The sequence below is a fragment of the Halonotius sp. F2-221B genome (assembly GCF_046719765.1).
Taxonomy (GTDB): Archaea; Halobacteriota; Halobacteria; order Halobacteriales; family Haloferacaceae; genus Halonotius.
Genome location: NZ_JABEBY010000013.1, coordinates 1 through 57,671, shown reverse-complemented (window position 1 = coordinate 57,671; position 57,671 = coordinate 1). Strand labels below are relative to the sequence as shown.

Genomic DNA, 57,671 nt, shown 5'->3' with positions numbered 1-57,671 from the left:
CCGAGTATAATATTTGGGCTCGTCAAAAATTGAGATGGTATTTTGACTAGCGGTAACAGTTTTCGTGGTTCGTAGATCTGTCCGGACGAATCAATCACTGGACGAGTAATTTTTTAGATATCTGTCACCAGCATGGGCGACGATTATGAGTAGCGTCACTGTCGTGTCGGCGGAAGATTGCCCCTCAGCTATTGCCGAAATCAAAAATCTTGACGGTTAAATTTTAATACTTACATAATCGCTTAATTCACCGATTCAGCATCTGCTACTGACGACGGTAGATTTCAATCGACTGGAACAGATGGTTGATAGTGTGACAACTGTTACCAAGTCAGATCTATCCGTGGATTCGCCTATATTACACGAAGATCAGAAGACTATAGATATCGTCAAATCTTGGCATCCGCGATCACCGCTAAAAGAAACAGCCAAATTTACCGAGGCAACACCGCCACCACTGTCCGCCGGTGGCAGTTCTCACTAGCTTCCTCTTCTCCCGCTTGTCTCCAACTCACTCGTCTTTCTCTCCCTCTCGCGCCTGTATAAGATCGGTTTACCCCGCATATGGTAAGTTTGGTATCTCACCCCCAGAAGCATTTCTGGTCAGATTTGAAAATTATACTCCCCCCATGTGGGTTAATCAATCAATTAAATTTCGCCCATAGATTCCGCATAATATTTTTGACTATTACGAAAGCTATCCCAGGCCCTATCGCATGTCTCGCCGTTGCTGGAAGCCCACCTAACGAAGTCAGCATATCCTTTGTTTGAATACAATAACTACAGCCCCCTCGACGGTTGGTGTATGCCAATATTGCCCGATTGATGACCAAGCATGAGATCATTACCATAACCTCCTCCCCAGCTTACAGAGACAGTCTTCAAACACAGACGAAATTCAGACCGATACCAATCTGTCAGATTAAGAACCTACCGCAGCATCTTAGTTGGAATCCCCTCCAACATGATAATTTTTTGAATAAAATTGGTGGCTGGTTTAGGAAGTTTCGCTCGCCAGCCATCGACCGATAGTATCGCTTGACAGCTAATTCCGAAATAACTCATAGCAACATGAAAGTGATAATTAACCCGAATACAGACGCACAGACACATCAACAGCCAATTTCGCCATCTCTGAGGTGGTCTGCATGAGCATCGCTCTTGAAGACCTCCCCGAGGAGATGCAACAGATGATAGAATCACATAAACAGACGCTTGAACCGCTCTCTCCTGAAGATGGTGTCGAGCAATATCTTGAATCCAAGACGGGAGAGATACGCTCACAGACGGTTGAGGAATACAGCAGAAAACTTGATCATTTCCTTGATTACTGTGACCGAAACGATATTCAGAATCTAAATAACCTCAGTGGCCGTGACCTGAAGGATTACGCAAAATACCGGCGAGAGAACACAGCGCCCAATGGGAGAGAATTGACGAATAAAACTCTGAGAGATGACATGTATATATTGCGAGACATGTGTCGGTACTTAGCCGAGATTGAAGCGGTTGACAGAAATCTGAGTAAAAAAGTCGATATTCCTTCGCTAAATGTCGGTGATGGCGTCAGAGATATACAGATGGATCCAGACCGTGTAAATCAGATTCTGAAGCATCTCGATACGTACGAGTACGCTTCGAGAAATCACGTTATTTGGTGTCTAAAAACCGAGACAGGTCGGAGACCCAGCGACATTTACGCATTGGATGTGGAAGATGCATACGTTGACAATGATGCTCCATATATCGAGGTCGTCCACCGCGAAAACACCCAACTGAAAAATGGTGAGAATGGTGAGACGACTATTGCAATATCAGACCGTGTTGCCCAGATAATCAAGGATTACATCAATCATAAACGAATTGATGGAAAAACTGAGACTGGTCGAAAGCCGTTACTGACATCTCACCAAGGTCGGTTGTCGAAGATCTCGATCCGGAAGGCAGTCTACCAATACAGCTGCCCATGTATCGTCACAAATGAGTGTCCTCATGGTAGAGATATCCAAGATTGTGACGCTGCCCAGAAGGTGAACCATGCATATGAGTGTCCCTCAAGCAAGCCACCATATGCGCTAAGACATACGTACATTACTGAAAAACGAAATCAGGGAGTTCCAATTGACGTTCTCACAGAACGGTGCGACGCCAGTGAGCCAGTCATTGACAAACATTACGACGAACGTGATGACGATGAGAAACGTGAACTGCGTCGACAAATCCTCGAACAAGCTCGTGATGAGCGGGATAACGGGGGTCGGTACCTATGATAGAGTCATTCAGATTCCGCGGTTCTTGGCCCAAATCACATAAAAGGTCTAGCATACGCTCAGTGTTGAGCCGGCGTTCCCTAGGTTATTTATCAAATTTGGGCCAAGGGTTAAAGGCGTATATAGATTTCAGCTTAGACTCAGCCACCAACGAAAATGGATCTAATGATGATCAAAAGGATCTGACTAGCTTCGCTAATAAAACCGCAGACACGACACCTCCTAAAAAACCAGAGACGGGTGATCCTGACAAATCTGATGACACCGAAGATGGTGATGACGACGGTGATGATACTGATGGGTCTGACACGGTAGATGAAGACGACCGACCGGTCGGGGTTATCTATGCTCGGGTAAGCAGTGAAGGACAGACCGAAGACGACGAGGACAGCGACGATAACGATGACAATGACGATGACAATGTTGACTCAGGTAGCATTGAGGGCCAAATTAAGCAACTAAGGAAGGTGGCTGACAAGCGTGGTATCCGTCTTCCTCATGACCCGTTCATCGATAAGGCAAAAACCGGTCAGAACTTTGACCGTGAGGGAATCAAGCACCTCTTCAGAACGGCACAAAAAACGGATACCGACCATCTCTTGGTGGAAAAGGTAGATCGTGTTGGTCGCAATGCTGCTGAAACGCTATATTTCATCTCGGTACTGCAGAGTGAATGTGGCGTCACATTGGTAACTCCAAGCGGCGAACAAGATGTTGGTGAAAATGAAGGTCTAATGCATACGACACTGATGTCGTTGATGGCAGAGATACAAAACGACCTTCGCATAACCAAGGCCAAGAAGGAACGAGTTCGCAGATTCCTTGAGAAAAATAATTGGAAGTGTTCGTCACCGAGGGTACCATTGGGATATACTGAAACTGATGATGGATGGTTGACCGTCGACCCAGATGAGAAAAAGGTCGTTAGAGAAATATTCCGCAAATTCACGGAATGTGAAGTCTACGCGGAAACTAGACGTCATATCGAATCAAAATTTGACTCAGACACTCTCAATGGCCACCGAGTCAAAACCGTGCTGCAACAGGAAGCTTACATTGGTAAGCCACAGATTCCTGAGGAATGGATTGAAGACACCTCGTTCGATGACAACGTCGTTGATGATCCAGAACTGAACCTGTTGGAAACCGAAGACGGTGACTCGGTCAGTGAGGCAACGTTTGACGAGGCGCAAGCCATCATCGAACGAAAAAATCAGACTGATGATTCCGATGAAGAGCCGTATAGGTTGACTGACTTCGTTGATGAGTTTGGCCTTTTCCCGACGGTTGAGGCATCAGCCCCGGCCAGATTGATCCATTACTGTGGAGAGCCAATGGTAAAAGCCGGACAGGTAGGCCTCGGCGGTAAATTCGATATTACGACTCATCGATACATGTGTCCATCCTGTGAGGAGACTGAAGATCCATCTGATTACTACCGAAAATGGCCGAAGCAGCATGAGGCGGAAAAAATGGATCTCATCCGAGAGATCCTTGAAAGCGCGGAATCGGTTTACGATTCGGTAGCCGAAGCAGCCGCCGCAATCAGAAACCGAGACGCCGAAGATAGCGACGAGGAAGAATCGGATATCGACGACGAAGAAACGGAAAACGACGACGAATAACGTATTCTCCGAAGACCGCCACGACCGTTAGCGGCAGCTATCGAGATACGTTAGATACGTCTCCACCATCGCTGCGGTGATTTTCTCTTTTCGAGATGTTGGCATCGATGGTCGGTTGACGTTGTCCTGCTGAAATCGCATCCGTATGTCGGTGACCTCCTCGAAGGTGTCGTCGTCGATAATCTGATACTCGGGAACGTGCTCGGCAACGTCACCAAGTTCGTACCATCCTCGATAAATCTCGTTGCGGAGGATGTCACCGACGGCTCGCGGTGTCCAACTACCGCCATCAGCAGTGACGAGCCCGGCATCGTTGAGTTGCTCGGCCACAGTTGGCATAGATCTAGCATCGATATAGGCGTCAAAGATCCGGCGAATGAGCTGCGCTTCCTGCTCGTTAATCTGGAGCCGTTGATCGTCAGTGAGATCGTAGCCAAGCGGTGCATTCTGATTAGCCCATTTGTGTTCCTCAGCCTGCGAGTTGATGCCGAGTTGAGTTCGTTGTTTGATCATATCCCGCTCGAATTCGGCTGCGCTCGCCAAATTACGGAAGTTGAATCGGCCTGTCGGAGATGTGGTATCGATCTGCTCGGTGACGCTGTAGAGATACACGTCAAATTCACGCAGTTCCGATTCGAGCTGGACTGCATGGATGAGGCTGCGCGAAAATCGATCTAGCTTCCAGAAAACGATCACATCGAACGCATTCTGTTTAGCCAGATCGATCATCTGCTGAAACATGGGCCGGTCGGTATCCGCACCGCTGATCGATTCGTCTCGATAAATGAACCCGACCGTCCAGCCGAGTTTCTCGCAATGATCGAGACATTTTCGAACTTGTCCATCTAGTGAATAGCCCTCTTCACGAGTCGTATCTGATGTGCGAGCGTAGACCGCTGTCCGAAGCGAGCGGTCATCGGCGTGATTAGTTACACGCTCTCGGATGTGTGTCCCGTCGATCATTCAACGACCTCCCTGATATCTGCAGCTCGAAGCCGGATCGTCTCTGTCGAAACGCCAGCTGCCTCAGCAACAGTCTGCTGGGTGATCGTCTCTCCCGCGCGATAGAGGGTGGCGGCAGCGATACCTGCTGGATCTTTGCCAATCAGTGTATTGGCACCGTTGATCGATTGGAGCTCCTCACGCGTGCGATCTATTGTCGATTCGTTAACAGACAAAGCCTGGTCAAAGAACCACAGATACGACTCAGGTGAGACTCCTGCTGCTGGGAGATCAATTTCTCCTTCGAGGTCACGATAGCAGCCTCTGAACGTCCCATCGGAGACTGGCTTTAGCCCAGTGAGACGGCGGGTTGGAATCGGCTTGTCTGCCTGGATTGAACCCGCACGTACGCAGGCGGCAATCATACTCTCAGTCGCTCGACCGTCTGTTAATTCGGCATTGAATGCTGATGCATAGACCTGTGCCGCGGTCTCACGAATGTCAGCCGGGAGTGGTAATTGATCGGCGAAGTCTTCGATGGTCTCGAATGCGGCTGCCAGTTGTTCTTCGGTGGCATTGGTGATCCGACAGAACTCGTTCCATGAGTCTTGCTCAGAGTTGGTTGTTGCTTCATCCGACCGTACCCAGTCGGGTTTCACATCATTCTCAGCTGAATCGTGGATCACGAAGCCACAGGCTGTACACATGCCGTCGAACCGATAGGCATCGTCTGCTATTCCAGCAGTATCGCAGACTGGACAGGCTTGCTGTTCGCCTACTGTTTCAGCCACCGGTCTTCACCTCCCGAATACGGCTGGCCTGCTGGGATGGTTTCTTAGCTATCATGGGGAGTCTTCGACCGTAGCAATCTCCTTGACCCACTGCTCGATTAATTCGGAGAGTGACTGCTGCGTTCGTCGGCAGTAGTCCATGATGGCTTGCTTTTCTGCATCCGATATACGAACGGCCTCGGGAAGCTCCAAGTACTGTGGATGTGCTGCTCCGAACTCGACCTGTTTCCGTACTACTTCGAGTCGTGTTTCTGGATTTTCGAGTGCCAGTTTGACGAACTCGATAGCCCTATCGGCATCTCGGAAGGTAACAGCAATCGCTGCAATGCCGATTTGACGGTCAGTACTCACTGCTTCGTTTCGTGTGATCTCTTGTGCGACATCCCATCGAAGGCCGCTGTATTGCCGAACATCTGGATTGTGATTTTTCAGCGCGGCCCAGTCCTGATCTGTGCCAGTCGGCCCACCAGACAGCAGTGGATGGATTTCTTCAGGCAGCGACAAAACCTCAAGATACTGCTGGACAGCACTAGGTGATCGCGTGATGCGCTCGGCGACGGTTGCAGCAACGCCGTATGTTGAATCTGTTTCTGTGTCGAGCTCACTGGCCAGTGACTGACAATACTGTGCCCAATCATACGTTGTCCAGTCACGGGTGAGTGCCTCTGGTTCTGTCGCCGTAAGGGCAGCTACTATTGAGTCATGGATGTTTACAGGAAGCTGCTCCCACCCGTTTTGAGTCGCTGCTTGGTACCGCTGCCAACCATTTGTGATGTGGTAGACCTCTTGCTCGCTATCCGACCGAACAATCAGTGGATAGGCGAGGCCATCATTAGCCACAGATTCGATGAGCTCTGGAGTCGGCTCGACACGGCGTGGATTATGCTCGCCGTGAATCAACTGCTCAATCGGTATCAGTGCGTCGTAGGTATCCGGCAACGATTCCTCTGGGGGACGGTTCACAGTGCTTTGAGCCATATCAGCTCCACCCCCGGTTGTCTGCAAGCAGTTCTAACCGCTCCATGTAGAGTTCGCGCACGAGTTCACTGTGAGAACTCACTCCGCGATCCCGCATGGCCTGTACGTGCCACCGACTGTGGCGTTGCGTATCTGGGCCTAAGAGGTCGATTTTCTTGAACGGTCGCTGTGGTTCGACCTCTTCGTGGAGTTCACGGAGTGTTTCTGTATGCTCCTGTAGTGTCTCTCGAAAGGCCTGTTGACCAGATTCTGGTGACGTACTGTCCAGCGCGGTCGAAACCTCTTGACGAAACTCTCGCAGGGAACGACGCAGTTCTTGTTCCGACATGGCGTCGAACCGCAACGATCCAACAGCGTCTAACACGGCATCAGTTGCATCCAGACTGTCACCGTCTAATTGCTCTTCCAGTGTGTCGTGGAGCGCGACGACCTCTCTAGACGTGCCGGACTTACCTTCACCAGACCCGAGAGTGGTTCGTGAATCGATCCCGTAGTTTTCAAGCGCGTCTCGCTCCGTGAATGATCGCTCATCGGAGTCTTTGAACAAGGCCTGTATTTCAGGTGGAAGTTTTGCTGTCCGAAGATGGCCCTGTACCAACTCAATCGCATTATTGTCTGTTCGACCGTAGAACCGCTCAGCAATGTACTCCAGTGCTTCTTCTTCGCTATCGAAGCGGTCTTGCTGGAGATCTAAATCGCCGTTTTCTGTATCAGCCTGCTGCTCTGTGTCCGACAGTGGCCGAACCAATTCATAGATGAGATTGAGTTGGCTGGCGATCTCTTGTTCGGAGAGGTCACGTCGCTCTGTGTTCTCTGATAGTGACCTCCAGGCCGCTTCTATGTCGTTTGCAGACAGTATTTTGCAAGAGACCGTCTCTTGGCCAACTTCGATAGCTGCATGATACCGTCTGGAACCGGTGATAATCGCGTATTTGTGGTCGGTGTTGCCATCTGAGTCAGCGTCGACGGTGTCGGATGTCTCTGTTGTTGAAGTTGCCCCCAGATCAACATCGACATCGTCGATAGGTCTGACCAGAATATCGTGCATCATTCCATCATCCTTGATGGAATCGGCTAACCGACGATCAAGTTCATCGCCAGTCCAAGCCTTGTCTCGTGATTGGAATGGATCGACGATCAAATCTTGCACTGGAACCTCTGCTTGCTGTATCATACGCCAACCACCTCTTCGTCAGCCATGTCGCGGATGATCTGCTGCCAGCCAACCTGTTCGAGATTGATCGCAACTTCGTCGTCAGTGCCATTGTTCTCGATGGTCACCTTAGCGACGAAGCTGTCCGCATCTGCTGAGAGCTTCTCCTGCACCTCTGTGACGGCAGCTTCGTAGGTCTCATACACAGTGACCGTATCACCGACGAAGACGTAGAAGCCATCATCAGCGTCGATAGAGAACTGTGTGGCTACCATCACCGCTCACCTCCCTCACTATCGAGGTCGTCAAAGTCATCATTGGCAATGTCCAGAACCTGATCATCGGTGACTTGGTACGGTTTGAGTGTGCCGTACTCCTCTGGCAGGATGTGCTGATTGATGCGGATTACCAGTTGTTCCGACAACTTGGGCCGGATATCTTCTGGCCCCTGCCAGCTCATATATCTGCCATCGGATTGTTCGGTGTACAGCGTGGCTGTCTCGACAACTGACCGCAGATTTAGATTCTTGACATTAAACCCGAGATCAGTGTAGAGGCCCCGCTCGCTGTTTCGCCGCCGGGTTGCTTCCCGGACAGCTTCTTCAGCAGGGTCAGCCACAAACTGGAGATCAAACTCCGATGTTTGTGCTGGTGTTACCTCGGCCAGACGATCATCTGTAACCCGAACTGTCATTGAGGTCACAGACAGGTCTGGCTCGACAGAGATCTCATCCGTGTCCAGCGTGGTAAGCTCCTCACAGATGGCCTCAATGGCCTCATCATCGAGTGGGTTGTCAGGTGCTCCACTCTCATCCCCACCCAATTGTGTGTAATCAATCTGGAGCCGATGGTTCGTCTCTTGTTCACGGACTACTCCGTACTCTCGAAGCTCATCTACCAGGGTCTGGTTGGTCGTAGTAACACTACCATTAGCTTGGATCCGAACGATTTGTCCATCGTAATGATCCAACACTGCGCGGAATGAATTGGTCAGTAGTGATGGAATCCGAAAGGTCCGGGATAACTGGGTTTCCTCATCAAGAGTAGCGTTCATCGTCCACCTCCCGCTGGTGGCCGCGAGGGTTCCGTCATTCCAGGAACACTCGGTTTGAATCCAGCAAACGTATCTTCAGGATCCGTAGGTTGTTTATCTAGGTAGACTCCTTCTGCATGGTCGAAATTCTTCTTTGATAGCTCCCTGATAACAGGGGCGATAAGTACTGTCCAAGAAGTCTGAGTGGCTTGATCACGACACTGACCAACACGACCTTCGACGACGAGCTCACGGGTTCCGATTTCGAACAATTCGTCTATTCCGGCATAGTGCTCTGTACAACGCAATTGAGCGATATTGTATTTGCGCTCATCTGCAGATTGTTTCAGGTATAGGAGTATACCTTGACCTTCTGTTATATGTCTCTCACAAACGTGGCAAGTCGGCGTAGACTCTGCGAGTGTTAGTAGGTGTAGTTTCTTTGCTTGTTCTCGTAGCTCTTCAGCGACACTCTCTTGTTCGGTTGGGATTGTTGTTTTCATGGGTGTCAACGCTAGAGACCCTGCCTCCGGTGCGCCTACACCGGGGGATATTCTGCATCGTATTTTCCCACAGTGGCGCGGGCTCTATCCATAATGATAACTCATAGTGGTAAAAGCCTTTCGGACTTCTCATAATGGGTGGCTTGGTACCGTCAGGACTAATCCGAATGGAACTACTGGTGTTATCTAATGGGGAAGAGAGATGACAAAACAGGTCGATATACCGGAAAATACCCTAGAGAAGCATTTCTCGAAACGATTCAAGCCTCAGACCAGATGCTTGGAACTGGTGAAATAGCTGATGCTGTTGGATGCGCACACGATACGGCTTATAAACGGCTTCAAGAGCTAGAAGAGGAGGGGCTATTGGAATCACAAAAAGTGGGAAACACGCTATTATGGGTTCTTACTGAATAACGAGCTCTTCTCGCACACTCCCGCAATAACGTGTAGCATACCCTATTTAGGCCATCATAGCAGATCCCAACGAGAAGAGAGAACCGTCAAGTTGTATAAAAGTCAGGATTGCCAGAGTCTCGTAACGCGAGCTACTATGCCAAGAAGTTGCTTGACGCCTGAAATCAACACCACAACACTCCCCGTTATAGAGATGTAACACTCGGTGAGCAACTCGATCAGCAATCGCCCCGACCAGCTTTTCTCAGAGCGAATGTCCATAGGCGTTTAGCTCTCGACTGAGAAGCAATACGCACAAAACAGATGTACGACAGAGATGAGAGGCCACTCGGTGCTGTCGCTGAGAGTGCCTATGAGGTTCTTCTAGAGACAATTGACCCTGAAAACGGTATCACACGCAGTGATGCACACGAGCGACTACTCGAAGCAGATTATGCAGAGGCTGATGCCGAATACGCGATTGATCGACTGTTGAGCCGGGGCTATCTGTATGATGTTAACAGCCAGTTATTCGTCACCGAAGATGAGGATTTTGAGGAAATCGAGTAGGCTCAGCTGGCAGAACAGGGTGGTTACTGAATCGGCGGGCGGATTGATTGGTGACGAAGATCTAGCTCCTCACCGGTGCTGAACTGTACCCGGTAGATGATTGAATCTCGGTCGTCACCGGTGACCGTGCCCGCTTCGTCCTCTAAGATATCCACGATCTGTCCATGCTCGCCATGATATCGGTCGTGATCAGGATCAGTCTCATCGGGAATATCGATCCGAACTCTGTCACCCGCACTGTAATCGGTTGTCTCATTCGAAGTCATAATCTGATGATATATAATTTAATTTGCGAACAGTTACTTGTATTGTGTCGATTCGGATTGGGAAGTTAGCTTTGTACATTGGCGTCAAGGAAACACGTGATCGGCATTATCTGTTTTTGCTACCGCCTATCTCAGGAGTCTAATTAAACGTACAAAACTAAGCAATTTATATGAATTTTGATAATCAGTGAAATGTATTCTGGTGATATTTGTTGATTCTCACAGAATTTTTATTAAGGGCGGTATACCTTCGGATAAAAACTAAAGTTCGTTTTAGACGTGAAGGCCGACTCGTCAATTCGATCAGGCTCTGAAAGTCTCCAAATAAAATCGTAATAGTTGATCGTGGTTTCGAGAACGTTTGGATCGTGGGTTTGGAGGCCTGCCTCCGGGTTATAGAAGAAGCTATTTTCCATCAGATTTGCGCTCCCAGCAACCACGGATCCATCCTCAGGAGTCCCCGCGATGAATAGTTTCGCGTGGATCCCGGTTTCACCAATATATTTTTCGTCGTTTTGTTTTATTTCTTTGATTTCAGTATGATCGTGGAATTCTTTAAATCGTGTGTATGTGCGTAATTCTAGATTTCCTTCGGTGTCACCAAGTCGGGTCAGGAGATTCTGTTTGAGGTTATTCCAACCACGCGGACTTGGCAGTCTGAAGAGGAGCCGAATTGTAACGTCATGCTCCAAGAGATGGCGGAAGGTGGAGGTATAATCCTGAACCGCGAAGTTCATCCAGGGTGACATGATCCTGAGGACTGACTCCGTCTCATCATCTTGGAGCGGATAGTGACATACCTCAGAGACTATATTACTGAAGGTCTCCGCATCCTCAGGCTGTTCGTCACGCCAGTTCTTGATTTGTCGCACTTCGTCACTCAGGAGTGCACTATCACCGACGTACTGGTCGACCTGATAGTCGTCTAGATAATTCGGATCTAACATTGAGAAGACGAACGTTGTTGGACTGACTCGGAAATTATCGAGTCGATGGATAATGGATTCCATCAGTGCCTGTCGCTGCCGAGTCCAACCTTCAGAGAGTCGGTGTTTGAGTTCAGATAGACCTTGAGCTTTCGTATTAAGATCTGAAAGCTGTCCAGTGATCCACTGACGATATTCAGTAACAGGCTTCTCGGCAGATGAGGGAGCACTATATGCCTCCTCGAACTCAAGGAGGCCGTTTTCAAGCATCACTTCGAGACCGGCATCGCGGAGTGTCGAATGAATCGTGAACTGGTCTTTCTTGAGTTGTCCAACGAGGTAGTCGACGACTACGGGACGGTTTTGTTGGCTTGCCGTTGCGCAAACGACGGCAGCAGCCTCAGGTATGGGCCACTCTACGGGCGTCACCGAGTCACTCCCCATGCCAAATTGGAGTGCTTGCACCATTCGGCTTCGCTTGGCACCGAAAGATTCCTGCAGTTCCTGAATTCTTGCCGTGAAGTCCTCACTCAATAGGGTGGTGACGAATTCGGACAAATCAGACCGGGTAAGGCATAGGGGTAGACTTGCCTCGGATATAGAAGGTCGTTCGCTGGGAAGAGAGAAGTTAGCGGACGCCAGAAGTGCTTCGCTGACCGCAGCAGACTCAACGCCCAGACGAATTCGGAGGCGTTCAGTAAGCACCCATGCAGCCTCTGGACGCGAATAATCTGCACCTATCCGGAGTGCTTCCAGAACACCGGTGTCGTATTCATAACCCTGAGTCGTTCGTCGAACCACTCCCAGAGCACGAAGGAGACGGATTGCAGATTCATCGGCGATGGATCTCAGATCACGTGCTGGCACTACAATGGACTCCCCCTCGTCTGTTTGGCGAAGTTGATCGACGCCTTGGCGTAGACAACGCATCACAGCCCCAGAGGTCTGATACGCTGCCCCAACCACGTACTGTTGTGCGGTCTCTGCGTCTGCACAGACTGCGGCCTCCCCGATGGGTTCTTCGAACCATGCTGTACAGACCGTCTCAAGGAAGTCACGATACGTTTCCCAGTCTAAATCGAAGTTCGTACGGACGACTTCAATATCATAGGCGCGTCGAAGAGCGGACTCAGCATGAGATGAATTCGTATGCATCCCGGCATTCGCGAGAAGAAGCGTCTCTGGAGAAACTCCCCAGAGGTCGTAATCATCAAACTCGTCGAAGGCCGCTGGAATCTCCACATCCATCAATAAGGATAACTTGCGACGAGACCACTTGAAATTCGGGTGCCCAGACACAGGGGTGGGTTTATGTGCAACCGATGCGGTGACTAGCCGTGCCTTGGATCAAGTCCATCGAGTAAATTGAGTAACCCGGTCTTATCGAACGTGTAGTCTTTGTTATCTTCGTCACAGCCGTACTGGAAAATGCATTCGGGACAGCCCGAGGAGCACTCACACTCACTGAAGTTTTCTTTCATGACAGAAAGCGCATCTGTTAGTTCCACTAGCTCGCCATTTTCAACATTATAGAGTAAGTCGGTCACACCATTTCCACCGACTGTACTCTCGAAGATGAACGCCTCCTCATCGCCCTCCTCGTAATCGAACGACTCTTGCAGAGACCGAATTTCGACGCCACCGATTCGCTGGAGTGCAAGTCGAAACCCATGTGTCAACGTATGGAGCTGCCGTTCCGTCAAGGATCCTGGAGTCGCGGACGTAATTTGGAGGCCTTTGGTTTGGAACATCCGGCCGACCATCACTTCGCGCTGCTTAGATCTATTATGTTCTGGATCACGGAGGCAGACTGGATCGTCATCAGTATTTTTTGACACTACGCTGTTGCAGTGGCGCTCACCGCAGAGTGTGAGAGTTTGCTCTTTCGGATCGCTATCTCCGTCACTGTAGGAAGTCGTGAAGGAATCAACGGTTTCGGTGATTTCGATGCTGCCATGGGTGAGTTCAGCGACTGGGGTTCCGTCGGAATCGGTAAGTATGACGCTGTCTTCAGTTTCGAAATCTGAGACCCGCGTTGTAACGTGCGCGAACGTGTTCTGGGGTGACGTATGGTAGCTGGAAAGTGGATAGATATCTTCTGCGCGGCGATTTCTAATCTTCCGTTCCTTGTCGGACAGTTCGACACGCTTGAGCGCAATCGGCTCAACCTGGTCAACATCGGAACCGGTTGCACCGCAGGAGGGACAGGCAGACTGTCCATTCCATTCTTTTTCGGTACCACAGTTACTACAGCGTAGACGTGTCCCGATCTCTGCTCGGAGTTCCTTGGTGCTCTCGGTGTCCTCGTGAACCCGAGTTACGACGTAACCGCGTTTGTTCTTGAGATTGTAGGCGTATGGATGGAGTTCCCGCAGTGCCATCGCAGCATTGCGATCCCAACTTGATTCTTGTTCTTCGTTTATTTTTCCGGTCTTCGGATTCCGACGATATCTTGTTACAGCAACTGAGTCTCCAAACGCTCGTAGCTGCGGCGTGTATTCCGAACGTAGCGACCGTTCATGGACGTTTGAGAGACTCATCTCATTGTATTCGCTTAGCAACTCGTCAACAGTTTGAATCTCGTTACGGACAGTCTCAAGCTCCCGAGTTGCTTCCTCAACTTCTTCGTCATCGTCGTCCGTGGTGAAATCACCAAAGCCTGTGTCCTGGTTCGAGTCCGCGATTATTTCACTAAGTTCCTGCCGTCTCTTCTCAAGCTTTTCTTGCTCGGTTTCGAGATCGTTATGATATTCGTAAGCGAACCGAACTAATCGCTCGCCAAACTCAGAGAGTGCTTCATCAATTAGCTCTTTGTACTCCTCTTTTGCAACTTTTACCTCTGCGTCCTCCTCACAGTTCTTGCAGGTGCCACTGACTGCAGAATCGTAGATATGACCACAGTTTCGACAGTAGGCGTAATCGAGAAGATCTTCGAGCCACGCTCGTACTCCCTCATCGGATTGGGCAACTTGCTCTAACACAGCCAAAACTTGGCCTTTGTTTGTCTCCGTTACATCGGCGTGATACACTTGATTGAATGTAAGGTGATCACTTGGGGCCGCGCTGCGCGCGGAATCTTTCTTAAATCGGTTCCACTCTGACGGTACTGGGGGTGTGATTTTCGACGCCTCGATATTTTCTTCGCGCTTCCAGGGGATGTGGTAGTTTGCTGCGATATAGTCCATAACTGCCCACGTGAGTGCAGAGCGAAGCACGTGCTCGTTGTGCTGGTCTAATGGAATTGGTTTTTCCTCAGAACTGATAAGCTTCTCTGGCTTTTTATGATAATAGAAGTCGATCGGGTTTCGTTTACTGATTGTTGTCACAAGAGATTTCGCTTCAGAACGTCCAGCACGTCCGATACGTTGGAGATATGCGTTCGTGTTCGGCGGTGAACCAAGTAGAAGAAGAGTATTGAGATCGCCGATGTCAATCCCAATTTCCATCGCTGGTCCGGTCGAGAGGAAGTTCGGAACAGAGTTCCGCTTGAATTCGTGTTCAATGCGGCGGCGTTCATCGGCTTTAAGATCGCCTTTATATACTTGACTCAGAAGCAACCGTGTCTTAGTCGTCGCTGCCCAGTAAGCATCCCGGTTGAAATGCGGTGATTCGAGGGTTGTCCGTTCCGTATAGGGGATATCAAAGTCAACAAAATTTTCTTTTTGATAATCCTTGACACGGGCAGCAGCATCACTGATAAACTTGTCTTTCTGTGGCTTATATCGAATTGGCTGCCCTGGTTTTACGGCTCGAACCAGGATTTTCTCTGGATTGAACTGGACGCGATCAGAATCGTTGTCAACTTCAATAAGATTGTTCGCCCGAAGATCAGCGATGACTTCCGTGGGGTTGTCGACGGCACGATCCTCGCGGAGTGTCTCCATCAAAGATTCGCGAGTAACTCGATTATTTTCGAAGAGTTCCGCACAGGCCTGTTTATGCTCGTATTGATCGGGTGTTTCCGCAAGGTCGATATTGAGGAGACCATTCGATACCATTCGGCCATATGTGCGACCGTAATCTCCATTGAACAGTCGGTACGAGCCGGGTAGCAACTCCCCAGTAATCGTGCCAGTCCACTCGATAAATCCAATTTCGTCATCGATAATATCGGAGGACGCACCAAGATCATTCCAGTATGTTCGCGCTTGGTCACGTGTCTCGGCGATTAAGTCTGCGAGTGTTGTTTCATCTGTTTCTTCGACGTATCGGAGCATCTGCTGTTGAATGAACAGCAGTTTCTCAGGTTCGTCGAAGTCGTTCGCGAGCCGCTCCATATCATGATATGAGTCTGCGAACGACATGAGCTTCCCAGTGCTTTGATCGACGTTTTCGTCAGCGAGCTTTCGCAGTATGAACTGGCTCATCGTAACGCCGGTGTTTGTCGGGGATCTCATCAAGTGATCATAGTCACGATGTGAATGATAGCAAGGAAGCGCATGTTTCGCCGTAGATGGCGTCTGCAGCCGAATGTTGCCGTCTTGGTCGCGGTACGCTGCACGCAGGTTGAACGACTTGTGGATGCGCTCAATGGCGTCGTCGTCGTGCTTCGTACATCCTGATCCTGGGAGGTAATACACATCGTTCCGGTTTGCGTTACATTCCGTGCAGTAGTCAGCTTCCTGTGTATCAACATATGCGGACAGTACGAACGTATTTCGGCCACAGGAGCACCCAGATTTCAATTTATGCGGGTTGTGACGTTCACTGTGTGCCTCATCCGTGCAGACCCACGGCAGAACAAGTCGTGGAATGAGCCTCTCCTCACAAACCGAACATTCAGTACCAAACTGATCCTGACCGTGCTTTTCACAGTCTGGATTATCACATTCTAGTGAGAGATCGTCTTCAGCAATTATATCGCCGCCACAGTTACCGCAGGCAGGATCTGTTTGTGTGACCGTATTTGAACACTCTGGGTTTTTGCAAGCGATTCCATTCTCGGTTCGAGTCAACAGTCCATCACAAATCTCACAGGAGCCGAGGCTTTCACTTGGGATGGTTCGCTGACCACAGGATTCACACTCGTATTCTGGGGTGAAGTATACGCGTGTCAGGTCACCGTGGTTTTCGTGGGTGCACTCCGGTTCGTTCGCATACAGGTATTCTCCCTCTGTTTCTTGCCGAAGTGGACGGACATCAGCGCAGTCAGGACAATACCATGCCTCGAACAATTGCTCGCCACAATTGTTGCAGAGCCGGATCTTCGTGACAAATGAGGAGTGTCCCTCGGATTCGTTACAATCGCATGACTGTGGACTTGGGTAGATACTGTGACAGTGGAGGCACTTGTAGTAGCCATCAACTGGCCAATTGAACATATGCACGCGAACTTCGAAATCTCCGGCTTCGAACAGTGAAAGCACGTTCTGAGCTGTCATTTCAGCTACCCCTGTCCCCACGTCGTACGTAGATTCAATATAATCGACAAAATCCGTAGGCCGGGGGGCATCCGTGATTGAATCAAATTCTGTCGGATCTCGAAGGACTTCGTGCAGGTGAGTTAACCATGGAATCGTCCCCGAAGTCGCTGCAGTACGAAGTACGTCATCCGGGCTCCGGCAGTCCCTGGGGGAAACACCAAGTTCGGAAATCCAGGAATAGGTCTGGATGGGTTCACCGTTGTACCAGCGGTTGATATCGGCTTGAAGTTCCGATGCATCGATACTCCCGTTTTTTACATATGTGGGGAGTGTTCCTTGTGGAGACGGCGTATCGATAGAGATATCTTCCTCAATGATTTTATACGGATCACCGTGCGGAACGCCGAAGAGTCGTTGGAAGAGCTCTTCTTTCTGGCCGACTGTAGCACTGGAGGCGATGAGGCGAAGTGGGTCGTCGATTTCGCGGGCCTGTCTTAGGCGGCGGAGCCGTTTAACCAGTGAAGAGACGTGCGCACCGAATAGCCCTTCGTAGGTGTGAACTTCGTCGAAGACAAGGAATTTGGGCTGGTCAACGAACAACTTATGTGATTGTTCGTCGTTGATATTAAACAGCCGGTAATTGATTGTATCGGGATTCGTCAGAAGAATGTCTGGCGGATTCTCTTCCATACGATCACGAGTCAAGTGGACGAATTTGAGGTATTCTCCACCGTAGGACTGTCGCGTTTTGAGGAAATACTCATTACCTTCCTTTTTTACGTGTAGCCGGGGAGATTCTGTTTCGCGTACTCTTTCATTACTTGCGAGTTCCTCAGCGATTGTGTCAGGAAGCTCAAAGAACTCAAAAGAATCCTCGAGGTATTTGTGGGTCTTCTTTCCGTCAGTGTATCCACCACGGCGTGGAGTATCTCCATCGTAGACACCAATCGTGAGGTGTTCATCATCTGCGAGCCCAGATTTCCGGTTTACGATCCAGAGATACTCGATAAATCTCTTGAGTTGATCCTGTGCAAGTGCTTTCGTTGGATACGTGAGGACTGCTTTGATGCTGTTTGATGCGCGTCCTGGGATATTCCCCTGTTTGGCGCGCAGTGCGTACTGGAGAAGTGGGATGAACCAAGCTTCGGTCTTCCCACGGCCGGTGCTCGCGGAGATGAGCGCGTGATTATCGTCGGCGAGCCACCGAATCGCTTCTTCTTGATGATCTTGAAGATTGCTGAACCCTTGCTTTTCGAAGGCCTTGATGAGTGGATCTTCGAGTCCGCCCGGCGCGAACTCGCCATCAACGGTTTCTGCAAAGGTTCGCCACGAAGTGTCACTCCACTGTGCAGCAGGCACGCCCTGAATGTAGGGGCCTTTCGACCGGATAAACGCCTGCTCCGCGGTCGTGTCGTCGTCGTGACTAAAATCATTTAGGAGTCCCTGATAGCCCCGTTGATTGTTGCCGATGAGGTACTTGGCATAGCTCTCTTGTGCGTGTTCGCCGAGTTCGATTGGATTGTACGTGGACATGTTTAGAACTGGATTGTGAGTCGTTCGCTAAATTCTTCTAGTGCTTTGAGTTCGTCTAAGACGCTTCCATCGACGCCAGCGAGTGTTACTTCTTCGTTCTGGAGGAAACGCAGCAGCAGATCGCCCGCGTCCTCACTCAGTCCGTAGTTATCACGAACGGTTTCAATGTCTATGTCGACGGCATCGTAGTCCTTCTGAGCGGCCTCAAGTTCATCGGCGTCGATCAATTGCCCGCGGTTTAACGAGTTGAGTTTCGATCTGTAATTTTGCACTGCGTCGGAGTCTTCTTGACTTCCGACATCGGGAATTCGAAGAATTGACTCCAATGTTTCTAAGTTGGTGAGTTCGGTTTTCGCTGCAGAACTAAGATTGCTTTTTACATCATCGTTGTGGCCGCTGAGAGCACTTTCGAACTCATCAAAATCGGTGCGTACGCTGCTAATATCGCTAACGTTCTCAAAGTCGTCGTATGTCTTCGCTTGGAACGACCTGATTTTGGGACGGTACTTGTGTAAGGTGTCTTCGATATCGCGCTCTGGAACCGGCGCGTCAAGCACCTCAGCGAGATCTACGGCCCGTTGCAGGACGTTATACACGTTCTCTGCGTCCGAAATTGTACTTTTAACTTCGTTGAACGCTTGATTTTTTTCCTGGCGTTCTTTTCGTTTTTCTTCAGCATTCTTTTTTTCTTCTTTCAGTTCCATAACTGAAGAAGCGAGCTTGCTCAACTGTTTGGTTTGTGCGTCCACTCCACTTTCATTTACTTGTGTACCCTGGCTCATAGTCCACTCCCGATTGCGCTCTCAATTGAATTAGCAGCGGCCTGCGCCTCGTCAAATGGTGTTATGTCCGGGAGATCGACCCCGAATTCTTCAGCCTCAAGACTCTGCTTTGTCTGCTCCAATGATTTCTCTAATGACTGCAGTTCACTGAGGAGTTCTGAAAGGGGTTCATACACCCGCTTCGTTGTGCCAGTTCTTGTGAGGCGGCGAAGTGGTCGATAGATGTCTAGTAACTCCCATGCATTAGTTGCTTTCTCAAGACGATCCATTTGTGTTCGAAGTCCGCGAACTGTCCTTTCCAAATCCTCATCGTCTAACTGACGAACATTCTGAACCACTCTTGGTCGAGAAGTATCTGAAACATTGTACGCTTTATCGATTGCTTCAAAGTCGATATCGTCCGTCGTAGACACCGACCTGAACGCCTCAGTGACTTCCCTGTGTTCGCTGAGAAGCTCGGATTTGAGGCGTTTGAGGTCGCCTGATGAGCTCTCAGCACGGAAATTTTGGATGTTTCGGGCGATTGTGCGCACATTGAGACTGTTCGGGAAGGTTAGGAAAAATTTAAATTTCTCAGCATTGGATTTTGTTTCTCCGACTTTTACCCCGTCGTCTCCACCTGAGATTTCAGCCATCTTGTCGACCAATTCCTCGGGTGAAGTCTGATTGATATGGCTTTGTAGTTTCGGGTAATTAACCATGCTTGAACGAAGGTGAAACCTGGCTCGAAATAGTCCCTTCAGTGTCTCTCGATGTGTCCCGATTTTGTACTTGTCCAGATCGAGTACACTTGGGGAGTATATCTTGTCTGCATCCGGTTTTCCCTCACCTAACGGACGGGCTAGAGCCTCCGCGGAGAACTCCGTTCCGTCGCCATTGAGCACCTTGAGCAGGTATTTCCCAAACAGAGCAACTTCATCGAGTGTGACACTGAATCCCTCCTCGATGTCTTCTTCGACACTGGAACGAAGATCGCTCACGGCCTTGTCCGCCCACCAGCGAAGTGCCTGCGGATCAACTCGGTCTGCGTCGATGTGGTCCTCTATGGAGAGGTCATCGTAGACGCCGATTCGAAGCAGGTCAATCAGCAGAGATTCGGGCAGATCACGAGAAACGATAATCTTCCGATAGTCCGGATTGTCATCGTTACTAACGTGGATCGGAACCATTCGACTTCCTTTATCCCACCAGATAGACCCCGCTGTCTGGGAGTTACGTGGCGGCGTTCGTAGGCTTGTGGGGTTATCGTGGAAGTAGCGAATAACCCGCTCCGCGCCATCTTCCAGTAGCGAGGTCTTTTTTAATTCAACGCCGTCCGCTTTCCAGTCCAGTAGCTCCTGGCGCCGCGTCTTGAACAACTCGCCGAGGCCTCCAACGGGTTCTTTATGATCTGAATCGTCAGTACAGATCCAGTATTCACCATTCCGCTCCATCGGTACCTGACAGTCCGAGCACATCGTTTCACAGTCCGGACAGTATGGAGTTCCCTCGGTCGTTTCTTCCATCTCGGTTCCACAAGTCTCACAAAAGAGTGTGTTGTCGACACTCGGTGCCCAACCATCACTCTCTATACCGAAGACCTCTGGAATCCGCTCGTCAACCACGTACTTGTTACCGTCTTCGTTCCGTTCACCATACCACTTTAGTAAACCACGGTCTGGCTTTTGATACTCCGAACTAATGGTGCTGTCTATCGTTCCGAGTTTGCTGAGCAAATCGGCGTGTTCAAACGGCGGGCTTTCATTCGTAAGAAGTCCTTCAATGACGAACTTCAGGTAGTTTCGAGGCGTCTGCTTTTTCTGATCGTCTTCTTGGAGGTTTTCGTAGACGCGCGTGAGGAACGGCTCGTTGAAAGGGTAGAGCCTCTCGCTGAACGCTTCGCTAAGATTGGATTTTGAAATGGGGAGCGATGGCGTGAAGTCTACATCTGCATCCTGCTTGATAGCTGTGAGGTATTTCCGGGCAAGATCGATGTGAATATCTTCTTGTTGAAGAAAGAGCGTTTTCGACCCTTCATCGGTTTGCTGTGTAAGTGTGACGCGCGCCTCAGTTCGGTCGTTGATGGTTTCCTCAGTAGTTAGATCCGCACGACGATCTTTCACTAGTTTCTGGTTCATGCCAGTCGTCACCCCGATAACGACATCCCAATTCGCGGCTTGGAGATCTGAAAAGAACGAGAGAATCTCATGTTGAAAGATTGTAAAACCGGCTAGGTCTTCTATTATAAGAACTGGTCGGCGATTCTGATCACGAAACCGTTCATTGAGTTGACGGAGAGTCTCTTTTAGATCCCCGACGAATAGCATATCCTTGATCGAGTCTTTCGCCTGTTTCGTTATTTTCTCGTAGAGGACATCAATTGCACTATGACTATCCGTGCCGATTTCCTGTTCGACACCAGAATAAGAGTCAATGAGAGATTCAAGTTTTTCTCGCGAGATAGGCTCAAATTCGAGTTCCTGACTAGGGTCGTCGAATGAATTAACGAATTTTTCGAGGTTCTCTCTGACCTCTTGCTTGAACCTATCACTTTGGAGAAGTCTGATTGTCTCCCTGTCTGCCTTTTCAAAAGCTAGTGTAATCTCGCCAGTTGTTTTGTCGAGAACGCCATCCGCAGGTAATTCAGCGAGCTTGCGGGCCTCATCGAGTTCCGTATCTTCGAGATATGCTGTTAAGCGCTGCAGGACTTCACGTGGTTCACGTACATGTCGGGGTATTAGGATTGGCTCGTGTTGAAAGTCGTCGTCTGGGCAGTCTTTGTATTCATCCTCAATATTGTACTTGAGCCACTGGCAAAGTTCGGATTTCCCGGAGCCAGTTTCGCCAACGATGAAAAACATCCGGTTGTCGGCGTCTTGATGAGAATCAATGACTGCCTGATAAAAATCGGATTCCGTAATATAGTCGTCTTTATCGGCCCAGTCGTCAATTTGGGTACGCTCAATCTTGATTCGGTTGATTGGGACGTGTGTAGCCTCGAACTCAGCGCGAGACTTTTGCTGGGATTCTTGGGTTACAAACTTCTCAACTGACCGCTCGGTCCAGTTTTTTGGGTATTGTGTCATGCTAGAAATCTGTGTCGAATTCAATTGTGTTCACGCCTTTCGAGCCAATCTGGTAAGTTGTCCCGGCGTCGCTCTCCTTGCGAAGGTCAATTTCAGAACGATCCTCAAGACCTGTGAGTCCGTACTGGACGTGTTTCGCGACCGACCCACCGGCAGTCCAGACCGGGAGATAGGTGTCATCAAGAGAAGACAGAACTCTCTCTAACTGGGTTGTTTGCGTCTCTCGGATTTCATTGAGGATTTGTTTCCAGAGATCATATTCAAGGACGAACGCCATCGTAGCATCGTCTCCGTGGACTTTTGTGACGACGCCGAGACAGTCCATCGTTCGCTCCCAGTAGCTCAGGTTTGTCGGGTTCCAGCCGATTTCAGGTGTGTAACCGCTCATTGCGTCTTCGAGTCCGCCCTCACGAGTTACCAGCGTCTGATTCTCTTCGGCGAGATATTCGAGGACATCGTTATATGCGCCATTTTGTCCAAACTGGGCGTGAAGGCTACTAAGAATGGAGCTTCGGGGATCGACGGCTTCGACTGAATCTTGATGTAGCCGGTAGCCGTCTGTTTCTTCGACGATTTGATCGATATCTTCCAGAAAACCAACTGCATCGCGAATCAGTTTCAGTTTATCTGATACCGATGAGTCAGTTGCGTCACCGGGGAAGAACCGACGGAGGATCTCATCCTCAGTTGTTGGTGAATTCTTGTCAATATACTCTCTAATCGCAAGGATATCGTGTCCGGTAATGTTTCTCCTTAGTACTGTCATTCTGATTTGATGAACAGGCTTTGATTTCGAACGGCCCTCAGACCCTTGCTGGCCGAATAAGAGCTGAAGGCGTGTCCAAGCTTCCTGTATTTCATATGTGAGACATTCTCGACCAGACTTAAAATTGTCCCATCAACAACAAGTGTCTCAGAATTCTGGAATTAAGATTTAGTAATTTCTTATTTGTGAAATAGAGTAAATCACGGTTTCAGATCACGAGACCACTATGAAAAGCGAGATAGTGTCGCGTTGCTACTACAGAAAATTCGGGAAGATAATAAGATGATCTAATAAATAAATTGGATTGATTGACCGTGCTCGCGGTGAAATATACTAGTTTAGCACCCTCCTCTGCTTCTAATCACTGAAACTAAACGATTGCATGGGAGCGAAAAATAGGTGAAGTAGAGGTTCAACCTGGGATTCAACATGGTCGACGAATTCTATCTCATTCTAGTCCGGTAACCAACCCAAATGACAACTATTTATTTATATTTGATTCCCGGAACGGTACGTCTGAACCTGCTCACAATCATAGTCGAATTCCTGAAGTGCGTTCCGGATATATGTCTCAATAACCGAGTTGTCGGATTCTACCCAGGGTCGTGTAACTGACTCAATATGAGCGGGGTCTTCCTTAGCCAGATCTGAAGCTAAAAACTCAAGGATATCCCATGTCCGGATTCCTGGCTCAAGAACATCGAATTCGAAAAGATCACGGATCTGCGTCGGCTTTTCACCCATGACCGAAGTATACTCTTTGGCTGCATGATGCAGCCAGACGTTGAGTGTTTCAGCATAGCTAAGATACCACTGTTCGAACGTCTTGTCAATGTAATGCCGCGCGAGATTTTGATACGATATCTGGGAGATTCGGTCGATGTCTTCAGCCATCGGCTTCTGTGCTACAGTCCCCTCGACACTGAAATCAGCAGTATCCGTGACAAGAAAGAGTTCGTCGATACGACCAGCTTTGAACGCTTCCAGAAGTTTATGAGTCGTACTGTCACTTTGAGACTGTTCTAATTCTTGATTTGTAATCTGACAGAGCTGGCTGAACTCCAGGGTATCCGCTGGCTGGCCCGTTTTGATAAGTGTATAATCGAATTCCAAGCCTGGAATCGCAGTGTACCGGAAATGTCCACCTTCATCACCATCCTCTACCACCGCATCGAATGTTTCTGAACTTGCTGCACTGAGCCAACCCTTTGGAAACGTAAATTGTCTTACCCCATACGTTTGCAATAGTGGTAGACATCGAAGATACCCCATCCCGTACCCGTCTTCATTTTCCGCCGCCAACGGATCGATCAATTGAATGACGCGGTTCTCGGTCGATATCCCAGCAAACGTGTCCCCGGTCATCGTACTACCGTTTCAAAAGGAGCCTCCTGTAGCTATTGATATCGGAATCCCTTACGTTCGGCACGGGGAATTCCCTAATTGAATGAACCAACTACATCGAAATGAAAAATGCCAGCAGATAGGCACTCCGAGAAAGGTTATTCTTGAGTGAACGACCCGATTTTATCCTGTTGCTGGTCGAGGCTGTGTCGTTCTAATTCTGCTTCGCGACGGCGACGAAAAGCTTCGAATGCGTCCTCATTATTATCAATACAGGTATACTGAAGATCGACGCCGAATTCAATCTCTGCGCCGATTGCTGCGGGTGCCGTACCGGCGCAGGGGACGACAAGATGTTCGTCTTCGAGGTTTCCATCCGTATCATCGGTTAGCGCCTCTACCCACGTCCTGTATGGGCTCAACGGTTTCACACTCCCCCAGTCATAGGTTTCATGATCGCGCTCAGTCACCTCGAACCCGTCATGTGCGAACGGTGGCTCAACAATTTGTCTACTGGAACTCGAAGCCCGGCGATTTGTCTCACCCTTATGTGCAAAGACGACGGGGTAACCGCCGTTTGAGAGGTACATACCGGCCGTACTTCGGTCAGGGTTCCCCTCCTTCGTGAGGTAGGTCACTGATCCGACACGACGATACCCACCGCCAGTGTAGTCCGCCGCAACATCACCCCAATTCTTTCTAAGATAGTTAATTAGGCGTGGAAGAAGCCAATCATCCGCGTCCGCAATCAACCAACCACCCTCCATGAGGGCCTCCTTGCAGGCATCGAGAATTTCCACTGTTGTCGTTTTCGATTCTCGGTTACCCTTAGCATCTACATCGCTTTCGGAAAATGGGTGGGTATCGTAAGTCACACCGAATTGTCCTGCCCGTTGCGGGCGGGCCCACGCATCATCAAGGTATATAATCGAGGCAGATGAGTCTAAGTTACGTAGTTCTTCAGCAGCATTACCAATCAGATACCGACGGGGTTCGTCCCCCGAAATGGTGTGAATCTTATCGGGCATAAAAAACCTCTTGCTACCCGTCAGATGGGTACGCACCTGAATGTTGTGACTTCTTGCAGTGAAATTTAAGCACACGGTCTGTCAATTCACTGGATATGCACGATCCAACGGCGACTGACACCCCACACTTGAGCGGGATACAGCCGGACTGGGGTGATCTTCCACATCTTTGTGAGGTGATCCACGCCTTCTGGCAGTTCCGCAACGAAACGGAGGATGAGATTCGTGAGCGACTACTTTCCAAAGGAACTCCGAATAAAATCAAGGATCAACTTCGTCTTCTCTCCCCGGACAAACTTGGCATCATCAATAACGGCGAATTGACACCAGATGCAATCTGGCTTGCAAACCGGTTCTCGGGCGCGACACAACAACAGCTAACTGTTGGAGAGGGAGTCTCACTCGGAGCCAAAAATCAACTCAATGAGTCCGAACAGTCCCTGCTTCAAAGCATTCTGTTCCGTGAAGACTGGCTGCCGATGTTAGCAACAATTAATCAAATCTACATGGAATCCCCCTCAGTTAACGAGACTGATGCCCGCGCAACCGATTTCCGGAAACGTATTGAACATCTCGATGGTTACACCGGTGTCACCAGTATAAATTCTTGGAAGAAAAAAACACAGGCACACTTCAAGTGGGCCGAATACATTGAGTTAGCAACAGTTTCTGACGGTGCGTATGAACTAACTCCACTCGGCCGGGATGTTGATGCCAGTCTTCGACAACACTACCATCCAGAATGGCCTGTGCGATAGTCCAGCAAGAGATGATATCTGAACAAATGTTTCTTACTGAGCTCGGGAGACGAGTAGGTGGCCAGTGGTGGTCAAATCGACGACCTTGGTTTTCCCATGCATCTCAGATTTGACCAAATTCTGTCGCTCAAGGTGTTTCACGTGTCTGCTAGCGGTGCTCTTCGAGATATCTACTGACTCTGTGATTGTGGTGAGTGAGACTGGTGTGTCAAGGGTGGAGATTGTTTCGAGCGTCGATTTGGTCTGTTTCGGTGCATTCGCCGTAAGATCGGGGAGAGCTATCTCGCGAACCTCCCCGTCGATATCACTGAATTGGTGGCTCGACTGAATCTGATCCACCTTTGAGAGGGCCGAAACCGTCAGAGGTAGAAAGATATCGCGGGCACCACCACCGAAAATGACAGTAACCTCTCCATTGGCATTATCGATGAGAGAGCCACAGACTTCGATGGCTGTTTTGAAGTCATTATGTGGCACTTCCGTGGTCTCTATTTCAACGTCTGGTTCGATCTGTTCAATTATCCGTCTAACATCGTTGATCGCTTGTTCATTGCGACCACTGTCACTCGTTGTTGTTGGATTGATTAGTTGGATTTTGGTGCTTCGCTCGATGCCTTGGCTAAGTATCGGACGGGTAACGCGCGTGCTGTCATATCCGATTGGTGCAATGTATGTTCGCATATGGGGTATTTCTGCTAACGACGTATTTAGTATTGTTGCGAGTTTGTGGGATCGTTCGAAATAACTTGGCTGATCCTACAATTTTGAATTCTACCGTTGTGTCTCTGCTTCATTAAAAGATAATTAGAATATCGGTAAAGATTGAACCGACAGTCAAATCCGATTAATTTCTATGCATAAGCCAAGCACCAAGGTATGTATGAGGACGTAGTTCTATTTGCTTTCGAAACGTTCATACGATTCATAAATTATCAATAATCTCTAAAACATCCTCCTCTCTAATTTTATTAGAACCAGAGTCAGAACGAACGGCATTATCAATAACACGACTACATATGCTGAGGACTTGCCGAATATTCCCCTGCGAACGTTGGAGAATAATTTTCAAGCTATCCTCTGTGAAAGGCGAAATCGATTTATTATCACTTCCCCTAGCTATATTAAGATATTCTCCAATAAGATTGTATACCTTTTCTTCTGTCAAAGGACGTAGCGCAACTTCCTGACCAATACGCTCAGAAAACGCATGGTATTCTCCCATCACATCTTGCCAAACTTCTGGAGCACATCCAAACAGTATGCAAAGCCCCTGACTGTTCTGATCCATCAAATGTCGGATACTATTCAATGTTTGTTGCTCGTTTTTTGGACTCAATTGAGATATCCGCTCAAATTCATCAACAAACATGAAAACACCAGTATATCCGATATCAAGTAGCATACTTTTGAGGGCAGTAAAAGCCCGTACTGCAGTTGTATTGTCATCAATAGCACTGTGGATCTCCATTTCTTTCCGCTGTTCGTAACGAAGTCCCTCAGAAGTGAGCCACTGCCATGCGTAGAGGTTTGTATCCTCGTAAACCAGATGAACCATAGCTCGCGCGAAGTCAGCGAATTTAGTCACGTCGCTCAATTGTTGGACTGCGGTGGGTACAAGTTCAGATAGTAGAACATCGCCATCGTCAATGATATCACGCATTTCATCTGCACTGCTAGGATTCGTATTTGTCTCCGTCCGAGCTACTTTAGCCAAGAACTCGTAACTCAGTTTCTGTAATTGGTCAAACCCAATGTCATAAACGAACTCATGATAAATATCAATGAACCCCTCTCCTGGTTGAGTTACGTACCCTACAAGGACATCGTCTCGATCTCTCACCAGAGAACGGGTGTATTTGAGGGTGTGTGATTTCCCATTGCCGTATTTGCCAGTGACAACCAAATGCTTCGACTTCCCTGTACTGAGTACAGATGAGACAGTGTTACTGATTCGGTCTGTAACTTGTTGCTGTCCGCAATAGACTGCAGGATCATCTTCTGGAACCGGACTATACGGGAAGGGATTTTTTGACAATCCGAATTCCGAGTAATCGTGCTGTGCATCCGTGATGGTGAAGTTGTCGCTCATTGGTTTGTATACGTCAACTCTCGGTCGTGAACCGTGAGGTAGTAGTATTGTTTACCGTACTGTTCGACTCCTTGCATAACCTGATCTGTCGACTGGGATGTTGACACAAGTGTATCATCGCCAGCGAGTTCGATTTCTTTGATTCCGTAGTTTGCCTCCTTTGCACCGGTATCTCGGGGCGCACCTGACAGTTCGATTTTTCCGACGTTCTCTTGTGCTAACGCTCGAAGTCCATTGTCGAACGAATTCCGTGATAACTGCAAGGTTGCACATACTGTTTCTCGAAGTTCAGGAATGGAAAGATACCGTTGTCGCATCCCGACGCCAGCAGTCTCTTCCAATTCATCGTATGCCCTCAGCAACGTATGATGGAAATTCGCTGGAGGTTTGTCATTTTGTGGAGAATAGTATTCGCCAGTGAATGCATTCCGTTGGACGGTTCCGAGGCACTTGCCCCAATTCCCGAGAACTTCAATACTTGTTTGATTATAAGAATACGTCGTGAATTCAGCTTGATTCTCTAGTTCATTTAGAACTCTCTCTAGACTGCCTGGCCCCTCTTGTTCTAGGATCTCTAAGAAGTTGCTGTAGTGTGGACTGCGTGTTTCCAAGATCACACTAACTTGCTTCCAGTCTTGATTTTCCACTGTTTCAACGAAAGATTCGCCAACTGATGTAGCCTCATAGTAATCGTCCGGTAATTCATCCAAGAGACCAATACGGAGAGCTTCGAGAATTGTCTCACGAGCACGACGATGACTAACATTGAGTCGCTGTTCTACATTTTCTGTTGTCTGTGGAGAGTTTTGACAGAGATGGGCAACCTCAACAAGTCGCGATAGTGTTACTGGTCGAACTGTCGGCCTCTCGTCGCTCATGTTAGCCTCCGAACCTGTTGTTTAGCTGTTCTGTATGCCCGCTGTGTTACTTTATTACCCTGGAACCGCAGATCCAAATACGCCTCCAAGTCTTCTCCAGATGCTTGCATATATCTGAAACGGCGTAATTCGATAGCCAATGCCCACAAGTTGTGTTTGGTAAGTAAGTCCCGATCATCTCGGATTGTCTCGAAGCTTCTCGAACTACAAACTGGGCAGGCACAGGGTAGGTGAGCCAAACTGTCAATATTTTTTAATGGTTCTCCACCGAATCCCGGCATGAGATAGTTCCTTTTTCCAGCACTGCGGATGAACGCTGAGGAATCAAAACTATCAACGCCAAGATACAACAGAAGTGGTTGGTATGTTACTCCACCCAACCCGTAGGTGTGCAGGTGTTTGTCAGTAGCCCGCCGGGCAGAAAGTATTATTTTTGTGACTTTTTCATAATCTGTTCGAATCGGAACCAGACTTCCGATAGCGTAGCCATCAAATTCACCCTCTTTCTCAAGATGGCTGATGGTATTTCGAATAGTTTCAGGGTCATATCCATGGACGCTAGCCAGGAGAATCTCGTCACCATCATGTGCATCACTTGCCTCCAATGCAAATTCGATACTCTGGTTGATTCTCCGCTGATTCTCTGCCTGTCGATTATCTCTCGACAATGGTATATCAACAGTACCGAAGATATCAGCACCCAGTTTGCGTTGTGTTTCAATGGTTTTCGCTGGGGTGGTGTCTACTTCCTCTTCTTGAAAATCGAAGCCACCGCTATCAGCGAAAATGATTGTCTCTTCGGCTACATCCATCTCACCACGGAGAGTTGCTCCGTTCTTCAATCGGTTCCACTGTGTTTTTCGATTCCGTATCGCCCGAGAGTTGACCATTGCTGTGGACAAATCCGGGATGCTGTTCGTGTACTCGGGTGTATTATCACTCGACCGATTCCCGATGTTACTCACGGGGAATAGTATCGGTGTTTGTAGTTCTCCGTGGGGGGTGTCGAGTTTTCGTTGTCTGTACAACATATCCGACGCGCTGTGCTTAGCTCGGCTGTCGTATAAACTTTGCTCAAGCAAAGCTAAATATGAGAAATCAAAGTGGCTTTGTCAAGTCCTGAAAAAAAGGGTATAGATGGTTTCAGACGCTGTGCGTGATCTCATCGGACGAAAACGCACAATAGAGATACTTGAACTCTTGATTTCCTCTGAGAGTCTGCACTACTCCGAAATCGAAAACTCAGTTGACACATCAAGCGATATGATCACCGACACGCTCGACCTCTTATGTAAACATGAACTGGTGGAACGTATTGAAGAAAATCCAAGAAGAGTCAAATATAAACCTACGGAAACTGGCCGAGACTTCATCCAGGCAGTCGAAAAAATTGAAGAAATCCTAGAAGTTCAAATTGACAGTTAGAACTTCTCAATAGCTGCCTGCGTGGAGTCGTCTTCAAGATACCTGCAGAGGATGCTAATCGAGTCGGGATCCAGTTCTGCCACATTACGTATATTACGTGCGAAGTTTTCCAAATATACGCCCTTGAGACCGATCACAATTGTTTCATGACGTTTTGCATCTTCCGTCCGTGCCGATACAGAAACAATATTCTCATATTGCTCATTGAGGATATCACGATTAAATACGACGCCAATCCTATCTGGTCGAATCCGCTGAACCGTTTGGTCGATATCGATACTAGAGTAGTAATCTGAACCAAGTGTAAAAAATACAATATCGTAGTTAGACTGATCCAGTACTTTATAAAGATCATCTTGGATGCCAAGTTTGTCAGACCGTTCACGGATCTCAGAAACATTCATTCCGCTGAAAGTCACTTCATATGGGGGGAGTCGTTCACTCTCTTCGACTAAGCCAAATCCGGCACTGATAATGTATCGCTGTACCCGATGGCCATCAGCGCGGAGTTGGCGAACGGCGTTGCTTATTGCTTCTTGTTGGCGTCCGGTGTATAATTCACCGGCTTTGATTCCGATGGTGTCGTTTCGCTTGAGTAAGTCCTGTCTGGAAGAGCGATCTATTTCGCTCATCTCAAAAACTCGTTCACCTTCAGGAACATACTTGGAGCCAGAACACTGGTCAATGATGAGGATATCTAATTCCTCATCACCATCTAAGACTGGTTTGTGTGGAGCAAAGTCAGATCCGATGGCATAATTACGTCCAAGATTATTCAGTAGTATCTCTCGCAACTCATGCGGATCATCAAAGCCATGCACATCACAACCGACATTTTCGATGGAGTCTCCAACGAGGTCTTCAAATTGCTCTTCTGGATTAAATAGATAGAGCTCATCATACCTATTGAGATGTTTTTGGAGTGATTGAGCCATTCTCGTCGGTGCGAAAGAGACTGCTTCTGGAGTCTTTGCCCACCACTCATGGACGCCGCTAGCATCAAATGTACCAATTTCTGCAACTGGGAGATCGTGAACCTCACTCCAGAACTGCGGGGTTTCACTCGCTAAGTAATCTTCAGTAGTCTCATAGTTGCTGAGAGAAGCTGATCCCTTCGTCAGAACGAGTGTTTTTGGGAGTGCTTCAGAGAACTCCTCATAGAAGCTCGCTGTGTTATGGAATCCGCGACGGCGGTTCCGGTCGTTGCCACGGAAAATACAGACTTCAATGCCGTGATTGGCACAGATTGGGCATTCACAGTCTTCCCAAGGTCTGTTTGATAGGATCTTCTGATACGCTTCAAGCAGATCTTTGTCTCCTATCCAAATAGCATAGTCCTGAATCACGAACCATAGCCGTTGGAACCGATCCATTCCATCGGGTTTAGATTCTTCCCGTTCCAGAATTTCGACCATTCGCGGGAATCTATCGAGTTGGGTGTGTGCTGTAGCGAGTAGCTCTATGTATTCCGCAAACGGTTTGCTACTCTCTTTATCATCTGAGCGTAGGAGTTTGATCAACTGACTTCGAAGCTCATCACTAAAATACGCTTTTAGGTGGCTGGCATACTCGAAATCGTTTCGTAACGCTGAATCCACGTCACGGAGTGTGCTGTGATCAAACTGTTCGTCGTGACGATGATTCCGCACGTATGTGATTGTCGCTGTGAGTGTCTTGCTTGCTTCAGCTTTCCACTCCCGAAGTGCTTTTGCGATAGATCGCCCTTCTGCGAACGCACGGAGCGCAATGAGTGTCTCACGCCCTCGTAAGGCAGTCTCAATAGCATCAGAAATCTCTGAACCGTGTTTTGGGTATTGCACGCGAATAGCATCGTACCGCTCATCACTGTCAACACGGTAGTTTTTTCCACCTGTCCATGCGGAACGAAGCATACTCGCGCTATCGAAAGAAGACATTCCAGATCGCCCGATGGTGTCGAACGCATCGGACTTGGCGAAGCCGAAAACGTGACTATCGATGCGAGTCTGATGAGTTCGCTCATAGTCTTTGACTGTCTTTCCCACCGATTTGACGATCTTTCTGACTTCGTGGATAGGACTTCCAGCTACACCACCGATACCGAGATAATCGTATCCGATGTTGAGTACTTCATCTGCTGCATCGGCGTAAGACTCGATTGACCATCCTTGGATAGCGACCATTAATCGGAATGGATAGTCGCCCGCTTGGTACAGGTTCCACATCTCAGCCGCATTTTCTAGTGTGAGGTCGTAACGGAACTGCTTGTCATCCTGACGATATACTGCCCGTTTGTCGGTTTCAAGTCTATTCAATACAGAGTCAACACTCCCTTCAAAATCGGCAGCAGTGAACTGTTGGGGCTCTTTTTGCGCCAGTATCGATGGCTCGTGCTCTTCAACATACTGTGGCCACTCGTCGGGCCACTCATCGATCATCAGATCGACTGCATCAGTAAGTTTCGACGGGATGTCAGATTTCTCGATTTCTTCACCAAGAGCGCGCTCGTCTAAATACAATCGACCTTTCTCTTTGCCTGATCCTAACACGAGGTGATCAATCGTCACCCCAACCGAGACATCCAGTGTTTCATAGAAATCAAGCATATCTTGATTTCCGTACGGTGGGAAAGGTAGCGATTTGTATCCCCATGCACCACAATCACTGATAGTCGGGAGCCAATCCGGTATAGAAAGAATCGGATCGGCGTAGACACCGTGTTCGGTTATTCGGTCGGCTTTTTTTGCCGTGGATTCAATCTGCTCACGCGAAATAAGTACACCATCGATTGGTGTGGAGTCTTTGTCGAAGATATCCCAAATGTAGTTCAGTTCGCGTTTCTGTCGGTGAGGATCTGAGCGCTCATCAAGCTCAAAATCATAGTCTGCATCGACGGCATCGTCCCATTCGGGTACGTAGAACCGCACAGTTAGATAGTCACCTGTATCGGTGTATCACAGTCCAGCATATAGAAGTCTCCATTGAGGTACGGATAAATTATCACCCAACCATCACTGCTCGGCAGCCGATGACTACTGTCTGGATTCGACCAAACAAGTATATATAAGTATCACCCTGATATTCTCTCAATATGCCTCAAAGATTATCCAGCAATCAGGCAGCAGAGAGCAAAACTCTCGCTGATGCAGGTGAAAGAGAACTGCGAGTTGGTGAGGATCGCCCCATTCGAATCAGCACGGGGCATCGGATCCTCCACCACGAAGGAAAATGCAGCAGGCCACACGGCCACAACTACGAAATTACTGTTTCGGTGACTGGTGAACTAACATCTGAAGGCTGGATAGTTGATAAAGGAGATATTACTTCAGTAATATCGAAATGGGATCATCGGTTCCTCGTAGAACGAGGTGACCCCCTCATTGAAGCATTTCAGCAAAGTGGTGACGAGGATTCGCTGATTATCATCGACCATCCACCTACAGCCGAAGTAATGTCTGTTCTTCTTGAAGAGGAACTATCCGACTCACTTCCAGAAACCGTCTCAGAGGTCGCTGTATCTGTTCGTGAGACCGGCGAACTGTGTGCTGCTCCCTAATCATGCCAGTTAACACTGAAATCGACGAGGCTGTATCAGACAATAACGGCGATCTCCCGATTAACGAACTGTTCTATTCGCTTCAGGGAGAAGGTACATTGGCAGGTGTACCAACAGTCTTCGTACGAACTTCTGGTTGTAACTTGCGATGTTGGTTCTGTGATTCGTACCACACATCTTGGGAACCGACCGGTGCATGGCGGGATAATGATTCGATTTTGGAAGAAATCCAATCCCACGAGCAGGCAAACCATGTAGTGCTCACCGGTGGAGAGCCACTCATTCACGAGGAGTCAGTGGATCTCCTAGAACAACTGGCAGCAGATGGATACCACACCACAGTGGAGACGAACGGAACCATTTACCGGGATGCACCGATCAACCTCGCCAGTATCAGCCCGAAACTGGCGAGCAGTACGCCGACACCTGATCGAGATCCGAAGGGCGATGGCGAGTGGGAAGAGCAACACGAGCAAGATCGAATCGACATGGAAGCATTGTCGCAATTGATCGACGATTACGAGACGCAACTGAAATTCGTCGTGACTGGAGAGGAGGATATGCAGGAGATTACGACGTTAGTTGATCGGATACGGGCGGCAACAACGACCACAGTATCAGATGATGATGTGTTGTTGATGCCAGAGGGCATGACTCGTGAACAACTCGATGGGACGCGCAGCGAGGTGGCCGAGCTTGCTATGGACTATGGTTACCGATACACACCGCGGCTCCATGTTGATTTGTGGAACGACGCACCAGGAACATGATCAGCAAACGTAGACATACCCGTCGAGACAGTGCTGTGAAGAGGTGGCAACGTGAGTGTCAGAGCCCACGTAGAGAACAGACAAACGACAGATTTGACGAGATTGAGCAACCATGAGCAACAAAAGTGCAGTAATTCTGGTATCCGGAGGAATGGATAGTGCAACCGCTGTGTACGAAGCGATGGATCAGGGCTACGAGCCATACTTCCTGCATACATCGTACGGGCAGCGGACTGAAGACAAAGAATACGAGTGCGCAGAAGCACTCGCCGACGAAGTCGATGCGGCTGACTTCCTGCATATCGAAACAGAGCATTTAGCCCAAATTGGGGAATCGAGTCTCACGGATGATGAGATGGATGTGGCTGATGCAGATTTAGATAGTGACGAGATACCAACATCGTACGTTCCGTTCCGGAATTCGAACCTGTTGTCGATGGCAACATCATATGCTGAAGCGACTGACTCATCGGCATTGTTCATTGGGGCACACGCAGAGGACTTCTCTGGATATCCGGACTGTCGTCCAGAGTTTTTCGAAGCGTTCCAAAACGTGATCGATGTCGGAACGAAACCAGAGACAGAAATTGAACTGAAAGCTCCGTTCGTTGAGTGGTCGAAAACAGAAATTGCTGAGCGTGGACTTGAGCTTAATGTCCCCTACGAAATCACGTGGTCATGTTATCGAGACAACGAACCGGCCTGCGGTACATGTGATGCGTGTGCGTTCCGGCTTGAGGCGTTCCGCGATGCTGGTACACAAGACCCAATTGAGTACGCGAAACGTCCGTCATTCTCATGATATCCGTTCTTTGAGTTCATCTGAGTACATTGTTCCTACCCTTCGCCAGCAAGCATTTTATTCAACTACATCAGAAGAGTAACACACGATGCCTGAAAGTGAGACGGAAGAGATCGATTATTACCCATCGGGGTGGGACGAAGAAATCCATGATGAATATTACGTCGAATGGGTGTATCAAGAAGATCCAACAATCTTCATTCGACTTGACGGGACGATGGGCGAGGGTGAGTATACCGTCACCCCAATTACAGGTGTGAATACAGACGGAGAAGAATACGTGACAAAGCCGATATCAGGACTTTCACGAGAAGAGGCATTTGAAACTGCTGCTACTTTGATTTATGCGGTTAATGGAACTATGGGGAGACTAAATCAAGAATCCGACTTTACCGGAGATATGGAGTAACACGTGAATTTATCTACTGGACTGACCTCTGCTGGTTGAGATCCTGTTCTAGTAGTTCAGCAGCGAGATGACTGATTGATTCAACTTCATCCCGTGGAAGACCACTAGTAGCACTAGAATATTCGAGAACGGTTATTGGGCAAATCGGGGCATTGACACCGTTGACATCAGGTGTAGAACTATCGGCAACCTGGATCTCAGTGCCACGATCTTCAACCTGAGCTACGACATCGACTGCGATTTCGTATGCCCCCCATTCTTCGATAGTCTTCGCTTCGTTGGTTGCCAATTCTTCTACGAACTCGTGATAGGAGTCCTGAGAATCGAAGTGAATCATAGATGAATTATGATCAGTGGTCATGGCTGTACTGTGTTAATGTTCCATTTCAAATACTTAAAACCGGTGAGAAGCCGGTTCCGACGAAAAAGGCTAGAATATGACTGCTGGTACCACGCTGACAAATTTGAATAGGCTTCCATCAGGAAGCGTACCACAGTATGAGTGTTGGAACACTTACCGAACCACGAGTCCTCGCGTCAGCCAAGGATCATCTATCTCAGGACACTAATGAGGGTTATGCGGTTGTGGACTCTCAATTCCGACAATCAAGGTGGGGTGAGGAGACTATCGATAAGGAACTGCGCCACCGACTACAACCGATTAATTCGTTGCCGATGGGGAACGGTTATCCAGATGCGTTAATCGCCCCTCCTCGCTCAGAAGCATATCGTGAGCCCGCAGGTGAAGATGTAGAAAACATACCGCTCGCAGTCGTGGAAGCGAAGGGAGAAACTGCTAGTTCTAATCGAAATGCGGGTCGAGTAGCTATAACACAGGCACACGGCCACATTGAGGAGGCCAATGTCGGATACGCCGCTCTCCCAAAAAGTATCGCCACAGAACAAGATCACGCCCTCGCTCGTGAATTAAATATAGGACTCATCCTTGTTGACGACACCGGGGCCGAATTGCTGGAGAAACCTCGGATAGTCGGATCTGAAATCTCGGAAACGGCAGATACGATACGGTTCCACGCCAAAGACGGCGGAGTCGCAGTAGAGAGCCTAAAGAAGAACCACCCCAAGAACGCAATTGGATACGCCTTGGCTGTACGATTGAGTGAGGATCCGGAGGAGCTATTCAAAGAGTACGTGATTAAATCAGTTGACGATGCCCGTCTTGACGCCACGGCACTTGGGTTGGTTGGCGATGGCCTCAACCGTCGGCAACTCACGACACTCGGGCGCGAGGCTGTTCGGACAATAATCTACCATCATGGAGGTATCGTTCCAGCGTTAGAAGCCATTCAGGAGCAAACAGGGAGCTCAGCCCGCTTCATTGACGAGTTACCAGTTATGGGGACTATTGCTCGCCAAGTGCTTCTCTCCTATCCGCCGACACAAGTTCTCGTAAACACATTGACTGACTTAGCGAAAGAAGGTTACCAAAAGCCAACACTTGCGAAGGTTGCGAAATCTATCGCTCGGAATCGTCCCGATTTCGCGCTAGATCTCTTCGTCAGTCCAGGGGATCGGGCTGTTGTTTTAGACAAGTCTTCGGATCAGGGTCAAGTCAATTTAGATAAGTTCGAAGAGGGGTTCGTCTACTCAACACATACGACGTTTCAGTACAAGGCGATGCTGTACCACGTCGGTCTCCTCACAAAACGTGGTCACGACAGAAAATCCGATTTGGATCCTCAAACTGCCGTGTGGGCCCTAGAAAATACGAATATGTAATCCGAGGAAGCAGAGCGGGGTTCTGACGCCGTCGAGAAATACGAGATTATAGATCCCAGACTCTTGCCGAAGTTAGTGAAACAAGCTTGTCGGATTTCTATTAGGAGGGGTAGTGCGAGATGCAGCGCGCATATTCAGCATGGTAAATAATGCCAAAGAGATATCATCTATACTGCCATAGCATCTATATGGAATCCCCTTGTAATCCGAAGACCCCAGAGGAACTGCACGACGCACTTGATAGACTACTTATTAGGGCAGATAAAAACGGCTTATTGGGTAACAGAACTACGACGGATACGTTCATCCACGACGATCCTGACACTCGCAACTGGGAAGTTCTCATTCATCAAATGTGAGACTAACGATCAAAATTCAGCAGGTGAGCCTGTATTAATTCGTTGAAATCTCGACTCGCTGAGTGACGGATACACAGCCCGTATACGACAAGACTACTCCGGTAGAAACCACTCGCATCTACTCTGATCGCTTTTCGTCAAACTGAGGGCCCTTCGTTACGATGTTGTCGTCCTTCTCCCACTCAACAAGTCCCTTTGATACCAACTCTGGAAGCGAAAACTTGTTCAATTGAAGTCGAAGCTTCGCTACATCCTCATTAGCTGATGGCGTGTCTTGCCCCGGCTCCGCATGGGATGCAGTAAAATCACTCATCATGATATGCAAGATTTCACATATACTTCAACCCGCTAGATTTTCATTCATTTAATAAATCCAACTCGGCAACATTGGGTCAGCGTGTGCTGCATTCAACCTCTTTATTCAGCACTCCAGACATTCCCATATCACATATCAGATATTTTCTTCACCAGATTAGGTAAAGGTCTCAAGAAATTCACAAGAGCCGCCAGAAAGCAGACTTTCCAGTCTGATTTGTGTAACTGATGGTGGATTTTTTGTCGTTAGGCTTTGTACTGTTCTCCAAACTCTTTGAAGTGCTCTACTAGTGTCTTCTCTGTCTCCTTGATTTCGGGTACAGAGCTAACGTGCCTGTAGAATGTTATGTTGTTATCATAGGGGTTTTCAGACGTTTCTATTGACCACCCATCATTGTGGGTAGCTGACTGGACTTCTTGATCAATATCTACGTCAGCACTCTTAATTTTGTAACCGAACGCACGCACCGCACCGTTGATATCAGGTCTACCGTACCTGTTTGGTTCCATCCAATACAGATGTACGTTCAGATTTTGGCTCCCATCCGGAGCGTCTGGCCCGTTCATTGGATGATTAATTCGCTGCAAAGCTAAACCGCTGGATGGACTCTGATTCGAATTGAATCCCGGAGAATCATCAGGGTCGAACAGTCTGGGTTGGGCATCAACCATTCGCTGGTCAAATTCTTTCAGTCGTGCTTCGATTTGATTATCAAACTGCTCTGGAAGTCGAAGCGCCTTGAGGTAGCGATTATTCCGAAGCCCCTCGCTGAGGAACTCATCTGTCATGGATTCAGCCTCTCGGTGAGATATGTTAATTGTTGCTCCAAGATGTCAATCATTCCAATTGGCCGAACGGCTTCAACAAAGTCACCAGAATCTATTGATCTCTCAATGATTGGCAAGGGTTGAAATCCTATCAGACGCTGTTCAGCGACGGCACAGAAGAGGTAGCCATTGGCCGCCCACTGGTCATCGACAGCTTCGCCTTGACGTAAGACAGTTCTAATCGCGGCAGTCACATCCTGCCAGTAAACAACCTCGATGGGCTCTGGATCGTCCCACATGATCCGCTGTGATCCATCTGATCGTGGTTCGACCGGAGGTTCAACAACCGAGTTGAGTCTCTCTTTATTTTCCTTTGGCAGAAGTAACACATGATTCCATTCCATCTCGTCGTATTTTTGCTCAACGAGCCGCGCAGTCTCAGCGGTTTTTCGATAGTTGTCGTCATTTAACTTCACTTCGATAGACACCCCATGATCACCACAAAAGACTAAGATATCCGGGCGTCGAAAGGTGCCATCTGGTTTTTCAATCCGTGTTTCCCGGTCAACACGGATTGGTGGATGGTCGATAGACATGCCGAACAGTTCCGTAACGAGTGCTTGGGACGGACGAAGCAACCGTGCTAACCACCGAGACCACGACACCTCCCCACTCGGACGGAGGGGGCCACGGAGTCCGCTTAGTTCAGAAAGTTTTGATGAGAGAGGGTCTGTATTAAAGGGTGCAGCTGCTTCATTCCAGACGGTGTTAGATTGTTCAAATAACTCAACAATTTCCACTGCTGCTTCATGGCCACTCTCAGAGTATGCATCCCACCACGGATCAAAATCCGACCAGCAGGCTGCGAACTGATCCTGGTCTATCGCTAGAGAATCTGGATCATCGAGGAGACGTGATGACTGTGTCTGCGTGTGTTCCCAGTTGCCGAGTTCCCTCCATCGTCTGGTCAGTGGCTGAATTCCGGCTACATGTGGAGAAACATTGTCAGGCACCATCGTGGGTTGTGACTGCCACATCGCTTTGATAACATCCCAACGGTTGGTAGTTTCATCTCTGGCAAGTAGGTAAACAAAAGCAGAATGTTGGCTGATAAACCACATATCTGAATGGGACTCCCAGAACCGGTCAAGACTTCCCCAATCTTCGGACTCTACCTCTATACTCACGTCACAATCAATTCAGACAGAGTATAAAATAGCTACGAGCGGAATGAAGTAGTCGCGTGCTCACTGCCAACTGATGGAATCGCCCCCCTGCGTTTCGGGGCTTTTTTTCGGTTCCGCACCTTCCTGAACGCGATGGCGAATCTCCTTGTGACGCTTTTTGCGGGCGCGGTCTTCGGACTCGCTCTCGCCGCGCCGCCCGGACCGATGAACGCGATCATCGGCGAAGAGAGCGTCGTGCGCGGTTGGCTCGCGGGGTTCAAGGCCGGCCTCGGGGCGATGAGCGCGGACGCGATCTTCTTCGTGCTGGCGGCGCTCGGAGTGGTCGCCTTCGTCGAACGATTTCCCGTCGTGCGGGCCGTGATGGTCGGTGTTGGTGGGGTACTAATGCTGTACTTCGCCTCCGGTGCCGCCAGGGACGTGCGGTCGTCGTTCCAACCCGGGGGAGAGACCACAGATGAGTCGACCCTGCGGGTCGGTACGGGCTTTCGGAAGGCGTTCGTGTTGGCGCTGACGAACCCATACCAGATCCTCTTTTGGCTGACGATCGGCGTCGGACTCCTCCAGCCGGGAACGCTCGACGTTCTTTCGCAGACACCCTACGTCGGCGACGCTCTCGCCGGCACGCTTGTCGTTGAGACCGGCTCGCCGGCGCTCGTCGTCGGCTTCTTCGGCGGGATCATCATCTGGATCACCGGGTTTCCGGCGGCACTCGTGACCGCTGAACGACGCGTTGAGGCGTTCGCGCCGATCATTGCGGGGCTGAGCTCGGTCGTCTTAGCCGGGTTCGGCGTGCTGTTTCTCGTAGAGAGTGCCGGGATACTGTTCGGATGAGGATCGGAGCCAGTGGCGCGATGACCTTTTCGAATGGCTACTCAAGCGAATAGACATATTGCGCGGTACGAATCCGCAGTGAGCAGGTGACACATTGGAGGGTAGCTGAAACAAACGGAGGTATCATGCTGCATAGAATCTCTGTATCGGTCACTCCGAACGCCCCATATCAAAAATAATACATTTTTCACCAGATTAGGCAAGAGCCTCATTATTATCCAAGAAAAGTTGATTCTTTGTAACATCTTATCAGCATCATCAAATCACCTATTTCGGATTCTAACCGACCGATTTATTTGGATGATTACCCTTAGATGTAACCGAACCGCAAGAAGGCTTCGACCCGCATTCCGTAACGGAATGAAATCAAATTCAGAATCGGCGGTATATTTATATACAACATACTGCCGTCTTGTGGATTTGGTTCATTCCGAAAAGGAATGGGCGCTGCAGGATTTGAACCCGCGACAACTTGGTCCGAAGCCAAGCACTCTGTCCAAGCTGAGCTAAGCGCCCGCACCCACTCGTTCCGAACCTCGAATAATAAGCGCGTCGGTCTGCCCATCGTAGGCCAGTCGGTCACACGGCTCCCGAACCACCTCCTTTATTCACCGGCACCGACCACCGAGGCGTATGGCGTCGGTGTCGCTCTCGCTTCGCGCGGCGATCGAACTCACCCGCCCCGGCAACGCGGTTGCCGCCGGCGTGCTCACCGCCACCGGCGCGTTCGTCACCGGCGGTATCGCTGCCGCACCGCTTGCCGTCGCCGCGGCCGTCATCGCCACCCTCGCTGCGACAGCCGGCGGCAACGCGATCAACGACTACTTCGACCGCGAGATCGACGCGGTCAACCAACCCGATCGGCCGATCCCCCGTGGGGCCATCTCTGCCCGCGGCGCACTCGGGGTCAGCGGTGCCTGCTTCGGGATCGCCACCGTCGCCGCACTCACGCTGCCGCTGGTCGCTATCGGGATCGCCGTCGTCAACCTGCTCGCGCTTGTCGCCTACACCGAGTGGTTCAAAGGCCGGCCGCTCCTCGGCAACATTCTCGTTGCCTACCTCACCGGGAGCGCGTTCCTCTTCGGCGGGGCGGCCCTCGGTGAGCCGTTCGGCGCGGCTGTCCTGTTCCTCCTGGCCGCAGTCGCAACGCTGACACGGGAGATCGTCAAGGACGTTGAGGATATCGCCGGCGACCGACGGGAGGGGTTACGAACGTTTCCGATCGTCGTTGGCCGAACCCCCGCGCTGTGGACTGGCGTCGCGGTACTGGTGGTCGCTGTCGCCGCGAGCGCGGTGCCGTATCTCGACGAGACCTTCGGGCTGAGCTATCTGCTTGTTGTCGTGCCTGCCGATGCGGTGATGCTGTGGGCCGCGCTCCGCTCGTTCCGCGATCCGACCGTGAGCCAGCGGTGGCTCAAACGCGGGATGTTCCTTGCGACCGCGGCGTTCGTCGTCGGGCGGGCGGCGGTCGTCCTCGGCTGAGCCGGTGTTGACGCTACCGCCGGTGACTCTTTGCCGTGTGGCCGCCATGGATAGTGTATGCCAGTCACTGACGATGACGCGATCCGCGACGTGCTTGGGTTGAACTCGATCGCTGTCGTCGGCTGTTCGACGACCGCCGGCAAGGCCGCCCATGAGATCCCTGCCTATCTCCAGCAACATGGCTATGAGATCCATCCCGTCAACCCTTACGCCGACACGGTGTTGGGCGAATCCGCGGTCGACTCGCTTGAGGAGGTCGAGGCAGATATCGATCTCGTCAACGTATTCCGGCCAAGCGAGGAGGTCGCCGGCATCGTCGATGAAACACGCAGCCGCCACGACACCGACGGCGATATCGAGGCCATCTGGCTCCAACTCGGTATCACCGACGACGACGCTCTCGCCGACGCTGAGGCTGCCGGACTCACAACGGTTCAGGATCGATGTATGAAGGTCGAACACCAGCGACTGATGGCTGACTGATTCGGCAACATCGAATGTGAGCAAGCAGGCTGTCGCCTATTGGCTCGTCTCGCTATCGTCGCCGTCGTCGCTATCGCTCTCATTCGAACCGCCCGAATCATCGTCGCCGTCGCCCTCTTCGACCGGGATCTCCTCGCTGTCGTCGGTCGTCTCATTGGTGTCGGTGTCGACATCGATATCGGCGTCGTCGATAGCGGCCTCGATATCGACATCGAGTTCGTCGCCGATGGCCTCCAGGATGACACGCTGTTCGGCGATCTCGGCTTCGAGCGACTGGACTCGGCCACCGGTGTCCTCGACCGTCCGCTTGGTTGACTCGACTTCCTTGCGGAGGGCGTTGAGTCGGCGATACATCTTCTCGGCGGTGTCGGCGACAGTCTGGATCTTTTTCGCCGTGCTTCCGAGTCCCATATCCCTGTTCTCGGCCGCCCGTGTTGTGTGTGTTGTGGTTGTCAGTGCGACCGCATGCGTTGTGACCGTCGACCTCCCCGAGCGTTTTTCGTGCTGCCGCTTCGACGGGATGTATGGACGCGCCGCGAATCCTGTTGACGAACGACGACGGCATCGGCAGCGTCGGCTTTCGTGCCCTCTATGAGGGGTTGTCGACGGTCGGCGATGTCGTCGCTGTCGCGCCGGCCGACGATCAAAGCTCGGTCGGTCGGACGGTTTCGACGGCGGTGACGGTCGACGATCACGAGTACGGCTATGCGGTTCACGGCACGCCCGTCGACTGCGTGATCGCCGGCCTCGGCTCGATCTGCCCGGACGCCGATCTCGTCGTCTCGGGCTGCAACAAGGGCGGCAACCTCGGGGCCTACGTGTTGGGTCGCTCCGGCACCGTCAGCGCGGCCGTCGAAGCGGCGTTTTTCGGCGTCCCCGCGATTTCGGTGTCGATGTATATCGAGGGCGGCGACGACTGGGCGTCGCTGGCGACCGAACCCGCGGATTTCGCCACCGCCCGACGGGCGACGAAACACCTCGTCGAACACGCCACGACGAACGGCGTCTTCGAGGCAGCCGACTACCTCAACGTGAACGTTCCCTTCCGCGACAACGCCGGCGTAACGGGGTCGATCCCGATGCGCGTCACCCGACCGTCGATGCGGTATGAGATGGGGGCCGAACGGAACGGCGACCGCGAGATCGAACTTAAAGATGGGATCTGGGAGCTCATGCGCGGCGACAGCGTCGACGACCCCGTTGGCACCGATCGCCGCGCCGTCGCCGACGGCGAGATCAGCGTCTCGCCGCTGACCGCCCCCCATGCGACGAAACACCACGACGCACTCGACGAGATCGTCGCTGGCTACACGGCGCGCACCGAGGGTAGTTCGTAGCTCGAATTCGACAGTGGAGTATCAGGATTCCGCTCCATCCTTCGGAAGTCGTCCGTGTAACGTGGCGTTGTGAAAGATGAACTTTGCACCCCCGTTGAGCGTCTTTGTGACCTCGATTTCCCACCCGTGGGCCTCGGCGATCTGTTTGACGATCGGCAGTCCAAGCCCGGTTCCGTCCTCACTGGTCGTCATCCCGTATTCGAGCACCGTCTCGTAGTCCGCCCGCGGGATCCCACGGCCATCGTCGGTGATGTAGAACGCCTCACTCGGTGTGCTGGACACCCGCGTCGCGGTTGCCAATCGATCGTGAATCCCGATTCGCACCGTCACCGATTCGCTGTTGTGTGCGACAGCGTTCTCAAAGAGGTTTTCCAGCAGCCGCGCCATCTGATCGCTGTCGCAGAGCAGCGTAAAGCGATCGTCGACGATCAGTTCTGCGTGTTCGGTCTCGACGCGTTGCCAACAATGTCGGGCAAGCTCCGGGATGTCGACCGGTTCCGTGGTCTCGATAATCTCGGGATTTTGGGTGAGGGTGAGGGTCTTGTCGACCATCGCTTCGATCCGATCTAATGCCCGTTCGATCCGGTCGACCGGATCATCGTCTGCCGTCTCGATCTGTTCAAGCCAGCCCTGTGCGGCGTTCACTGGATTCCGCAGATCGTGTGAGAGCGTCGACGCGAGCTTCTCAAGCTGCTGGTTTCGTGACGTAGCGTCCGCCTGCTGTGCTGTTCGCTCGGTCGCGTCACTGTAGAGAAGAAACCCATGGTTGCCACCGTCTGTCTCATACGGGATGATTTCACGACGGAGGGGTGCCGTTGCACCTGTTGCATCCCGCGAGAGGATTGTCTCACGGTGTGTGTTCGAAGCGATAGCGGCAACGATCTGCTCGGCTGTATCCTCCGCAGCGTCGGGACAGGTATACTCAGTTACCGGCCGCCCGATAGCCCCCTCGTCCGCGTCAAACCGTTCGGTAAACCGGTGATTTACCGCCTCAATAATCGGTTCGCCGTCGATCACCTGTATCTCTGCGGCCGGGTTCGGCAGGTTCTCGAAGAGGTGTCTGAACCGTTGGGTATCCGGTGCCGCACCATCTGGCGTATCAGATGAATCGGTGGCACCGCCTTCGGTCACGGCGAAATCGCGGCGGTTCATACATCGTGTCAATAAATATTATGTATGAGTAATAACCTTTCGATCTGTCGGATACCGCCTTGCTACCCGGCTCAGTCGTCCGATTCAGCGGCGGCCGCGCCGGTGTCGGTCGCTGCGGCGGCCTGCTTGCGATCCAGCTCGTCGAGGTAGTCGTCGGCATCGAGGGCGGCCTGTACACCCATCCCCGCGGCCGTGGCAGCCTGCTGGTAGTGGAAGTCGACGACGTCGCCCGCGCCGAACAGCCCCTCGACGCCGGTTTTCGTCTGGCTGCCGCCGCGACCGCCCTCGGTGATGAGGTAGCCCTCGTCGTCGGTGTCGACGCCGATGCCGTCCAGATAGTCGGTGTTCGGCGTGTGGCCGATGGCGTAGAAGACCGCGCCCGCGTCGAACTCGAACTCCTCCGTGTCGGGGTCGTCGAGTTTTTCGGTTGGGTGGCCCTCGGGATTTGAGACCATCGTCACGTGGTCGATGCCGTCTTCCTGGGTACCGTGGAGTTTGGTCACCTCGGTGTTGCGCATGATCTCGATCTCGCCGGCGTCGACCTTCTCCATGACGCGGTCGATCCACACGTCCTCGGCGCGGAACTCCTCGCGGCGGTGGACGATGTAGACCGTCGAGGCGAACTTCGTGAGGAAGTGGGCCTCCTCCATCGCGGCGTCGCCGCCGCCAACGACAACGATCTCCTCGTCGCGGAAGAACGCGCCGTCGCAGGTCGCACAGGTCGACAGCCCCCAGCCCATCAGCTCGTCTTCGCCCGGAACCCCGAGCGTTCGCGCGCTCGCCCCGGAGGCGGCAATGAGCGCGTCAGCGGTGTACACTGTGTCGTCGGTGAGCGTGATCCGGAACTGGCGGTCGGCTCCCTCGCCGTCGACGGTAACGTCGTCGAGGACGCCGTTTTCGATATCCGTGCCGAACTTCCGGGCCTGTTCTTTCATCTCATTGATGAGATCCGGCCCGGAGATCCCCTCAGGGAACCCCGGATAGTTCTCCACCTCGGTCGTCAGCGTGAGCTGGCCGCCGGGTTCGTCGCCCTCCAAGACGAGGGGGTCGTTGTTCGATCGGGCGGCGTAGATCGCCGCCGAGAGGCCGGCGATGCCGCTGCCGGCGATCACGAGCCGCCGGTGATCGTCCGCGGGTGGTTCTGATGACATAGCTCCGTGTAGGAACAGGGGCCGTATGTAGGTTGTGTGTGGAACGCTACCGGACTGAACGGCCGACAACTGTTCGTGTGGAGCGAGACAGCGACAACGCTACAGCAGATCCAGCAGCTCGTCGTGGTCGTCGACCTTGTCGGTCACATCGGTGTAGATCGCAAACCCTTGTTGGTCGCCGTAGGGGATGCCACGGTAGAGGAACGTTTTCTCGCCGCCGACGGCCGCGCGTTTGACGAAGGCGACGTTCGATTTGCCGTCGGCGGTGCGCTGGTCGAACTGTTGGGCTTCGTCCTCGCGGCCGGCCGGGACGATGAGATCGTTGAGCGGAAGGCCGATCACGCGCTTCATGTCGGGGCTGAACAGATCCCGAAAGGCGTGGTTGGCGTCGACGACGATCGGCTCGCCGTCCTCGATCTCGAATTTGACGACGGCGTCGTCGATCTGGTGTAAGAGCTGCCCGAACTGGGTCACAAACTGATTCGATGTTGCGGTCATGATGGGGCTGACAGCGGGGTGTGGAGTGCCTCTTCCGCACTCGGTGGTACTCGGTTGTGAGTAATAAGTTTTCCGGCATTTTCGACAATGATTGTCCATGATATACCGAATAACAATAGTGATACTCAACCGATTTTGGAATATACCTGTCTTTCTCTGAACTGTCGGCCATAGCAGCCAATAAAAACATACCATCGCAGCAGCGCGCTCACAGCGGGCACAACGGGATTTGAACCCGCGGCCGTCGGATTAGAAGTCCGACGCTCTGTCCAGACTGAGCTATGTGCCCCATCGGATGCTCACGCCAGTTCGTAAAAAGCCGTTTGGGTTCGGGACAGCGAGTCAGCACACCTAAGTCCCGCAGTCCGCTACCGCGGGTATGCACGTACTCGGAACCGTCGGCCTCCCCGGTAGCGGCAAAGGTGAGTTTGCCGACGTGGCCCGCAACGCGGGTGTGCCGGTCGTTACGATGGGGGATGTGATCCGGGGGGCCTGCCGTGACCGCGGGCTCGATCCCGCCGACCACCACGGCGAGGTTGCCAAAGCACTCCGGGAGGAACACGGCCCGGCGGCGATCGCCGAGCAGTCGCTGCCGCATATCCGCGAGCACCTCGCCGCCGATGACACCGACACGGTCGTCGTCGACGGTCTGCGCTCGATGGTCGAAGTCGAGGCCTTCACCGAGGAGTTCGGCGACGAGTTTTCGATCGTCAGTATCGAAGCTCCCTTCGACCTCCGTGCGGAGCGACTCGGCGACCGCGGTCGGGATGGCACCGACACCGATCTCGAAGCTCTCCGTGAACGCGACGAGCGCGAACTCGGCTTTGGGATGGGCGACGTGATGGACGCCGCCGACTACCGGATCGACAACACTGACAGCCTCGATGACTTCAAGGCTGAGGCACGCGAACTGCTCTCCCGGGTGGGTGCCAATGATCTACAGCATTGACGTGCGGATCGAAGCCCCGGTCAACGACACCGAGGTCACCGACCGGGTCGCCGACGCCGTCGGCAACGTCTTTCCGAACGCCGAGTTCGATCACGAACCGGGGCTGCTCGTCGGCGAAACCCACACCCTCGATCCGTTTTCGGATCTGTTGTACGAACAGGAGATCCTCGATACCGCCCGCCGAGAGTTCCACAAACACGCCGACGACGAGGGATTCAGCTTCGCGCTGAAGAAACAGGCCGCCTTCCAGGGCGTCATCAACTTCGCGGTCGGCAACCCCGATGAGCTCGGCGATATTGAGGTGTCGGTGACGGTTCGGGAGCCCGATGTCGCGTCGATGATCGACCGCGTCGCCCCACCGACTGAGGACGGCACCCCCGTCGATCCAGCGTCGAAAGCGGAGTAACCCCGCCACCGACGCCCGAAAGTCTTCTTTGCGTACAGGATCGTTGAAAACGCCGCAAATCTGCTTCTAAACAGTCTAAACGATTTTCAAAGCGTCCTAAACAGTCGCGCAACCACCGTTTTCGCCGTTTTTTGGGGTGAATTTACTCCAACGCTCTGGCCACTATATGTGGGTATGGGTCGTTGGGATGGATAGACGGTGAGCACGAAATGAAAGGCTTCCAATCGACCCAACGCATCGAAACGGCTGCGACAACCGCGGCCGCAGCAACGCTCCGCCGCGGCCAGCGCGTCCTCCACGACAGCCAGCGAGCCCTCCACACCACCGTTCGGTGGATCGGGTTTTGGGCTGCGATTTTGCTCCCCCTGGTGTATCTGCCGATACTCGCGTTCGGGATCGGCCCCCAGCCCAGTCTCCTCGGCCTTGGGCTCCTTGGCTGTCACCTGTTTGCACTGATCGCTGGCCACAACCACACCCACGATACCACATGAGCACCTCTCACCACACCCCCGCTGACGACACGCGCACAGCCCCCGAGAAATCGAACGACGACACCGACGACACCGGCGAGACTAACGACGTTGACGACGCCGAGTCGACGGCGACGAAACAGCAGCGGCTTGCGGCCTACCTCCGCGAGCAGGCCGCAGACGGCGAGCTGTACTTCAAAAGCAAGTTCATCGCCGACGATGTCGACCTCTCCGCGAAGGAGATCGGCGCGCTGATCCTCAAGCTCCAGGATTCGGTCGCTGATCTCTCGATCGAACGCTGGTCGTACACCAGCGCGACGACGTGGCGCGTCGAACGAACCAACTGACCGGCCGGCTCACCGTCACCCACACTCCGTTCGAACCGTAGATAGATACGACAGTCACCACTACAGCCACGGTGTGTGCCAGTGCTATCGAGTCCCTGAGCCATCGGATGATCTTGTCGAGACGGCCAAACGGCGTGTCGAGACCGGCAGCGATGCGGCTGCTGACCCTCCCGCTATCATCGACGCAGTTGTCGACACCACAGCGGCAGCACCGATCGACCGCGGTGTGGGCACGCTAACCGCGGCGTTTGCGATTCGGCGGGCCGTCTTCGTGGCCGAGCAGGGCGTCGACTCGGCCCTCGAATGGGACGATGCTGAGACCGAGGCGACCCACCTGCTTCTCGTTGTCAACGACCGACCTGTCGGGGTTGCCCGCGCACGACTCATTGACGACTCTACGGTGAAAGCCGAGCGGGTGGCTGTCCGTCCGTCAGCCCGCGGCGAGGGATGGGGCCGGCGGCTGATGGATGCTGTCGAGGCCGTCGGTGTCGACGCCGACGCGAACCACTGCGTTCTCCACGCCCAGCAACGTGTTGAGGGGTTCTATCACAATCTGGGCTACCAAACGGTCAGTGAGCCCTTCGAGGAGGCCGGCATTCCGCATGTGGAGATGGAACGTTCGATATCGACACGGTAGCACCACCGGCAGCAGGCTGTGGTCGCCACCGGCTAGATCGCCAGCAACACAACGACGGTGAGACTGATGAAAACGATCTTCAGGGCCGTGTTGACGACGATCACCTTTGTCCCGAACTCCGCACCCCAGATGCCGTACTGGAAGGGGATCGATCGTTTGAACGTTGAGACGGCAAACGAGATGATCCCGCCAAGCAACAGCGTCGCCACCGCCTGCCGGGGTGTGAACACATCGCCCAACAGCGGTGCGATCGTCGCCGCGCCGGATGTCGTATCGAGCGTGTAGACAGCGATCACCGGCACGGCGGCTGCCGGCAGTCCGACCAACGCGACCAGGGGATCGGCTGAGCCGGTGATGCTCGTAATATCATACTGGCCCACCAGCAGCGTGACCAGCGTGTAGATGACGACGAGCCGCGGGACGAGCCGTCGCAACGTCGGCCGGGTTCGCTCCCACGCCGCCAGCAGTCGTTGTTTTGGCGTCTGTTCTTCCTCGTCGAGCGCGTCGGGATCGAGTTGAACATCATCATCGAAATTGGCCTCCGAGAGCAACAGCGCGCCGGCGAGGATGCCGACCAGCGTGATCGCCAAGGAAATCAGTGCGCGCGAACCCACATACAGGACGCCGACATGCACCCCGAGAATCGGGATAAGCACCGGAATATAGTACGTAAAGACGTGCTGGGCGAAGCCGAAGAACGTGTTCATCACGACGGCGATCAGCGTTGCCTCGTCGTCGAGATAGCCCGACTCCCGCAGATCGGCCAACATCGAGTAGCCGGCTGTCGTTGAGGCGGTCGTCGTCAGGATCGCGGTGCCGACCTCGTCGGGCAGGTTGGCCGGCCCAGTCAACAGCCGCGAGAGGCCGGCGATCTTTTCGACGAGCCCGAAGGCGACCGCCACGTTGGCGAGATAGACCGACACCGACACGAGGACGGCGATCCGGGCGACACGCGGAGCCACCTCGATGAGCGCGTTGGCGACGACCGAAACGGAGTCGACAGGCAGCACAGCCGACCGTCCGAACGGCGCGCCCAAAGCCGCGTCGGTCTCGTCGCCGCGATTTTTACCCCCTGTCGTCTACAGCGCGTATGCCTTCGATCACGGTCGAAACCGAGGATCGAACCGAGTGTATCGACATCACCGATCGCGTGGCGGCGACGCTCCCTGACGACGCCGACGGCGTCTGTACCGTCTTCAGTCAGCACACGACGATGGGCGTCGTCGTCAACGAGGCCGAGTCGCGGCTGCTTGATGATCTGGCGACCGCACTTGATGACCTCGTTGCCGACGACGGCTGGCAACACGACCAGATCGACGACAACGCCGACAGCCATGTTCGGGCGATGCTCGTCGGCGAGAGCGCGACCGTCCCGGTCGTCGACGGCGAACTTCAACTCGGTCGCTGGCAGTCGATTCTCGCTGTCGAATGCGATGGCCCCCGGAGTCGAACGCTGACCGTTCGCGTTCACTAACCCATCTCGTTCACTGACCGGTTGTCTTCACCGACCATCCGGCGGAATTTTATCGACGGCCGCCAAGAGGATAGTAGATGCATCTCCTCCTCACCAACGACGACGGGATCGAGAGTCCGGGCCTTGCTGCGGTCTACGAGCACCTCACGCCGACGTGGGAGGTGACGGTCGTCGCCCCCGCCAGTGATCAAAGCGGCGTGGGGCGGTCTCGCTCCGATCTCTCCTATGAGCGCGCCGACGAGATCACCATCGACGACCACGAGTGGGGATACGTCGTTGACGGCACCCCGGCCGACTGCGTCGCTGTCGGACTTCGGCACATCCCCGAAGCCGAGCAGATCGATCTCGTCGTCTCGGGAGCCAACAACGGGCCAAACGTCGGCAGCTACATTCTGGGCCACTCGGGGACGGTCGGCGCGGCCGTCGAGGCAGCCTTTCTCGGCACGCCGGCGGTCGCGGTCTCCGGCTACGACCACGAGACGTACTTTCCCGAAGACGGCGACAACTCCTTTGACGCGATCGCTGCGGCCACCCGCGACCTCCTCGCCCTGATCGAGGATACCGCTGCGTTCGACGGTGACGTCGACTATCTTAACGTCAACGCCCCGGCGACGGGGGGTGACACGCTCGCGGTAACCAAACCCCTGGCCGACTACGACACCCGCGTCGTCGACAACGACGGCGAGACCAACGTCTTCGAGAGCAACTACTGGGCGACCCATCCGGTCGAGGGCGATGGGTTCCCGATCGGCCTCGACAACTACACCGACGACTACCCGCCGTGGAGCGATCGAGCCGCCATCGTCGACGGCGAGATCAGCGTCACGCCGTTGGGAACGCCCCAGAGCGTCGTCGATCCGCCGGCCGATTTCGTTGCCGCGTTGGATCGGTACCCGCTCGAAGAATCATAGTCGATCGGCTGTGCGACGTGGGACGGCCGTCCGGCTTACATCATGCCGCCGGGGCCACCGCCGCCACCGAGCCCGCCAAGCCCACCCTCGCCGTCCTGCATCTTCTTCATCATCCGCTCCATGTCGCCGTCGCCCATCCCCTGGAACTGGTTGAGCGTGCGATCCATCATCTTGTGCTGTTCGAGGAGTTCGTTGACCCGCTCGGTGTTGGTACCCGAGCCGCGGGCGATGCGTTCGACCTGACTCGCCGAGATCGAGCGTGGCTCTTCGAGCTCGCCGTCGGTCATCGAATCCATAATGACGTTGAACTCCCGCATCCGCTCTTGGGTTACGTCCATCGCGTCGTCAGGGAGTTGATCCATCATCCCGCCGCCCATCCCGGGGATCATATCCATCACCTGATCGAGCGGGCCCATGTTGTTCATCGCCTCCATCTGTTTCTGCATATCCTTCAGCGTGAAACTCCCCTCAAGGATGCTCTCGGGGTTCCAATCGTCGTCCTCGCTCCCCGTCTCCTCCATCGCGCGCTCGACGCGCTCGGAGAGCTGTTTGAGATCGCCCATCCCCAACAGCCGCGAGATGAAGCTGTTGGGCTCGAAGCGTTCGATATCCTGCACCGTCTCGCCGGTGCCGAGGAAGGCGATCGACGAATCGGTCTCGTTGACGGCGGTGAGCGCGCCGCCACCTTTCGCCGTCCCGTCGAGTTTCGTGATGGCGACACCCTCGACGCCGATAGCCTCCTCGAAGCGTTGGGCTTGTTCTTTCGCGCCCTGACCAATCGCTGCGTCGAGCACGAGCAGTCGGGTGTCGGGATCGACGACCGAGTCGATCTCCTCGATCTCGGCGATCAGCTCCTCTTCGAGAGCGTGCCGGCCGGCAGTGTCGACAATGTGGACTTCGGCCTGTTCGGTCGCTTCGAGGCCGTCGCGGGCGATCTGCACCGGATCGTCGGCGTCGGGATCACCATAAAAATCGACCTCGGCGTTGCCGGCCATCTGTTTGGCCTGATCGTACGCGCCGGGGCGGAAGGTGTCGGTCTGGATGATCGCCGGTCGCAGCCCCTTCTTGGAGAACCACCACGCCATCTTGGCGGCGGTGGTCGTCTTCCCCGAGCCCTGTAGACCAGCGAGCAGGATCGTCTGAGATTCAAGCGGCAGTTCGGTGGAGTCGCCGACGAGCTCAACCAGTTCCTCGTAGACGATCTTGAGGACGTGATCGCGGGCGGAGGTGCCGCCTGGCGGCTCTTCGTCGAGCGCGCGGCTCTTGATCGCATCCGACAGCTCCATGACGAGGTCGACCTCGACATCGGCCTCCAGCAGCGAGCGTTGGATCTGCTTGACGACCTCTTGGATGTCGTCTTCCTCCAGCCGGGATTTCCCGCGGAGGTCATCGAGGGTGCCCCGCAGCGAACTCCCGAGATCATCGAGTACCATTTGGGCGTGCTACGCGGCCCGATAGCTAAAGTGTTGTTCGTCCAGCGGCGACGTGCGACTCCGACCGTTGCAAAACGAGATCGATGGAAACGCTACTCTTCGTCGCTTGGTACGCCGCTTTTGTTGATCTCCATGGTTCGATACCGGTTACCGTCGTCGGTAGTGGTGTCGGATTCGGTAACTGTCTCATCTTCGTCGGGGGGCTGATTCACTCATTGTGTTATCCTACTGGTTCCAATGTTAAGTATCTCCCTGTGAAGAAATACCAAGCGATGAGTAGCGCGAGCAAGCCAGCGACTATGATCCCGTACCATGATTGCGATTCAGAAACCCCGCCGAGATAGATTGAGCCGGCGGTAGCGAGGAAGAGAACACCGACGAGTAGCAGATAGAGTTCCCGACGGAACCGTATCGAGTTGACTTCGATCACGGTTCTGTTCTGCTCGATAACGCTGGCGTACGAACCACAGACACACTTGATATGAACGTCAAAATCGAGTGATTGCTCCTTGTTCGAAACGTAGTAGCCTACGCTGTGGTGGATTCCAGCTCGGTAGCGACTGTTAAGATACGTCACCATCGCAGCGAGTAAACACACGACTCCGAGCAGAAACGCGATTCGCGTCCCCGAGGTCGTCTGTGTCAACTGGATCGTATCGGCGTTTACGACCAGTGAGAGAACCGAGAACACCAAGCCGATCAGAATCCCGATCAGTCGGGTTAGGTGCTCAGCCTTGGTATCGATCCCTTCGATAGTGTCGATCTGTGTTTGGATCTGATTTTCGAGCCGGTCTGCAGTATCACGATACGGGTCATCTACCCTGTTGGAACCATCGCCGTGCTTGATGCTCTGCGGGCTACGACAGGGTTGGGGCGTATATCTCGACGAGGGCCGCGTCCGACTGTTCACTCTGCTGTCAGCGTGGCTCGTTTTAATTTAAAAAGATACGGCTGAGATCGCTCGAAAGAAGCATCCTGTGTCGTTAATCCCGATAGCACGACAGTAAGACCCGCGATCCGGTCGATTCCAGCGATATGTGCGGCACCGCAACATCTACAGCCACCAACAGCCTACAAGCTCTACTCCACGCTGTAGTTCCCGATAGTATGACACACGCTCTGAGGATTGTTGCTTTGGTCTGTCTCAGCATGCTGCTACTGATCGGTGCAACCGGCACCGCCGTATCAGGTGCTTCTGCTGAGGAGATCAACCCGCAACCACCCACGATAGATCATCTCTCAGCATCCTCAGCCGACGCCCTCCAAACGGCCAGCGACCGGCCGCCTGCAGATGAGGGTCTCCAATCGGTTCCCGAATCACGGACAGTCACGCCCTCGATCATCGGGCCCCGGCCGGCGACGAATACGACCGCCGCGCTGGAATTACTCCGCGTCAACGAGGTGTGGACTGACTTTGACACCCGGGGCGAAAACACAACGGTCGCCGTTCTTGATTCCGGTGTCGCTATCGACGCCCACCAGTCACTCACACTGGCCGACGACGGCTGGAAGGATTTCGTCAGCAACCGGAGTGACCCCATCGACAACCGAAACCACGGCACGATCACCTCGGGCGTGGTCGTCGGCAACGAAACACCGGACGGGACACACTTCGGGGTCGCACCCAACGCAACCCTGCTCCACGGGAAGGTGATCGACGGCGACGGCACCGCCCGAACCACCAACGTCCTCCAGGGTGTCGAGTGGGCGATCTCACACCCCCAACAGCCCGATGTGATCCTGATCAACGTCGGCCACAAACGGGTCTACTACGATCGATACATCGAGGCGATCGAACGGGCCCGCGCGGCGGGGATCTACGTTGTCGTCCCCGCCGGCAACGAGGGCGACGGCGGCATCACCTCGCCGGGCAGCGTCTACAGCGCGCTGTCGGTCGGTGCGACCAACGCCACCGGGGCTGTCGAGGACTACTCAGTCGGCAACATCATCTCTACTCGCGCCCGCTGGGGAGCGCGGCCGATCTACGAGTACGACTGGCCGGAATCGTACGTCGTGCCGACCGTTGTCGCCCCGGCGACGACCATCTCAACAACCGCCGACGGTGGGTTCCGGCACACATCAGGAACCAGTTTTGCGGCACCGCACGCCGCGGGTGTTGTCGCGCTCATGCAGGCCGCCAGTGACCGCCAGCTCACACCGGCCGAGATCGACCGCGCGCTCTTAGAGACCGCTCGCTATCCGGGCCAAACACCGCCGGACACACGGTACGGCTACGGTGTCATCGACGGCTACGACGCAGTGGCAGCGGTCGCTGACCGCCCGCCGTACTTCGCGGTCACGAGACTCACCCACGATGGCCCGACTGAGCACCGCCTCGGCCGAAACGAGCCGGTTTCCTTCGAGGCGACGATCAAAAACGTCGGCAACGTCACCGACAGCCAGCTCGTGATCATCTCTGTGGATGGTGATCGGGTTGGCTCCCGGCGTGTGACGCTCAACGGAACCATCACCACAACGATCCGGGGCACACGTGGGATCGCCTGTGCCGCGCCTCGAACGTCCTCGATCACGGTCACGACAGCCAATACCAGCCTCTCAATCCCGGTCGATGTCTGTCGCAACTGATCGCAGCCACGCAGCGATGCCGGTTTATTTTCCGAGCGGTGAGGGTGATCTGTGAGTCCGGTTTCGCGTCGTGAGATGGTGGGGACACTCGCCGCCGGGGTGGCGACCGCGCTTGGCGGCTGTGCGGCGAGTGAAACAGCACCAGCCTCGGAGCCGACATACATCGCCTCGCTCAGCACCGAACGACGCGCCAACCCCCGCGTTGTCGACCTCCTCATCGAACTTGTCGAGAATCACGGCGCGACGCGGCTGGTCGTCGTCACCGAGTCGGGTACCAGCGTCTTTCAGACCCAACTCCGTCCGGAGCAACGGTTTGTCCGCGTGCCGCTGGAGGATGGGGTCGATGCCATCCTCCACCCGATCGCGGCCGTCGAATCGCTTGACCACGAGATCGTGCTCTACGACGGGGAGACGGAGCTAACACGCCGGCCGTGGCAGCCAACGATCGATATCGACTACGAACTCAGCTTGCAAAACAACAGCAGCGTCGACATCGTCAACAGCATCCAGCTCACACTCCAGAACAACAGCGACATTCGCATGCGTCCGTTGCGAGCGTACATCGCCAATGGGTTTCTTACAGCAGCCCATGAGGTCGAGCAGATCGGCCAGATCACGCCGACGACACCAACCTGGGCGGCGGGCTGGGAGCGAACGTATCTGATCGTCGCCGATCAACCGACCGTCGGCTCGAATCTGCTTTCCCCACCCGGCAGGGAGTGTTTTACCGAGCCGAAAACGGTTGAGTTGGTCATCGAGTACGAACAACCGATCACGGATCGGCTCTCGATCGCACTGGCACTCGCCGGCGACCCTCGATTAGCCGATGGCCAGACCGGCAACCGCAGTGTGTACTGTAGTCAGCCCACGATCGAATCGTGGGAGCGTGTTGAGCGAGAGGTCTCTGTCTGAAAATCGACCTCTCCCAGATCTCAAGGTAGCCTCGATATAGAAATATCTTTCCCAAAATCGCATTTATTATCTAACTATGGTAGTATATTCTGAGGCCCTTCGTCGGAGCGTCGGATATACGGGAAATCAACCTTCGTATACCGAAACTACAGAGCCGTCATTGAGTATCGCTAGTTGTCCAATCTGTCATAACGGCCCAATGGCTGACACGTAGTATTGAGTGAAAGCGGGTGAATCAGGTGA

The 57,671-nt window shown here is 52.6% G+C and carries 53 protein-coding genes and 2 tRNA genes; 24 read left to right on the top strand and 31 right to left on the bottom strand.

The genetic code is table 11. The annotated features are described in order from the left end of the window. Positions 1 to 1,148: 1,148 nt before the first annotated feature. Both HKK80_RS10700 and HKK80_RS10695 read left to right on the top strand, forming a co-directional pair. Positions 1,149 to 2,270: a tyrosine-type recombinase/integrase gene (locus tag HKK80_RS10700; RefSeq protein WP_411799588.1), complete on the top strand. Its 1,122-nt coding sequence runs from the start codon at positions 1,149 to 1,151 to the stop codon at positions 2,268 to 2,270. Positions 2,271 to 2,335: 65 nt separating this feature from the next. After that, positions 2,336 to 3,895, top strand: coding sequence for a recombinase family protein (locus tag HKK80_RS10695; protein WP_411799587.1), 1,560 nt, complete (start codon positions 2,336 to 2,338; stop codon positions 3,893 to 3,895). A gap of 27 nt (positions 3,896 to 3,922) precedes the next feature. Here HKK80_RS10695 and HKK80_RS10690 read toward each other — a convergent pair whose 3' ends face one another. From HKK80_RS10690 to HKK80_RS10665, 6 genes are read right to left on the bottom strand one after another with little or no spacing between them, the layout of a single operon-like run. Continuing rightward, positions 3,923 to 4,858, bottom strand: coding sequence for a recombinase family protein (locus tag HKK80_RS10690; protein ID WP_411799586.1), 936 nt, complete (start codon positions 4,856 to 4,858; stop codon positions 3,923 to 3,925). Further along, positions 4,855 to 5,628 (bottom strand): hypothetical protein, encoded by a 774-nt coding sequence (locus HKK80_RS10685; protein ID WP_411799585.1) that lies wholly within the window; start codon positions 5,626 to 5,628, stop codon positions 4,855 to 4,857. Before HKK80_RS10685 ends, HKK80_RS10690 begins: the two co-directional genes overlap by 4 nt. Before the next feature lie 51 nt (positions 5,629 to 5,679). Continuing rightward, entirely contained in the window at positions 5,680 to 6,606 is a 927-nt protein-coding gene (locus tag HKK80_RS10680; protein WP_411799584.1) for a ParB/RepB/Spo0J family partition protein, read from the bottom strand. Between the two features lies 1 nt (position 6,607). Then, complete coding sequence (locus HKK80_RS10675) at positions 6,608 to 7,780, bottom strand: ParB/RepB/Spo0J family partition protein (RefSeq protein ID WP_411799583.1); 1,173 nt, start codon at positions 7,778 to 7,780, stop codon at positions 6,608 to 6,610. Next, entirely contained in the window at positions 7,777 to 8,034 is a 258-nt protein-coding gene (locus HKK80_RS10670) for a hypothetical protein (protein WP_411799582.1), read from the bottom strand. Before HKK80_RS10670 ends, HKK80_RS10675 begins: the two co-directional genes overlap by 4 nt. Next, positions 8,034 to 8,813: a hypothetical protein gene (locus HKK80_RS10665; protein WP_411799581.1), complete on the bottom strand. Its 780-nt coding sequence runs from the start codon at positions 8,811 to 8,813 to the stop codon at positions 8,034 to 8,036. Before HKK80_RS10665 ends, HKK80_RS10670 begins: the two co-directional genes overlap by 1 nt. A gap of 671 nt (positions 8,814 to 9,484) precedes the next feature. On the opposite strand from HKK80_RS10665, the gene HKK80_RS10660 reads away from it, so the two are divergent. Next, on the top strand, positions 9,485 to 9,712 hold the full coding sequence (locus HKK80_RS10660) for a helix-turn-helix domain-containing protein (protein ID WP_411799580.1): 228 nt from the start codon (positions 9,485 to 9,487) through the stop codon (positions 9,710 to 9,712). Between the two features lie 303 nt (positions 9,713 to 10,015). Then, entirely contained in the window at positions 10,016 to 10,261 is a 246-nt protein-coding gene (locus tag HKK80_RS10655) for a hypothetical protein (protein ID WP_411799579.1), read from the top strand. Positions 10,262 to 10,284: 23 nt separating this feature from the next. On the opposite strand, the gene HKK80_RS10650 is transcribed toward HKK80_RS10655, so the two are convergent. From HKK80_RS10650 to HKK80_RS10615, 8 genes are all read right to left on the bottom strand, one after another. After that, positions 10,285 to 10,527 carry a hypothetical protein gene (locus tag HKK80_RS10650; RefSeq protein WP_411799578.1) on the bottom strand — a complete coding sequence of 81 codons (243 nt, stop codon included), beginning with the start codon at positions 10,525 to 10,527 and terminating at the stop codon, positions 10,285 to 10,287. A 233-nt stretch (positions 10,528 to 10,760) separates the two neighbouring features. After that, positions 10,761 to 12,701: a hypothetical protein gene (locus HKK80_RS10645; protein WP_411799577.1), complete on the bottom strand. Its 1,941-nt coding sequence runs from the start codon at positions 12,699 to 12,701 to the stop codon at positions 10,761 to 10,763. A gap of 83 nt (positions 12,702 to 12,784) precedes the next feature. Further along, on the bottom strand, positions 12,785 to 18,349 hold the full coding sequence (locus tag HKK80_RS10640) for a DEAD/DEAH box helicase (RefSeq protein WP_411799576.1): 5,565 nt from the start codon (positions 18,347 to 18,349) through the stop codon (positions 12,785 to 12,787). A gap of 2 nt (positions 18,350 to 18,351) precedes the next feature. Further along, positions 18,352 to 19,131, bottom strand: a complete 780-nt coding sequence (locus tag HKK80_RS10635) for a hypothetical protein (RefSeq protein WP_411799575.1) — start codon at positions 19,129 to 19,131, stop codon at positions 18,352 to 18,354. Then, positions 19,128 to 22,196 (bottom strand): hypothetical protein, encoded by a 3,069-nt coding sequence (locus tag HKK80_RS10630; RefSeq protein ID WP_411799574.1) that lies wholly within the window; start codon positions 22,194 to 22,196, stop codon positions 19,128 to 19,130. Before HKK80_RS10630 ends, HKK80_RS10635 begins: the two co-directional genes overlap by 4 nt. Before the next feature lies 1 nt (position 22,197). Next, positions 22,198 to 22,962 (bottom strand): hypothetical protein, encoded by a 765-nt coding sequence (locus HKK80_RS10625; protein WP_411799573.1) that lies wholly within the window; start codon positions 22,960 to 22,962, stop codon positions 22,198 to 22,200. Positions 22,963 to 23,451: 489 nt separating this feature from the next. Next, positions 23,452 to 24,327 (bottom strand): hypothetical protein, encoded by an 876-nt coding sequence (locus HKK80_RS10620; protein WP_411799572.1) that lies wholly within the window; start codon positions 24,325 to 24,327, stop codon positions 23,452 to 23,454. 137 nt (positions 24,328 to 24,464) lie between these two features. Next, positions 24,465 to 25,181 carry a hypothetical protein gene (locus HKK80_RS10615; RefSeq protein WP_411799571.1) on the bottom strand — a complete coding sequence of 239 codons (717 nt, stop codon included), beginning with the start codon at positions 25,179 to 25,181 and terminating at the stop codon, positions 24,465 to 24,467. A 248-nt stretch (positions 25,182 to 25,429) separates the two neighbouring features. On the opposite strand from HKK80_RS10615, the gene HKK80_RS10610 reads away from it, so the two are divergent. Then, positions 25,430 to 26,092, top strand: coding sequence for a hypothetical protein (locus tag HKK80_RS10610; RefSeq protein ID WP_411799570.1), 663 nt, complete (start codon positions 25,430 to 25,432; stop codon positions 26,090 to 26,092). Between the two features lie 33 nt (positions 26,093 to 26,125). Here the strand turns inward: HKK80_RS10610 and csa3 are convergent, their stop codons facing one another. From csa3 to HKK80_RS10590, 4 genes are all read right to left on the bottom strand, one after another. Beyond that, complete coding sequence (csa3, locus tag HKK80_RS10605) at positions 26,126 to 26,773, bottom strand: CRISPR-associated CARF protein Csa3 (RefSeq protein WP_411799569.1); 648 nt, start codon at positions 26,771 to 26,773, stop codon at positions 26,126 to 26,128. A 241-nt stretch (positions 26,774 to 27,014) separates the two neighbouring features. Further along, positions 27,015 to 28,181: a BREX system ATP-binding domain-containing protein gene (locus HKK80_RS10600; RefSeq protein WP_411799568.1), complete on the bottom strand. Its 1,167-nt coding sequence runs from the start codon at positions 28,179 to 28,181 to the stop codon at positions 27,015 to 27,017. Next, on the bottom strand, positions 28,178 to 29,059 hold the full coding sequence (locus HKK80_RS10595; RefSeq protein WP_411799567.1) for a hypothetical protein: 882 nt from the start codon (positions 29,057 to 29,059) through the stop codon (positions 28,178 to 28,180). The genes HKK80_RS10600 and HKK80_RS10595 overlap by 4 nt, the downstream gene beginning before the upstream one ends. Beyond that, positions 29,056 to 30,090, bottom strand: a complete 1,035-nt coding sequence (locus HKK80_RS10590) for a tRNA-guanine transglycosylase (RefSeq protein ID WP_411799566.1) — start codon at positions 30,088 to 30,090, stop codon at positions 29,056 to 29,058. The genes HKK80_RS10595 and HKK80_RS10590 overlap by 4 nt, the downstream gene beginning before the upstream one ends. 106 nt (positions 30,091 to 30,196) lie before the next feature. Here HKK80_RS10590 and HKK80_RS10585 point away from each other — a divergent pair, with 106 nt between their 5' ends. Next, complete coding sequence (locus HKK80_RS10585) at positions 30,197 to 30,484, top strand: winged helix-turn-helix transcriptional regulator (RefSeq protein WP_411799565.1); 288 nt, start codon at positions 30,197 to 30,199, stop codon at positions 30,482 to 30,484. On the opposite strand, the gene HKK80_RS10580 is transcribed toward HKK80_RS10585, so the two are convergent. Next, positions 30,481 to 33,390, bottom strand: coding sequence for a queuine tRNA-ribosyltransferase tRNA-guanine transglycosylase (locus HKK80_RS10580; RefSeq protein ID WP_411799564.1), 2,910 nt, complete (start codon positions 33,388 to 33,390; stop codon positions 30,481 to 30,483). The genes HKK80_RS10585 and HKK80_RS10580 overlap by 4 nt on opposite strands. Positions 33,391 to 33,554: 164 nt before the next feature. Between HKK80_RS10580 and HKK80_RS10575 the strand changes: the two genes are divergently transcribed. The 4 genes from HKK80_RS10575 (at position 33,555) to HKK80_RS10560 (ending at position 36,000) form a co-directional block, all read left to right on the top strand. Beyond that, the gene (locus HKK80_RS10575) at positions 33,555 to 34,019 is read left to right on the top strand and encodes a 6-pyruvoyl trahydropterin synthase family protein (RefSeq protein WP_411799563.1); all 465 of its coding nucleotides are present in this window, start codon (positions 33,555 to 33,557) and stop codon (positions 34,017 to 34,019) included. A 2-nt stretch (positions 34,020 to 34,021) separates the two neighbouring features. After that, positions 34,022 to 34,789: a 7-carboxy-7-deazaguanine synthase QueE gene (locus HKK80_RS10570; protein WP_411799562.1), complete on the top strand. Its 768-nt coding sequence runs from the start codon at positions 34,022 to 34,024 to the stop codon at positions 34,787 to 34,789. Positions 34,790 to 34,901: 112 nt separating this feature from the next. After that, positions 34,902 to 35,591 carry a 7-cyano-7-deazaguanine synthase QueC gene (queC, locus tag HKK80_RS10565; RefSeq protein WP_411799561.1) on the top strand — a complete coding sequence of 230 codons (690 nt, stop codon included), beginning with the start codon at positions 34,902 to 34,904 and terminating at the stop codon, positions 35,589 to 35,591. Between the two features lie 88 nt (positions 35,592 to 35,679). Further along, positions 35,680 to 36,000: a hypothetical protein gene (locus tag HKK80_RS10560; RefSeq protein ID WP_411799560.1), complete on the top strand. Its 321-nt coding sequence runs from the start codon at positions 35,680 to 35,682 to the stop codon at positions 35,998 to 36,000. 13 nt (positions 36,001 to 36,013) lie between these two features. Here HKK80_RS10560 and HKK80_RS10555 read toward each other — a convergent pair whose 3' ends face one another. Next, positions 36,014 to 36,361 carry a hypothetical protein gene (locus HKK80_RS10555; RefSeq protein ID WP_411799559.1) on the bottom strand — a complete coding sequence of 116 codons (348 nt, stop codon included), beginning with the start codon at positions 36,359 to 36,361 and terminating at the stop codon, positions 36,014 to 36,016. 137 nt (positions 36,362 to 36,498) lie between these two features. On the opposite strand from HKK80_RS10555, the gene HKK80_RS10550 reads away from it, so the two are divergent. Further along, on the top strand, positions 36,499 to 37,740 hold the full coding sequence (locus HKK80_RS10550; protein WP_411799558.1) for a hypothetical protein: 1,242 nt from the start codon (positions 36,499 to 36,501) through the stop codon (positions 37,738 to 37,740). A 920-nt stretch (positions 37,741 to 38,660) separates the two neighbouring features. Here the strand turns inward: HKK80_RS10550 and HKK80_RS10545 are convergent. Together HKK80_RS10545 and HKK80_RS10540 are read right to left on the bottom strand one after the other, a co-directional pair. Continuing rightward, positions 38,661 to 39,203 (bottom strand): hypothetical protein, encoded by a 543-nt coding sequence (locus HKK80_RS10545; RefSeq protein WP_411799557.1) that lies wholly within the window; start codon positions 39,201 to 39,203, stop codon positions 38,661 to 38,663. Next, complete coding sequence (locus tag HKK80_RS10540; protein WP_411799556.1) at positions 39,200 to 40,303, bottom strand: hypothetical protein; 1,104 nt, start codon at positions 40,301 to 40,303, stop codon at positions 39,200 to 39,202. Before HKK80_RS10540 ends, HKK80_RS10545 begins: the two co-directional genes overlap by 4 nt. 198 nt (positions 40,304 to 40,501) lie before the next feature. On the opposite strand from HKK80_RS10540, the gene HKK80_RS10535 reads away from it, so the two are divergent. Next, on the top strand, positions 40,502 to 41,200 hold the full coding sequence (locus HKK80_RS10535) for a LysE family translocator (RefSeq protein ID WP_411799555.1): 699 nt from the start codon (positions 40,502 to 40,504) through the stop codon (positions 41,198 to 41,200). 441 nt (positions 41,201 to 41,641) lie between these two features. Here the strand turns inward: HKK80_RS10535 and HKK80_RS10530 are convergent. Beyond that, positions 41,642 to 41,716 (bottom strand) — tRNA-Arg (locus HKK80_RS10530). Positions 41,717 to 41,833: 117 nt separating this feature from the next. On the opposite strand from HKK80_RS10530, the gene HKK80_RS10525 reads away from it, so the two are divergent. Then, on the top strand, positions 41,834 to 42,682 hold the full coding sequence (locus tag HKK80_RS10525) for a geranylgeranylglycerol-phosphate geranylgeranyltransferase (protein ID WP_411799554.1): 849 nt from the start codon (positions 41,834 to 41,836) through the stop codon (positions 42,680 to 42,682). A gap of 57 nt (positions 42,683 to 42,739) precedes the next feature. Continuing rightward, positions 42,740 to 43,165 (top strand): CoA-binding protein, encoded by a 426-nt coding sequence (locus tag HKK80_RS10520; RefSeq protein ID WP_411799553.1) that lies wholly within the window; start codon positions 42,740 to 42,742, stop codon positions 43,163 to 43,165. 36 nt (positions 43,166 to 43,201) lie between these two features. Here HKK80_RS10520 and HKK80_RS10515 read toward each other — a convergent pair whose 3' ends face one another. Then, positions 43,202 to 43,576, bottom strand: coding sequence for a DUF5798 family protein (locus HKK80_RS10515; protein ID WP_411799552.1), 375 nt, complete (start codon positions 43,574 to 43,576; stop codon positions 43,202 to 43,204). 113 nt (positions 43,577 to 43,689) lie between these two features. Between HKK80_RS10515 and surE (HKK80_RS10510) the strand changes: the two genes are divergently transcribed. After that, positions 43,690 to 44,502 carry a 5'/3'-nucleotidase SurE gene (gene surE, locus HKK80_RS10510; RefSeq protein WP_411799551.1) on the top strand — a complete coding sequence of 271 codons (813 nt, stop codon included), beginning with the start codon at positions 43,690 to 43,692 and terminating at the stop codon, positions 44,500 to 44,502. A gap of 21 nt (positions 44,503 to 44,523) precedes the next feature. Here the strand turns inward: surE (HKK80_RS10510) and HKK80_RS10505 are convergent, their stop codons facing one another. The 4 genes from HKK80_RS10505 to HKK80_RS10490 form a co-directional block, all read right to left on the bottom strand. Then, entirely contained in the window at positions 44,524 to 45,654 is a 1,131-nt protein-coding gene (locus HKK80_RS10505) for a sensor histidine kinase (protein ID WP_411799550.1), read from the bottom strand. Positions 45,655 to 45,725: 71 nt separating this feature from the next. Beyond that, positions 45,726 to 46,805, bottom strand: coding sequence for an NAD(P)/FAD-dependent oxidoreductase (locus HKK80_RS10500; protein WP_411799549.1), 1,080 nt, complete (start codon positions 46,803 to 46,805; stop codon positions 45,726 to 45,728). 99 nt (positions 46,806 to 46,904) lie between these two features. Next, positions 46,905 to 47,303 carry a PAS domain-containing protein gene (locus HKK80_RS10495; RefSeq protein WP_411799548.1) on the bottom strand — a complete coding sequence of 133 codons (399 nt, stop codon included), beginning with the start codon at positions 47,301 to 47,303 and terminating at the stop codon, positions 46,905 to 46,907. Positions 47,304 to 47,517: 214 nt separating this feature from the next. After that, positions 47,518 to 47,592, bottom strand: a tRNA-Arg gene (locus HKK80_RS10490). A gap of 90 nt (positions 47,593 to 47,682) precedes the next feature. Between HKK80_RS10490 and HKK80_RS10485 the strand changes: the two genes are divergently transcribed. The 5 genes from HKK80_RS10485 to HKK80_RS10465 all read left to right on the top strand — a co-directional run bounded on the left by HKK80_RS10485 (position 47,683) and on the right by HKK80_RS10465 (position 50,112). Continuing rightward, positions 47,683 to 48,252 carry an AAA family ATPase gene (locus HKK80_RS10485; RefSeq protein WP_411799547.1) on the top strand — a complete coding sequence of 190 codons (570 nt, stop codon included), beginning with the start codon at positions 47,683 to 47,685 and terminating at the stop codon, positions 48,250 to 48,252. Then, on the top strand, positions 48,236 to 48,658 hold the full coding sequence (locus tag HKK80_RS10480; protein ID WP_379723687.1) for an RNA-binding domain-containing protein: 423 nt from the start codon (positions 48,236 to 48,238) through the stop codon (positions 48,656 to 48,658). The genes HKK80_RS10485 and HKK80_RS10480 overlap by 17 nt, the downstream gene beginning before the upstream one ends. 209 nt (positions 48,659 to 48,867) lie before the next feature. Continuing rightward, positions 48,868 to 49,149, top strand: coding sequence for a hypothetical protein (locus HKK80_RS10475; protein ID WP_411799546.1), 282 nt, complete (start codon positions 48,868 to 48,870; stop codon positions 49,147 to 49,149). Next, positions 49,146 to 49,475 (top strand): hypothetical protein, encoded by a 330-nt coding sequence (locus tag HKK80_RS10470; RefSeq protein WP_411799545.1) that lies wholly within the window; start codon positions 49,146 to 49,148, stop codon positions 49,473 to 49,475. Before HKK80_RS10475 ends, HKK80_RS10470 begins: the two co-directional genes overlap by 4 nt. 73 nt (positions 49,476 to 49,548) lie before the next feature. Next, positions 49,549 to 50,112, top strand: a complete 564-nt coding sequence (locus tag HKK80_RS10465) for a GNAT family N-acetyltransferase (protein WP_411799544.1) — start codon at positions 49,549 to 49,551, stop codon at positions 50,110 to 50,112. 32 nt (positions 50,113 to 50,144) lie between these two features. Here HKK80_RS10465 and HKK80_RS10460 read toward each other — a convergent pair whose 3' ends face one another. Then, a complete protein-coding gene (locus HKK80_RS10460) occupies positions 50,145 to 51,122 on the bottom strand; it encodes a nucleoside recognition protein (RefSeq protein WP_411799543.1) in 978 nt (325 codons plus the stop codon). An 80-nt stretch (positions 51,123 to 51,202) separates the two neighbouring features. On the opposite strand from HKK80_RS10460, the gene HKK80_RS10455 reads away from it, so the two are divergent. Further along, positions 51,203 to 51,586 (top strand): secondary thiamine-phosphate synthase enzyme YjbQ, encoded by a 384-nt coding sequence (locus HKK80_RS10455; RefSeq protein ID WP_411799542.1) that lies wholly within the window; start codon positions 51,203 to 51,205, stop codon positions 51,584 to 51,586. Positions 51,587 to 51,663: 77 nt separating this feature from the next. Next, entirely contained in the window at positions 51,664 to 52,497 is an 834-nt protein-coding gene (gene surE / locus HKK80_RS10450; protein ID WP_411799541.1) for a 5'/3'-nucleotidase SurE, read from the top strand. Between the two features lie 35 nt (positions 52,498 to 52,532). On the opposite strand, the gene HKK80_RS10445 is transcribed toward surE (HKK80_RS10450), so the two are convergent. Beyond that, positions 52,533 to 53,930, bottom strand: a complete 1,398-nt coding sequence (locus tag HKK80_RS10445) for a signal recognition particle protein Srp54 (protein WP_411799540.1) — start codon at positions 53,928 to 53,930, stop codon at positions 52,533 to 52,535. Between the two features lie 220 nt (positions 53,931 to 54,150). Beyond that, on the bottom strand, positions 54,151 to 54,840 hold the full coding sequence (locus HKK80_RS10440; protein WP_411799539.1) for a hypothetical protein: 690 nt from the start codon (positions 54,838 to 54,840) through the stop codon (positions 54,151 to 54,153). Between the two features lie 239 nt (positions 54,841 to 55,079). Between HKK80_RS10440 and HKK80_RS10435 the strand changes: the two genes are divergently transcribed. Continuing rightward, positions 55,080 to 56,516: a S8 family peptidase gene (locus HKK80_RS10435; RefSeq protein ID WP_411799538.1), complete on the top strand. Its 1,437-nt coding sequence runs from the start codon at positions 55,080 to 55,082 to the stop codon at positions 56,514 to 56,516. Positions 56,517 to 56,591: 75 nt separating this feature from the next. Next, the gene (locus HKK80_RS10430; RefSeq protein ID WP_411799537.1) at positions 56,592 to 57,428 is read left to right on the top strand and encodes a hypothetical protein; all 837 of its coding nucleotides are present in this window, start codon (positions 56,592 to 56,594) and stop codon (positions 57,426 to 57,428) included. The last annotated feature ends 243 nt before the right edge of the window (positions 57,429 to 57,671 follow it).

Coding starts and splice junctions, on each gene's coding strand:
- HKK80_RS10665 (WP_411799581.1), bottom strand. CDS start 8,813: ATGAACGCTACTCTTGATGAGGAAACCCAGTTATCCCGGACCTTTCGG.
- HKK80_RS10500 (WP_411799549.1), bottom strand. CDS start 46,805: ATGTCATCAGAACCACCCGCGGACGATCACCGGCGGCTCGTGATCGCC.
- HKK80_RS10535 (WP_411799555.1), top strand. CDS start 40,502: ATGGCGAATCTCCTTGTGACGCTTTTTGCGGGCGCGGTCTTCGGACTC.
- HKK80_RS10675 (WP_411799583.1), bottom strand. CDS start 7,780: ATGATACAGCAAGCAGAGGTTCCAGTGCAAGATTTGATCGTCGATCCA.
- HKK80_RS10480 (WP_379723687.1), top strand. CDS start 48,236: ATGATCTACAGCATTGACGTGCGGATCGAAGCCCCGGTCAACGACACC.
- HKK80_RS10590 (WP_411799566.1), bottom strand. CDS start 30,090: ATGTTGTACAGACAACGAAAACTCGACACCCCCCACGGAGAACTACAA.
- HKK80_RS10595 (WP_411799567.1), bottom strand. CDS start 29,059: ATGAGCGACGAGAGGCCGACAGTTCGACCAGTAACACTATCGCGACTT.
- HKK80_RS10435 (WP_411799538.1), top strand. CDS start 55,080: ATGCTGCTACTGATCGGTGCAACCGGCACCGCCGTATCAGGTGCTTCT.
- HKK80_RS10455 (WP_411799542.1), top strand. CDS start 51,203: ATGCCTTCGATCACGGTCGAAACCGAGGATCGAACCGAGTGTATCGAC.
- HKK80_RS10680 (WP_411799584.1), bottom strand. CDS start 6,606: ATGGCTCAAAGCACTGTGAACCGTCCCCCAGAGGAATCGTTGCCGGAT.
- HKK80_RS10485 (WP_411799547.1), top strand. CDS start 47,683: ATGCACGTACTCGGAACCGTCGGCCTCCCCGGTAGCGGCAAAGGTGAG.
- HKK80_RS10470 (WP_411799545.1), top strand. CDS start 49,146: ATGAGCACCTCTCACCACACCCCCGCTGACGACACGCGCACAGCCCCC.
- HKK80_RS10690 (WP_411799586.1), bottom strand. CDS start 4,858: ATGATCGACGGGACACACATCCGAGAGCGTGTAACTAATCACGCCGAT.
- queC (WP_411799561.1), top strand. CDS start 34,902: ATGAGCAACAAAAGTGCAGTAATTCTGGTATCCGGAGGAATGGATAGT.
- surE (WP_411799541.1), top strand. CDS start 51,664: ATGCATCTCCTCCTCACCAACGACGACGGGATCGAGAGTCCGGGCCTT.
- HKK80_RS10570 (WP_411799562.1), top strand. CDS start 34,022: ATGCCAGTTAACACTGAAATCGACGAGGCTGTATCAGACAATAACGGC.
- HKK80_RS10645 (WP_411799577.1), bottom strand. CDS start 12,701: ATGGATGTGGAGATTCCAGCGGCCTTCGACGAGTTTGATGATTACGAC.
- csa3 (WP_411799569.1), bottom strand. CDS start 26,773: ATGCGAACATACATTGCACCAATCGGATATGACAGCACGCGCGTTACC.
- HKK80_RS10525 (WP_411799554.1), top strand. CDS start 41,834: ATGGCGTCGGTGTCGCTCTCGCTTCGCGCGGCGATCGAACTCACCCGC.
- HKK80_RS10640 (WP_411799576.1), bottom strand. CDS start 18,349: ATGTCCACGTACAATCCAATCGAACTCGGCGAACACGCACAAGAGAGC.
- HKK80_RS10505 (WP_411799550.1), bottom strand. CDS start 45,654: ATGAACCGCCGCGATTTCGCCGTGACCGAAGGCGGTGCCACCGATTCA.
- HKK80_RS10495 (WP_411799548.1), bottom strand. CDS start 47,303: ATGACCGCAACATCGAATCAGTTTGTGACCCAGTTCGGGCAGCTCTTA.
- HKK80_RS10620 (WP_411799572.1), bottom strand. CDS start 24,327: ATGACCGGGGACACGTTTGCTGGGATATCGACCGAGAACCGCGTCATT.
- HKK80_RS10475 (WP_411799546.1), top strand. CDS start 48,868: ATGAAAGGCTTCCAATCGACCCAACGCATCGAAACGGCTGCGACAACC.
- HKK80_RS10625 (WP_411799573.1), bottom strand. CDS start 22,962: ATGACAGTACTAAGGAGAAACATTACCGGACACGATATCCTTGCGATT.
- HKK80_RS10670 (WP_411799582.1), bottom strand. CDS start 8,034: ATGGTAGCCACACAGTTCTCTATCGACGCTGATGATGGCTTCTACGTC.
- HKK80_RS10550 (WP_411799558.1), top strand. CDS start 36,499: ATGAGTGTTGGAACACTTACCGAACCACGAGTCCTCGCGTCAGCCAAG.
- HKK80_RS10540 (WP_411799556.1), bottom strand. CDS start 40,303: ATGTGGTTTATCAGCCAACATTCTGCTTTTGTTTACCTACTTGCCAGA.
- HKK80_RS10545 (WP_411799557.1), bottom strand. CDS start 39,203: ATGACAGATGAGTTCCTCAGCGAGGGGCTTCGGAATAATCGCTACCTC.
- HKK80_RS10445 (WP_411799540.1), bottom strand. CDS start 53,930: ATGGTACTCGATGATCTCGGGAGTTCGCTGCGGGGCACCCTCGATGAC.
- HKK80_RS10630 (WP_411799574.1), bottom strand. CDS start 22,196: ATGACACAATACCCAAAAAACTGGACCGAGCGGTCAGTTGAGAAGTTT.
- HKK80_RS10635 (WP_411799575.1), bottom strand. CDS start 19,131: ATGAGCCAGGGTACACAAGTAAATGAAAGTGGAGTGGACGCACAAACC.
- HKK80_RS10700 (WP_411799588.1), top strand. CDS start 1,149: ATGAGCATCGCTCTTGAAGACCTCCCCGAGGAGATGCAACAGATGATA.
- HKK80_RS10430 (WP_411799537.1), top strand. CDS start 56,592: ATGGTGGGGACACTCGCCGCCGGGGTGGCGACCGCGCTTGGCGGCTGT.
- HKK80_RS10650 (WP_411799578.1), bottom strand. CDS start 10,527: ATGACTTCGAATGAGACAACCGATTACAGTGCGGGTGACAGAGTTCGG.
- HKK80_RS10600 (WP_411799568.1), bottom strand. CDS start 28,181: ATGAGCGACAACTTCACCATCACGGATGCACAGCACGATTACTCGGAA.
- HKK80_RS10610 (WP_411799570.1), top strand. CDS start 25,430: ATGCACGATCCAACGGCGACTGACACCCCACACTTGAGCGGGATACAG.
- HKK80_RS10520 (WP_411799553.1), top strand. CDS start 42,740: ATGCCAGTCACTGACGATGACGCGATCCGCGACGTGCTTGGGTTGAAC.
- HKK80_RS10575 (WP_411799563.1), top strand. CDS start 33,555: ATGCCTCAAAGATTATCCAGCAATCAGGCAGCAGAGAGCAAAACTCTC.
- HKK80_RS10655 (WP_411799579.1), top strand. CDS start 10,016: ATGTACGACAGAGATGAGAGGCCACTCGGTGCTGTCGCTGAGAGTGCC.
- HKK80_RS10585 (WP_411799565.1), top strand. CDS start 30,197: ATGGTTTCAGACGCTGTGCGTGATCTCATCGGACGAAAACGCACAATA.
- HKK80_RS10560 (WP_411799560.1), top strand. CDS start 35,680: ATGCCTGAAAGTGAGACGGAAGAGATCGATTATTACCCATCGGGGTGG.
- HKK80_RS10660 (WP_411799580.1), top strand. CDS start 9,485: ATGGGGAAGAGAGATGACAAAACAGGTCGATATACCGGAAAATACCCT.
- HKK80_RS10555 (WP_411799559.1), bottom strand. CDS start 36,361: ATGACCACTGATCATAATTCATCTATGATTCACTTCGATTCTCAGGAC.
- HKK80_RS10515 (WP_411799552.1), bottom strand. CDS start 43,576: ATGGGACTCGGAAGCACGGCGAAAAAGATCCAGACTGTCGCCGACACC.
- surE (WP_411799551.1), top strand. CDS start 43,690: ATGGACGCGCCGCGAATCCTGTTGACGAACGACGACGGCATCGGCAGC.